This is a genomic window from Ideonella sp. WA131b, assembly GCA_023657425.1.
Taxonomy (GTDB): Bacteria; Pseudomonadota; Gammaproteobacteria; order Burkholderiales; family Burkholderiaceae_C; genus Rubrivivax.
Map to the genome: position 1 here is coordinate 684665 of JAGTJW010000002.1, position 55974 is coordinate 740638.

Sequence of the window (55974 nt, forward strand, 5' to 3'; positions counted from 1 at the left end):
GACTGCACGGCGGCGGCGTAGGGACGCCCCGCCAACTGGGCGATCAGGAAGCCGAGCAGGATGTAGTTGGTGTTGGTGTAGATCCAGCCCTCGTCGGGTTCGAACGCCGTGGCCATGGCGCCGTAGGTGCGCATGAAGTCGTCGCGCCTTTCAGGGACGGTCTCGCACTCGGTATAGGCCAGGTACTCGGGCAGGCCGCTGGTGTGCCGCAGCAAGGACAGCACGGGCCGCTGCCGCCAGGCGGCCGGCAGGTCGGTCAGGTAGCGGCAGATGGGTGCTTCCAGGTCCAAAGCACCGGCCTGGGCCAGGTCCAGCACTGCGCACGCGGTGACATGCTTGCCCAGGGAAGCCACCGAGAACCAGGTGTTGGCGGTCACTGGCCGTTCGGAGCCCGGGGCTTCGACGCCCGTGGTGAAGACACTCTGGCGCCCTGGCGCCACCAGGCTGATCGCCAACCCCGGGATGCCGAATTCGGGCGCCTTGTCGGCCAGGGTGGCGGCCAGTGCAGCGGGCAGGGGTGTTGTTTCGTGCATGGGGGTCCGGGGCAGTGTTCAGTATCCTAGCCACTGACAGGAGCCAGGGCAAGGCCTGCAGGGTGGTCGCTAAACTTGCCATGCCACCTCGAAATGCCATTGCCCCCATGAAGACCAAGACGACGCCAGAAGCCAAGCCCCGCAAGAAGTCGGCCGCCACCAGGGCGATCTCTGCAGTCGAGGCCGGCGCTGCTACGAAGTCGGGCACCGAGCTGCCCGATGTTGAGCCTTCGGCCGGCGTCGGCGCGCGGCTGCGCTACGTTCGCGAGCTGCACGGCCTGTCTCAGCGTGAACTTGCGCGCCGCGCAGGCCTCAACCACGGCACCATTGGCTGCATCGAGAAGGAAACGATCTCGCCCTCGGTCGGCTCGTTGCGCAAGATCCTGGACAGCCTGCCGATGACGCTGTCGGAGTTCTTCTCAATCGATCCGGAGGTCGAGACGCAAATCTTCTTCAAGCGCGATGAGTTGCTTGAAGTTGGTGCCGGCGGCATCTCGCTGCTGCAGGTTGGGCACAACCTCAAGGGTCGCCCTCTGCAGGTGTTGCTGGAGCGTTATGCGCCCGGTGCAGAGACGGCCGCGCAGCCATACAGCCACCAGGGCGACGAGGGCGGCGTTGTGATTCAGGGGCAGGTCGAAGTCACGGTCGGCGGCGTTGCCAAAGTGTTGGGGCCGGGCGACGGCTACCTCTTCTCCAGCCGCCTGCCGCATCGCTTCCGCAACGTGAGCGATGCCGAGGCGGTCGTGGTCAGCGCCAACACACCACCGTTGTAAGGCGCTGCAACCTCACTATGCCCTGAGGGCGAATCTCGGCTTTACGTCAGTCGGTGGATGAAATAATATCCACCTCATGCTCAGTCTGCGAAAGCCCTATCTCCTGTTTCTTGGCGGCGTCACGCTGAAGTCGGATGCCAAGACCGGCTTCGGCCTGCGCGACTGGTGCCCCGCCGACGTGATCGGCCAATGGGCTTTGCCCCAGGCCACCGTGAGCCTGGGCCTGCCGGTGATCGCACCTGCAGACGCAGCGGCGCGGGGCGCAGGCTCCTTGCTGATCGGCGTGGCGCCAGTGGGCGGCCAGTTGCCGGAGTCCTGGGTGCCGACCCTGGTGCAGGCCTTGGACGCGGGGCTGGACATCGTCAGCGGCATGCACACGCGGCTGGAGAGCCATCCCGCCTTGGCCGCTGCAGCGACCCGCTGCGGTGCTCGGCTGGTGAACGTTCGTCACAGCGACAGGCTTTTGCCCACCGGCACGGGCCGCAAGCGCAGCGGCCTGCGCGTGTTGACGGTGGGAACCGACTGCGCGCTGGGCAAGAAGTACACCGCGTTGGCCCTGACCCAGGCGCTGCAGGCCTGCGGCGCGAAGGCCAGCTTCCGTGCCACCGGCCAAACCGGCATCATGATTGCCGGCGAAGGCATCGCCATCGACGCCGTGGTGGCCGATTTCATCGCCGGCGCAGCCGAGCAGCTGTCGCCCGACAACGCGGCCGACCATTGGGACGTGATCGAGGGCCAAGGCGCCCTGTTCCACCCGGCCTATGCGGGTGTAACCCTGGGTCTGCTGCACGGCTCACAGCCTGACGCCCTGGTGCTCTGCCACGACCCTTCGCGCACCACGATCGAGGACTATCCGCACATCCCCTTGCCCAGCCTGCGGGAGTCCATCCGCCGCTACGTAGAGGCCGCGCAACTGACCAATCCTGCCGTGCGCTGCGTAGGCGTGGCCATCAACTCGTCCACGCTTGGCGACTTGGAATGGACGCACTATCGCCAGGCGGTGGCTGAAGAACTGGGCCTGCCCGTTTGTGATCCCATGCGTGGCGGCGTGGATGCCATTGCCCGGGCCCTGTTGGCATGAGCTTGCGTGTCGAGCTTGCCATCGAGCACTGGCCGCTGCGCGAGCCCTTCGAGATTGCCCGCGAGGTGATGCACGACCTGCCCCTGATCTCGCTCAAGCTGAGCGACAGCGCTGGCCGCACGGGCCGCGCCGAAGCGGCAGGCGTGGACTACGACGGCGAAACGCCGGCATCGATGGCAGCGCAGATTGATGCGGTGGCCGCGCAACTGCTCGACGACTTGATCTGGGGAGATCTGCTGCGGCTGATGCCCGCCGGTGGCGCACGCAACGCGCTCGACTGCGCGCTGTGGGACCTGCGCGCCAAGCAGACTGGCGTCCCGGCCTGGAAGTCGGCCGGCCTGCCGGCACTCCAACCCGTGATCACCGCCTTCACGCTGGGGCTGGGCAGCCCCGACGACGTTCGACGCAAAGCCCGCGCGGCGCGCGGTCTGCCGCTCATCAAGCTCAAGCTGGACGCGCACCGCCATCTCGAGTTCCTGCGCATCGTGCGCGACGAATTGCCCGACGCCCGCATCTTGGTCGACGCCAATCAATCGTGGACGGCAAGGCTGCTGTCGGAGCTGATGGACGGGCTGCTCGCCGCAGGCGTCGAGCTCATCGAGCAACCGCTGCCACGTGGTGAGGATGCTGCACTGGCTGGCCTGCACTCGCCGATCCCCATCTGCGCCGACGAATCCTGCACCGACCGATCGTCGTTGCCCGCCCTGCAAGGCCGCTATCAGGCCGTGAACATCAAGCTCGACAAGTGCGGTGGCTTAACCGAGGCGCTGGCCTTGACGCACGCGGCGCAGTCGCTGGGGTTCGAATTGATGGTGGGCAACATGTGCGGCACCTCCTTGGGCATGGCACCGGCCTTCCTGGTGGCCCAGCTCGCCCGATGGGCCGATCTGGACGGACCCTTGCTGCAGGTGGGCGACCGCGCTGCGGCGATGGCCTTCCACCGCGGCATCCTGCAGCCGCCTGAGCGCGCTCTGTGGGGCTGACCGCGCCACTGCCACACGACCCATCCCCCACCCCTACCGGGAAACACCCCATGGAAGCTGCGAAGAGCACCACGCCCACTGCCGAGATGGCCCTGAATGCCCGCGTCATCGACTTCACCTCGAAAGTCAACGGCCGTGCCTATCGGCTGTTTGTGTCCATCCCCACGCGGCGGCCAACACCGCCCGAGGGGCATGCGGTGGTCTACCTGATCGACGGCAACCTTCACTTCGGCATTGCGGTCGAGACCGCCCGCATCCAGGCTTGCTGGCCCGATGTGATCGACCCTGTTGTCGTGGGCATCGGTTACCCCACCGACAGCGTCAACACTGCGCTGGACCTGCGCATGATCGACCTGACGACGCCGATCTCCGAAGAGCGGTTGAAGAAGGGCTTCATCGCGAAGATGCCCCGGTCGTCCGAAGGTTTTGGCGGCATGGACAACTACTTCCGCGTCATTGAGGAAGAGGTCAAGCCGCGAGTCGAGGCGATGGTGGCCATCAACCGGCAGGAGCAGGTGCTGATGGGCCATTCGCTGGGTGGGCTGACGACGCTGCACGCGCTGTTCCGCCACACGGCGTCGTTCCAACAATTCGTGGCCATCAGCCCGTCGATCTGGTGGAACGACTGCGCCGTGCTGAAGCACGAAGCCGCCTTCAGCGAGCGGGTGCTAGCTGGGCAAGCCAGGACCCGGGCACTCATCACGGTCGGCGCGCTGGAATCGACCACGCGCTTCGTCCCCGGCCTGCCCGCCAGCGAGCAAGACTTCCGCGACATGACCGAAGAGTGCCGCATGGTGCCCAACACGGTGGAGCTTGGGGCCAGGCTCACGGCGCTCGCATCCCCCGGCTGGCATGTTGAAACCGTGGTGCACGAAGGCGACGACCACAACATGGTGCCGCCCGCAGGCATCGCGCGTGGCGTGCGCTTCGCCTTTCGGCGCTAGACACGGTGCTGCCGCCATCCGACTGCCGAGAGGTCTGAATGAGCCCGTCGCCTGCCTATGACGCCCTGGTGGCGCACCACCGACGCGTGCATGACCTGGAGCATGTGCAGGCCATCGCCACCTGGGATCGCATGACCCACATGCCGCCCGCCGGCGGGCCTGCTCGCGCGGCGGCGCAGGCGGCGTTGGCGGTGTTGATCAAGCAGTTGCAGGCCGATCCCACGCTCGCCCGGCAGTTCGAGGCCGCCGCTCAAGAGTCCTTGCAGGGCGATGCGGCGCTGAACTTCGCGCGCATGCGCCAGGCGCGCCGCATAGAAGCCGCGATTCCCGCTGCCCTGGCCGAGCGCCGTGAACTTGCTACCGGTGCGGCCATGCAGGCCTGGGGGCGGGCTCGGCAGGACAACAACTGGGACACCTTTTCCGACGCCTGGGCGCCGGTGGTGGCCGTGACGCGAGAAGCCGCCGCGCGGCTGGGTGATGCCTTGGGACTGCAGCCCATGGACGCCTTGCTGGAGCGTTGGGAGCCGGGGCTGCGCATGACTCAGGTCAACGCCTTGTTTTCGCAGGTTCAGGCGTGGCTGCCGCCGCTGCTTGAAAAGGCCTTGGCTGCGCAGGCCAACTCGCCGCCTCCGTTGGAGCCCGTCGGCCCCTTCCCGGCTTCAGCACAGCAACGGTTGTGCGAACACGTGATGGCCTTGCTGCGCTTTGATTTTGATGCCGGCCGCCTGGACACCACGCAGCACCCCTTCACCGGCGGCGTGCCCGAAGACGTGCGCATGGCCACGCGCTTCGACGAGGCCAACTTCCTGCCGGCCCTGATGGGCACCATCCACGAGACGGGGCATGCGCGTTACCAGCAGAACCTGCCACGGGACTGGCTGGGCCAGCCGCTGGCAGGGCCCCACTCGGCCGCCCTGCACGAAGGCCAGGCCTTGATCTTTGAGCGCCAACTGGCACCCGAGCCCGCCTTCTGCCAACTGCTGTCGCCACTGCTGCACCAGGCCTTCGGTTCACAACCGGCGTTCGAACCGGGCAACCTGGCGCGGCTGATGCAGCGCATCCGGCCCGGCCCCATCCGCGTGGCGGCCGACGAGTTGACCTACCCGCTGCACGTCATCGTTCGCGTTGAAATCGAGCAGGCGCTTGTGGCGGGCGAGATTGGCGTGGATGACGTGCCCGCCTGGTGGCACGAGCGCATGCAGGCTTCGTTGGGTGTGGGACCACAGGCCACCTTCAGCCAAGGCCCCTTGCAAGACCCGCACTGGGTGCATGGCATGTTCGGCTACTTCCCGGCCTACCTGCTGGGGGCGATGGTGGCGGCGCAATGCTTCGCTGCCCTGCGGCGTGAAGTGCCAGACCTGCAAGCCCAGGTGGCGGGTGGCAACTGCAGGCCCATCGGTGAATGGCTCGCCCCGCGCATCTGGCAACAGGGTGCGCGCCACGATCTGGATGCCATGCTGAAACAAGCCACCGGCGAACCCTTGTCCACCAACGCACTGCGTGCACAACTGGAGCAACGCCATGGCCGCATCCACTGAGGCAGCCGTTCCACTGCCAGAGGGCGCCGCCGCCACGCGAGCACCGGTGTCGGCATGGGCCAGCCTGCTGGTGCTGGTGGCCCTGGGTCTGTACACCTACATGGACCGGCAGATCTTCGGCTTGCAGGCCGAGCCCTTGCGCAAGGCGCTGGGGCTGACTGACCTGCAGTTTGGCTTGTTGCAGGGGGTCAGTGTGGCCTTGTTTGCGGCCGTGGTGGGCTACCCCATCGCCTGGCTGTCAGACCGCTTTGACCGCCGCAAGGTCTTGGCCGGCTGCATCGCCGTCTGGAGCCTGGCTGTAGGCACTTGTGGCCTGGCGGATGACTTCAACCAGCTCTTCCTTGCCAGCTCCCTGGTGGGTGCGGCCGAGGCCGGCTTGCTGCCCATCGCCTATGCCTTGATCCCAGAGCTGTTCCGCGGCGGCCAGCGGCAGTTGGCCAATTCTTTGTTCATCGTCACCGGGCGGCTGGTTGTGGGCCTGATCATCGCCATGTGCGGGTGGATGATCCACGCCATCGACCTCTGGCGGCACCTGTTGCCCGATGTGCTGCAAGCCTTGCCGACCTGGCGTCTGGCATTCTTTGCCACAGCGCTGCCGGGCATCGTGTTCGTGCCGATGATCTTGTTGTTGCCCATCGGCAAGCGCACGTTGGCCGTGCTGGCGGATGGAAAACCGGCCGTGGCTCCCGCAGACAAGCCGACCGTTTGGCCATTCCTGCGCAGCCAGCGCTTCACGTTGATCACCTTCATGTTGTCGGTGGGGTTGCTGGTGTTCGGCTTTGGCGCCACAGGCGCATTCATCCCGGCGGTGGCCATGCGCCAGATGGGCATGAGTTCACTGGAGCTGGGCAATGCGATGGGCATCGCCACGTTCGTGTCAGCGGGAGTCGGGCTGTTGATCGCCAATGTGGGCATGAAATGGTTGGCGCCGAAGCTGGGCCCGCTGTTGCCCGTGCGCGTGCTGGCCTTCGCCGCGGCAGCCAGCGGCGTTTTTGCCGCAACGCTCTACCTGGCGAGAACGCCGGTGGAGCTGTTCACACTGATGGCCCTTCACCACACCTTCCTGATGGCCGGCACGATGGTCTTCCCAACGGCACTGCAAGAGATGACGCCGCAGCCCTTGCGTGCGCGGCTGATTTCGCTGGTCATCATGCTCAACATGGTGCTCGGCTCGCTCAGCCCTGCCGTGGTGGGCGCCATCTCCGATGCGCTGAAGCCGCGTCCCGATGGCCTGTTGCTGGCGATGACCGCCACCTCCACGACCGCATTGATGATCGCCGCTGGACTGATGCTGCTTTGCGGGCGTGGCTATGTGCGGACCACGCGCGCCGCGCGCGCCATGGAGGCTGAGCTATCCGACTGAACGCTTGAAGCGCCACCAGGGCCCGCCTGCAGTACGTTGCGGGGCGTCTGGCCGCCATCGATCACGCTGCAGTGGCGAAAGACGAGATCAAGCATCGCGCGTGAATCGCCGCGAGTACGGGCCGACCACCCAGTCGACCGTGGTGCTGGACCCGTCGACGGCGTCGAAGACCAGCAGGGGTTTGTCGACGGCCGTGAGCGAGCGCCACTCCGGGCTCTCGTAGTGGATGACGAAGCGCCGATCCCCAACCGGTGCGGCGGTGAAGGCCATGCGATAGCCACGCAGGAAGTTGCCCTTCAGGCTGTTGCCGTCGCGTTCGATCAGCAACTCGCCGTCGGCTGGATGCGAATAGCGGCCCGCATGGATGCCGGGTTCCGTGGTCGTGCCGGATGCAGCAACCGCCGCTGCCGGCGCGCCGGCGGGCATGGCGGCTTCGAAGTAGGCTTTCCAGTCGCGCGGCTTCAGGCCCAGCAGGCAGGCTGCCAGCGCATAAGGCAGCGGCACCGTCCCGCGGCCCGACGAGTTGCAGTAGCAGGCGATGCCGATGCCGTCGCGCGGGAACAGCAGCGTCATCGCGGCGATGCCGAAGTCGCCGCCGGAGTGGGTGACCAGAGGGTGCCCTTCCAGCTCGGTCACCGCCCAGCCCAGCCCATAGGCGGCCATGTGCGCGCCCGGGTGGAACAGGCTGATGATGTCCTTGCCTGGCCAGGCCACGATCTGCGGCGTGTGGGTTTCCAGCAGGGCCTCGCGCGGCACGATCTGCCGGCCGTCGACGAGGCCGCCGTTCAGATGGAATCGCAGCCATTGCAAGGCGTCGGCGCCACTGACCGACATGCCGCCACCGCCCAGGTACCAGTCGCTGCAGACCGTGTCGATGGCCTGGGTGCTGCCGTCCACCAGGCAGTGCCAGCCGGACTGGTCGGGCAGCGCGTCGCGCGCCGCCAGGCCACCGCTGGTGGCGTGCATGCCCAGTGGGGCCAGGATGCGCTCGCGCAGGGTGGGCAGGAAACCCTGGCCGGTGATGCGGCCCACCGCCAGTGCCACGGCCGTGTGGCCGCCGTTGACGTAGGTGTGCCGCTCGCGCAGCCCGCACACCGGCGCCGTGTGGCGCAACCCTTCCAGGGCCGCGGCGGCCGACTGCGAAGGATCGAAGCCGAACTCGACGAGCCCCGCCCGCGGGATGCCCAGCCGGTTGCCGCTGAGGTCGCGCAGCGTGACCTGCCGGGTCAGTGCGGCGTCGTGCAACTGGAACTCGGGCACCCACTTGGACACCGGATCGTCCCAGGAGGCCAGCTTGTCGGCCACCAGCGAGGCCATGGCTGCAGAGACGAAGGCCTTGGAGCAGGAGCCGACGTTGATGGCGGTGGCGGCCGTCATCGGCTCACCCGTGCGCAGCGACTTCACGCCGTAGGCCAAGTGGTAGGCGCGGTCTCCTGCGACGATGGCGACCGAGGCGCCGGGTGTCTGGGCTTCCTGCAGGTAGGTGGCGCACAGGGCCTTCAGCCGAGGGTCCAGGAAGTCCAGCGAGCGCGCTGCGAGGGGCTCAGCCATGGTCCGCTCCGATCCAGTGCACGATGGCGCCGAGCGGCTTCTTGATGCCGCCGTGCACCGGCACCTGGCAGCCGGCCTTGGGGTAGCCCACGACGAGCAGGATGACGGGCTTTTCCGAGCTGGGCCGGCCGCAGAGCTTGTTGAGAAAGCTCATCGGGTTGGGCGTGTGTGTCAGCGTCGCCAGCCCGGCGTGGTGCAGCGCCGCGATCAGGAAGCCCGAGGCGATGCCCACCGACTCGGGCACGTAGTAGTGGCTGAACTTCTCGCCGTCGGCATCGACACCGTACTTCTGCGCAAAGATGGCGATCAGCACCGGCGCCTCTTCCAGGAAGGGCTTGTTCCAGTCGGTGCCCAGCGGTGCCAGCGCGTCCAGCCACTCCTGCGGCGCGCGTTCGTTGTAGAAGCTGCGCTCCTCGGCCTCGGCCGCCTCACGCACGCGCTGCTTGTGTGCAGGGTCGGTGATGACGCTGAAGAACCAGGGCTGCTGGTTGGCGCCCGACGGGGCCGTGCCGGCAGCCAGCAGGCAGCTTTCAATGACCTCGCGCGGCACCGGCCGGGTGTCGAAGTCGCGCACCGTGCGGCGGCGCTGCAAGTCGGCATGGAAGGCGCGGGCGCGTTCGATCATCTCGGGCTGCGGGTACTCGCGGTAGGCGGGCAGCGGTTCCTGAGCGAAGGGAGCGTGGGGTCGAGTCACGGTGAATCAGGTCGGCGTCTCGGATCGAAGTGCGGCGGCGTAGAGCTGCCGATAGTGGCTCAGTGCCGCGTCCATGTGCAACGGCAGCATCCGACGGTCTGGCGCACGCTGCAGGTTGCGCCATTGCGCGGCAATCATCGCGTGGTCTTCCTCGAAGGCTGTCAAGAGGCCTTGGTACAGCGCCTTTGTGACGTTTGCATCGCCGCGGTCGGCGCGGTGTGCTTCCATGAAGAAGTAGTGGGTGCTCGTGGCCGTCTCGGGGGTGAGGGCCTGGCAGCTGTGGAAGCGAACGCCGGTGCCTTGGCTTTCGGCGTCTTCCGCGGCCATGCCGGCGGGCTGCGCGCCAGAATGCATCAGCAGCGTGCCGGGCAGCAGGAATTCGTAGTGCAGCCAGCGGTCGACCGGGCCGTCATGATCCCAAAGCGGGCGGTAGTACGCGGGCGGCGGCACCCGGGAGATGTCTCGCCGCACACGAACGCCGCGCGACAGACGTTCCACCCTTGGCTGCACGCGCGCCAGTGTGTCGTCTCCGCCGCCGCCGAACGTGGCCGCATGCACATAGCTCAGATGCGAGAAATCGAGCAGGTTGTCGGCGATGAGTTCGACCGGAGTGTCGTAGTGCAAGTAGCCCGGGGCATAGGCCCACTCGGACGATTCGCAGGAGAAGTTGTCGGGCAGCAAACCGGTGTCGGCGCTCGCCACGTCATCGCCCATCCACACCATCACCCAGCTTCTGTGCTCGACCACGGCAAAGCGCCGCACGCAGGCCGCCGGCGGCGGCGAGTCCATGCCGGGCACCTCGAAACAGCGGCCGTCGGGCGCGAACTTCAAGCCGTGATACCCGCAGCGTAGGGCATCGCCTTCGAGTCGGCCGCGCGACAGTGGTGCGTGGCGGTGCACGCAGCGGTCCTCGAGTGCGGCAATCGCGCCGCCAGCCGTGCGCCACAGCACCAGTGGTATGCCGATGATCGTGCGGGCAAGCAACTGGCCCGCCTGCAGTTCGTGCGACCAGGCGGCAACGTACCAGGCGTTGCGCAAGAAGGCGCTCACGGCACGGGCTCTCAGGCCAACCCGAAACGCCGGTGCAGCGGCGTCGGATCCGGATCGTGTCCGGCGAAGTCGCGGAACGCGTCGTCGGCGGCCACGCGATGGCCGACGCTCAGCACCTTCTCGATCCAGCGCCTGGCCGTGTCGGCGTCGTACAGGCCGCCAGGCGAACGCTCGAAGGCTTCCACGGCGTCTGCCGCCATCACGTCGGCCCACAGGTACGAATACAGCCCTGCCGCATAGGCGCCGATGAAGACATGGAAGTTGTGCGTCACGCGCATGATCAGGTCCCAGGCCTCGGGCATGCCCAGCTCGGCCAGCGCGTCGTTCTCCACCTGCACCGGGTCCATCGGACGGCCACCGCCGTCCGCCAGCAGATGCAGCCGCAGGTCGACGAGGGCCGGCAGCAGGAAGTCGGGGTTCAGGCTGAAGATGCGGTCGTATCGCAGGCCCTGCTCGATGCGGTCGACCAGGGCCGGCGCGATCGGCTCGCCGGTGACGTGGTGGCGCGCAAAGCGGGCCAGCAGCTCGCGGTCGCGCAGCCAGCGTTCGTTGATGAGCGCAGGCAGTTCGACGAAATCCCAGGCCACGTGCTGGCTGCCCAGCGAACGGTAGGCAGACGTGCAATGCAGCATGTGCAGCGCGTGGCCAAATTCGTGGAAGAAGACGTTCGCGTACTCCCAGGGCAGCAGCACGGGCTGGCCCTGATCCATGCCCGGCGGCGGGGGGAACGTGGAGTACACACCCGAGATGGGCAGCACCCCGCCGCGGAAGCTCTCGGCCTCGCGGTACTGCGTCTGGTACGAACCGTGCGCCTTGCCGGGGCGGTTGAACAGGTCGAAGTAGATGACGCCGATGGGCTCGCCCCCGCGGCTCACTTCGTAGACCCGCACCGTGGGGTGGATGAGCGGCGCGCCCTCGATGGCCTTGAAGGCCAGGCCGTGCACGCGGCCGGCGGCCCAGAACAGGGCCTGCAGCACGGCGTCCAGCGGGAAGTGCGCCTTGACAGCGTCGCCATCCAGGCCGAAGCGTTCGCGGCGCAGCTTCTCGGCGTAGAACTGCCGGTCCCACGGAGCCAGGCGGATGCCTGCGCCTTCGCGGTCGGCCAGGGCCTGGTAGTCGGCCAGCTGCGCCAACGCACGCGGCTTCACGCTGGCCCAGGTGCGCTGCAGCAGAGCCACCGCGGCTTCGGGTGTGCCCACCATGCGGTCGGCCAGCGCCAGGTGGGCGTAGCTCGGGTAACCCATCAGGCGCGCCAGCTCGCCGCGCAGCTGCAGCATCTCGGCGGCCACGGGCTTGTTGTCGTGGGGGCCGGCGTTGTCGCCGCGGTTCGTCCACATGCGCCAGACCTGCTCGCGCAGGTCTCGCCGCGTGGCCAGCGTCAGGAAGGGCCACACCGCGCCGCGGGCATTGGGAATGGCCCAATGGCCCGGCCGGCCCCGCTCGGCCGCGGCGGCGGCGGCGGCTGCGCGCAGCGCGTCGGGCAGGCCGTCCAGGCCTGGCGCGTCGTCGATGAAGACAGCCTGTTCGCTGGCCTCAGCGATCAGGTTCTGGTTGTAGCGCGACGACAAGGCGGCCAGGCGGCGGTTGATGGCCGCCAGCCGCTCCTTTGCCGGACGCGGCAAGCCGGCGCCGCGGCGCTGCATGCGCGTGCGCAAGACGTCCACCAGACGCTGCTGCTCCGGTGACAGCCCGGCCTGCACGCGCTCGTCCCAGACCGCAGTCAGGCGTGCGAACAGCCGCTCATCGTGCGCGATCTCGTCGTCCAGGCCCGCCACCATGGGTGCCATGCGCTGCGCCACGGCCGGCATGTCGCCCAGGCTCATGCTGGCCGCATAGACCCCGTGCACACAGGACACCCGGCGCAACTCGGCACCGCAGGCTTCCAGCGCTGCGGCGGTGTTCTCGAAGCTGGGTGGTGCGGGGTTCGATGCGATGGCCTGCACCTCGCCGCGCTTGAGGTCCAGTGCGCAGCGCATGGCTTCTTCCAGCGCCTCAGGGTCGACACAGGCCAGGGGCGGCAAGCCGCCATAGGGGCCTGCCCAGGGGTCCAGCAACGCCTGTGCGGCAGGGGATGGGCGGGTGTTCATGCGAGTACGCGGTCGAGGAAGGCGCGCACGGGTGGCACGACGAGCCCCGGCGCCATGCACACGCCATGGCCCTGGCCCATGATCTCGTGCACCGTCCAGCCCTGTTGCAGCAGTTCGTCGCGGTGCTCGCCGACGATGGAGGCGATGCGGATCGGGATGCCGGCTTCGACCAGATCACCGTCACTACCAAAGAAGACCATCTTCGGGCAGGCGATGCGCTGCACCGAGTCGGCTTCGGGCCAGCCCTGCATGCTGCTGTACCAGGTCTCCCACTGCCGGTACTGTTCCTTCGAGCGCAGCACCTTCATCGACGAAGGCTCCGGGTCGGCCTGCTTCAGCCGCGTGGCCCGCAGGATGCCGGCATACGGGGCGCCCAGCGGCGGCCATCCGCCCAGCACCAGCGCGCTCAGGCGGTCGGTGCGCGCGGCCAGTTGCAGGCCCACGGCGGCGCCCCAGGAGTAGCCCCAGTACGCGAACCGGTCGAAGCCGGCCGCGCTGGCCACGGCCAGCAGGTCGGCGCAGACACGGTCGGCGGTGAGCGCCTGCGGCGGGATGTCGCGGCTGCCGCCGATGCTGGGGTAGTCCACGCGCAGCACACGGTAGCGATCGGTCAACCGGTTCAGATAGCCGTCAAGCACCGGCTGCATCTCGCTGCCGAACAGCTCGGTGAACGAGGCCATCAGCGGCAAGCCAATGAGCAAGGGCTGGCCCTGTCCCTGAACCTCATAGAAGACGCCGCTGGCCGGGTCAAGCGGCACGTGTGGCCTCGCCGGCCTGGCGCTGCAGCCAGTCGTTCACCAGGTCATCCAGCACCGGCAGCGTCACGGCGCCGGCGCTCATCACCGCTGCGTGGAAGTCGCGGTGCCGGAAACGCTGGCCGAGCTGCGCCTCGGCGCGGCGGCGCAGTTCGCGCAGCTGGAGGTTGCCGATCTGGTAGCCCAGCGCCTGCGCGGGCAGCGCGGCGTAACGGTCGACCTCGCCCTCGATGGTCTCGCTCGACAGGCTCAGGCGCCCGGCCATGTAGGCCACCGCCTGCTCGCGGCTCCAGCCTTGCGCGTGGATGCCGGTGTCGACCACCAGGCGCACGGCGCGCCACATCTCCATCTCCAGCCGGCCGTAGTGTTCGTGCGGCGTGGTGTACAGGCCCATCTCGATGCCCAGCGTTTCGCAGTACAGCGCCCAGCCTTCGACGCAGGCGGTGTACTTGACGGCGCCGTAGCGGCGGAAGGCCGGCAGTTCGGCCTGCTCGTTCATCAGCGCCATGTGCATCAGGTGGCCAGGCCAGGCTTCGTGCACGACGAGGGCCGGGTGCAGGTAGCTCGGCGCCTTGGACGGCAGCCCGCTGATCCAGAAGATGCCGGCCGACGAGCCATCGGCGGGGCTGGGCTGCGCGTAGGCCGGCGGCATGCGCGCCGAGACGGCGTCGGGAATGCTCTGCACGCCGTAGGTGATGCGCGGGATGAGGCCGAAAAACTCCGGGATGCGCCGGTCCACGCGCTTGCACAGGGCCTCGATGCTTTCGCGCAGGGCGTCGCGCGAGGGGGCGATGAACTGCGGGTCCGATGCCAGGAAGGCGCGGTACCCCGCCACGTTGCCGCCGTAGCCGGCGTCGCGGGCCACGGCTTCGATCTCGTGCTCCAGCCGTGCCACTTCGGCCAGGCCCAGCGTGTGCACCTCGTCGGGGTCGTCGGTGGTGCTGGTGAAGTGCCCCACCCAGGCGCGGTAGTACGCGGCGCCGGCCGGGCCGTCCACGCAGCTGAGCGAGTCGCGAGCGCCGCGCGCCACCAGGCCTTCCAGGAAGTCGGCCCACGCCTGCAAGGCCGGCATCAGGGCCGCGCTCACCACACCCAGAGCGCGCTCGGCCTGGGCCCGCACGGCCGGTTGCGCCGCGGCCGGCGAGCGCTTGAAGGGCGACAGCCAGGCCGAGGCATCAGGCGCTGCGCCCAGGATGCCCCGCGTGTTGGCCGCCGCGCTCTGCAGCACCACCCGCGGATAGCGGTAGCCGCGCGCGTGGCCGGCCTCGATGTTGGACTGCACGTCGCGCAGGTAGCCGGGCAAGCCGGCCAGGCGGTCGACGTACAGCGCCGCTGCGGCGGCGTCACCGACGCTGGTGGAGTTGGCCCAGAACATCGCGGTGAAGTCAGGCCCGGCGGGGAACAGCCAGGGCCTCTGCCACGAGTCGGCAGCGTGCTGTGCGCGCAGCCCGGTCAGTTCGCGCCGGATCAGCGCCAGCGTGGCACGCTCCTGGGCTTGAAGGGGGCCGGCATCGATCTGTTCAGCCCGCTTCAGCAACAGCGCGGCATCCTGATCACGGCGCTGGTGGTCGGCCGCTGACTCGCGGAACAGAACGGCATCGGCCAGCGGTTGCCCGGCGAGCGCGGCCGACAAGGGCAGTGCGTGGCACTCGAAGGCCCAGTACTGCTCGGCCAGCATCGCCAAGGCTCGAGCGGTGGTCTGCGGGTTCTGATGGGTCATGGTTTGGGCTCCGCCGGTGCGCCACGGATGGCCTCGCGCATCACGCCGATCGTCCAGTCCGGGAGCTCGTAGACGAAGTTGTGGCCGGCGCCCTTGGGCGCCACGACACGCCGCGAGCGCGTGGACGTGGCCAGGTAGCGTTCGCGCGTGGCCGCGAAGAAACGGAACATGCGGCGCGCGTTGGCGTCGCCGCCGGTCCGGGCTTCGGGCAGCAGCGCGATGTCACCGTCCTCGTCGTCCTTCGGGCCGACCAGCCACACCGGCAGGTCGCCCAGGTCGCGGTCATAGACCACCGTGTCCCAGGCCACGGCCGCCACGCCTTCGGGGCTGAGTTCGCTGTAGATGGACGCCTGCGCAAAGAAGTGGCCGGCGTTCGCCTGCACCGCGCTGGCGGCGGCCACCTCGGGCCCCAGCACGGCCCGCGTGGCCTCCATGGCCTGCTTGTAGGCTGGCACCTGGGCCATGCGGGCGTTGTGCCGTTCTTGCAGGTTCAGGCCGAAGAGCTGTGCAAGCCCGCCCAGCCAGGCGCCGCGGCGCATGTCCTTCAGCGCCGACAGGCGCGGGCCGAAGACGATGGTCTCCAGCGGCGTGGGGTCGAGCAGCACCAGCAGGTGCACCAGGTCCGGCCGGCGGCGCGCGATGTTGGCCGCGAGCAGCCCGCCGAAGGAGTGCCCGGCCCAGATGAACGGGCCCTTCTCGCCGGCGCGTTCCAGCGCCAGCACCACTTCGTCGGCCTCGCGCGCGGTGGTGCGCGGGAAGGGGCCGGTGTCGCTCCAGCCGGTGCCTGGGCGGTCAATCAGGATCGAGCGCGTCTCGCCGCGGAAGGCGCGGTGCAGGTGGTGCATGCCGTAGCCGCTGGCATGGCCGCCGGCGAACCAGACCACGGGCACGTGTCCGGGCCGCACGATGCCCTCGGCCAGCACGTGAACGCGATAGCCCCCCAGGTCGACCAGCCGGCCCGGCGGCGGCGTGGTCCGGCGTGCACGCGACAAGGTCCACAGCTGGCGCAGCGCAGCCCCGCCGAGCAGCAGGCCCAGGGCCACGCCCAAGGCGAAGAGCGGCGCGCGCAGCGCGTCGGGCGCCGCCAGCGCCAGGCCACCGAGGGCCAGACCCGCCAGCGCGGCCACGAGCAGCCCGGCCGCGTCATGGCTGAGCACGGCCAGCAGGGCGTTGCGCCAGCGATGCACGGCTCAGGCCACCGTGCTTGACTTGGACTCGCCAGCGGTGTTGGCCACGCGGCTTTCAGGCAGCCACCAGGCCGCCAGCGCCGCGGCGCCCATGCAGGCCGCAGCCATGATCAGGGCCAGGTCGTAGCTGCCCGTGCGGTCGTGCACGACGCCCGCCAACCAGGGCGAGATGCCGCCGCCTGCTGCCGTGGCCACCATCTGCGTGGCGCTGGCGCGACCGAAGGTGTCTGCGCTGAAGTAGCGGCGCGCCAGCAGCAGGCTGACGCTGTTGTCCCCACCCGAGCACAGCCCCAGCAAGGCGCCGGCTGCGATGCTCACCCACAGCCCGCCGCCGGCGTAGATGACGAGCGTGGCCATCATGGGCACAGCCATCACGATGACCGCCAGACGCGAGGCCGGCATGCGGTCGGCCAGCCAGCCCGCAAGCAGGTTGCCGGCAAGGCCGCCCACGCCCACCAGGCTCATGGCGAGAGCAGCCTGTCCAAGGGTGGCGCCCCGGTCCTGCAGCAGCGCCGCGAAGTGCATGAAGATGGCCCCAACGCCCAGGGCGAACAGCATGTTGAACAGGGCCAGCTTCCACCAGATGGCGTCGCGCAGGAAGGCGGCCATCGTCCCGGGGCCGTTGGTCTCGGGCGCCGCCGCCGCTGCGGCGGGTGGTCGAGCACCCGCCGTGGCGGATGCATCCCGGCGCGCCGCCGGGTCGCGTTCGCGCAGGAACAGGAGCGCCGCCACGCCGCACATCAGCAGGCTCAGCCCCGCCATGACCATGAAGGCCTGGCGCCAGCCGAACTGGGTGATGACGGCCTGCGTCCACAGCGGATGCAGGATGCCGCCGACGCCGCCACACGCGAAGAGCAGGCCCAGTGCCCGGCCCAGCGAGCGGTCGAACCAGCCTTGCACCAGCTTGGCCAAGGTCAGCAACGATGCGCCGGCGGCCGTGACCATCAGCGCCAGGCACAGCCCGTAGTACACCCACACGCTGCCTTCCATCATCGAGAAGGCGGCGAAGTTCAGCGATTGCAGCACCACGCCCACCAGGATCAGCGGGCGCAACGGCACCTTGTCCACCACCCAGCCGGTCAGCGGCGCGACCAGCGGTGTGAACAGGGTGGCCAGGGTCAGCGCGAAGGCGATCTCGCCGCGGCTCCAGCCCAGGCTCTGCTGCAAGGGCAGCAGGAACAGACCGAAGGTGCTGCCATACAGCGCCGACACGCCGAACATGGCCAGCACGCCGCTGCCGGCCAGCGCACGCCAGCTGGCGGCGGAGTCAGGGGGCGCGACCGGGGGTGACGGCCGTGAGGCGGTCGCGTCCATCCGGCCTCAGAAGTCGTAGCGCACCGAGACGTCCAGTGTGCGCGGGCGCTGCAGGTAGTACTGCTGGAAGACCTGGCTGCCGGTGGGCGTGCCCTGAATGTTCATGATGCCGCGCTCGTCGGTCGCGTTGCTCACGCCGGCCGCCAGCGTCCAGTTGGCCCTGTTGAAGCTCACGCCCAGGTCCACGGTGTCGTAGGCCGGTGCCTTGTAGAAGGCGGTCAGGTCGATCACCCGTTCACCGACATGCGTGTGGGTGATGTTGAACCGTCCGGCCGAGCCCAGCGGCCCCGAGAAGCGGTAGTTGCCTTGCAGCGCGGTCTGCAGCTTGGCGGTGCCGGGCAGACGTGCGCCGGAGAAGATGGTGACCTGCTGCTGGCCAGCCAGCGTCTTCACGTCCTTCGTGGTCTTGGCGTCGATGCTGGCGAGCGACGCCGCCACGTCGAAGGCCGTGTTGATGCGCCAGCGCAGCGCGGCCTCGAGGCCGGTGCTGCGGGCCTTGCCGACGTTGCCGATGCCCGAGAAGGGCAGCGAGCCGCGCTGCTCGAAGTAGGTGAACTGGGCGTCGGTCCAATCCAGCAGGAAGGCCGTGAGGTCCAGTTGCACACCCGCTGCCGGCGACAGGCGCACGCCGGTCTCGTAGTTCCACAGGCTGTCCGACTTGAAGGTCGTCTGCGGCGGCCCTTCGTTCACGCCGCCGTAGCGGTAGCCCTTGGAAGCCAGGGCATACCACATGTTGTCGCCGAAGCGGTACTTGACGCTGAGCTTGGGCGTGTTCCCGTCGTCACCGCCGGCCAGCACAGGACCGTTGCTGGGGGCACCGAATACCGTGCCGGTCTGCTGGAAGGCGGTGCTGGTCTTGTAGAAGCGGGCGCCGAGCCCTGCGCTCCAACCGCCGCCCAGGCTGTATTCGCCGTCGAAGAAGACCGCCTTCTCGGTGCCTTCCGAGGTCGTCTTCAGGTCCACCAGGTCCACGACCCCGAACGCGGCCGAGGGGTCGCTCTGCTTGGCTGCGCCGCTGCCCTTGTTGGACTGGTAGAACAGGCCGGCCACCCAGCTGAAGGCGCCGCCGGGCTTGCTGCTGATGCGCAGTTCCTGCGACTTGGCGTCGCTGCTGCTGGCAGCCACGCGCGACACGATCGGCAGCGTCAGCCCCAAGATGGCGAACAGACGCGTGTCGTCGCCGTTGGAGTTGGCCTTGGTCTTCCAGTAGCCGGTGACGGACGTCAGGATCGCACCGCCCAGGTCGTAGTCCACCGTCAGGCTGGAGAAGTCGAACTGCGAGGTGCCACGGCCGAGCGAGGGGTTGTCGTGCTCCAGTTTCTTCGGGTCGCCGAAGACGTAGCTGAAGTCGTCCTGCGTGGTCTTCTGCGTGCTGGCCACGAAGGTGGCGGTCAACTCGCGCACGGGCTTGACGGTGGCCAGTACCCGGCCGCCGGTCTGGCGCACTTCGTTGGCATCCTTGGTGTTGGTGCCCTTGTTGTCGATGTAGCCGGGCGCCGTGCGGTCGAAGGCCACCACGCGCAGCGCGGCCATCTCACCTATTGGCGCGTTGACCATGCCGTAGAGCGAGCCCGCGGTCTTGCCTTGAGACACGCTGCTGGCACCCACCCGCACAGCGCCGCCGAAGGCCTTCAGTTCGGGCTTGGCCAGCAGGAAGCGCACCGCGCCCCCCAGCGAGCCTGAACCGAACAGCGCGCCCTGCGGCCCGCGCAGCACCTCGATGCGGTCCAGGTCGAAGGGCAGGATGTCGGCCACAAGCCCCTTCCCAATGGGTGATGCCAACGGCACGTCTTCCAGGTAGGAGCCACTCGGGTTCTGCTGCGCGCCGCCGCTCTCGGGCGAGGCCTGGCTGCTCAGGCCGCGGATGGTGATGCCGCTGCCGTTGGGGTCACCTCGGTTGAGCTGGACGCCGGGTGTGAGTTTCAGAAAATCTTCCTGGTCACGGGCGCCGCGACGCTCAAGGTCGCTGCCGTCCAGCACCGATACCGTGCCTGCAACCTCGCGCTGCTTCTCGACACGCTTGTTGGCGGTCACGACAACCCTTTGGGTGTTGTCTTCATCGGCCTTGGCTGGCGGCGCCTGCTGCGCAACCGCCGACAGCGAGACCAGCAGGCCAGCGCAAGCGAGTGCGGCGCACAGACCGGTTGGGCGGAACGTGAATCGTTGCAGGCTTGTCATGGTTCGGGTCCTTCTCTCAGCGACTGGGCTCAAGACTCCGAGCCACGATAGATGTGAGCACTGGTGTCGGCATTTGACGTTGCACCGAAGATTTAGGCGATCGGCACGGTCTGTCCCGGATAGCTCGGGCTCCGCGGGTGAACCCTAGGAGCGTGGGCGGCAGAAATCCAGCCCCGCGTTGGGCTGGATTTCTGCCGCCCACGCTCCTAGGGGCGATCCGCGCCGCCCATGTCCGCTGAGATCAGCGGCCGGTTGAATGGTGCGCGGTGCTGGCGATACTCGCGCGGCGACATGCCCACATGGGCCCCGAATGCCGAAGCGAAACTGCTTTGGTGTTCATAGCCAACGCGCTCAGCGACCTGGGCAATTGTGAGCGTAGCCTCCAACAGAAGCTGCTGGGCCTCGCGCATCCGGCGTGCCAGGCAGTAGTCAGCCATCGTCACGCCGAAGGCCTCCTTGAAGACCGCCTTGAGCTTGTTCTGGTTGGTGCCGATTTCGTGCGCAAGGTCGGCGAACAGCGGCGGCTTGCGGTAGCTGCGTTCCAGCTGCTGCAACGCCGCGTGGGCCAGTTCAACGTCGCGCAGCCGGTTCAGTGCGCTGCCGCGCAGCAGCGGCGTGTGCTGCATGGCGTCCAGGGTGTAGGCCACCAGTTCAGCCAGGCGCCCCGCGTACTGCACCACACGCATCTCGCCTTCCAGCCGTGTATCGATGGTGTCGGCCAGCAGTGCTGCCAAGCGGTGGTCGAGGGGAAACGACGCGATGCGGCCGACCTCGGCCGAGCCGGTGACGGCGTCTCGCACAAGGGGTGGCAGGTCCGTCAGCTGCAGACCGTAACGTTGCGGAAACGTCGCGGCGCGGAAGAGCGCGACCAAGCCCTGCTGGCGCACACCGCCTGCGATGTCCACGGTCTGTGGCCTGCCCTTGGGCAGGCAGACCAAGGTGACTTCGGGGCGGTTGAAGACGAGCTGTGCCGAACTGCCCACCTCAAACGCGACGTCGCAACACAGCGACGCACGCAACATGATCAGGGCTTCTTCGGTGTCGTAGCGCCAGCGCGCGGTGCGGGGCAGCACACAGTTGATCACCGTGAGCAACAGTCCTTCGTCCACGCGCACCGTGTCCGAAGTCCCACTGCCGCCTTCGTGTGCATGCAGCGTACGAACGCCCTGGCGCGCAAAGCGCTTGAAGCTCTTCTCGCTGGCACCGGCCCGGAAGGCTTCCTGGTCGAAGTCCAGCGGCGACCAAGCCTTCCCGGAAGTAGGAGCGACGTGATGGGGCATGTGTTCGATTCCCCTAAATCTCTGTGTTCGCAGCCTAACTGATCGGAGCCCGCCATGGCCTATGGTTCAGCTTCCATGAATCCACCCCACCTGCCAGGCCGTTTTGACGCGGCAACCCTGTTGCGCAGCAGCATCGTCTGGGACAACCACGGCTGTATGCCAGTGGCACGCCCGCATGACACGTCCTTCTTGCCGCAGTTGGAGCGGTATCGCGCAGCAGGCGTGAGCGCCGTGATGCTCAACGTTGGCTTCGGGGACATGGGCATCGAAGAGCACGTGCGCACATTGGCAAGCTTGCGTGGCTGGATCAAGGCGCGGCCAGGAGAGTACCTGCTGCTGCGCACCGCCGACGACGTCGAGCGAGCGAACGCCACCGGACGGCTGGCTGTCGGGTTCGACATTGAAGGCGCCAATGCCGTGGCCGACCAGCCAAGCCTGGTGTCGCTGTACTACGACCTGGGCGTGCGCTGGATGCTTTTGGCCTACAACACGAACAACCGTGTGGGCGGAGGCTGCCAGGACGAAGACAAGGGTCTGACGCCCTTTGGCCGCGAAGTCATCGCGGAGATGGAACGTGTCGGCATGCAGGTCTGCTGCAGCCACACCGGCCATCGCACCGTGCGCGATGTCTTCGAGGTGGCTACTCGGCCAGTCATCTTCTCGCACAGCAACCCCAGCGCCGTGTATCCACACCCCCGCAACATCCCGGACGACCTGATCCGCGCCTGCGCGGCGACGGGCGGCGTGGTGGGCATCAACGGCATCGGCAGTTTCCTGGGCAAGAACGACAACAGCAGCGAGACCTTTGCCCGCCATGTGGACCATGTCGCGCAACTCGTCGGTCCGCAGCATGTGGCTTTGGGCCTGGACTACGTCTTCGACTCCCAGGAGTTGGATGACTACTTGTCCAAGATGGCGCACACCTTCCCAGCCGCGTTGGGGTATGAAAAGGGCCTGCGCATGGTGGCACCCGAACAGTTGGAGGCGATCGTTCTGGCGCTCCAGAGGCTTGGCTACGGCGACGCGGACTTGCGCGCAGTGTTGGGAGGCAATCTGATGCGGCTGGCCCGGACGGTCTGGAAGTCTGGCGACCCGACCTGAAGCGCCGTCGTGCGACGCTCGCACGCAACGAGCTAGGAGCGTGGGCGGCAGGTAAGCTCGGTCGCGGTTCGACGGGTCAGCGTGATCTGCAGGAGTGATCTCGAACCGGACCGGGCGCCGGGTCTTGTGCTGCAGCACGATGGCGCGCGGCGCCACCTGATCCCCATGACCGACATCTCGGGCCTTCAGGGCGACGAGATCGCATCCACGCAGCTTGCTGTCGATGCACATCAAGCCGCACGGCGATGCGCGTGTGGACATGGTGCTGCTACCCATCCGTGACGGCCTGACGCTGGCGCGAAGGCGGTGAGCCCTTCCGCCCTGCCGGCGGACGTACCCATTCGCCGGACCTTGGACAAGCGCAAGTCGCAATCCAGCGATGCGCCGGGAGAGGCTGCTTTTCGGCAGCTGAGCCGGGCGGACGAAGGTCAGGTACGGGTCGCTATGCCAAGCTATCCATAGCGACCCTGTGCCGACATTCGAAGAGCTGCACATCCCGATGCTGTGGCTGGTGGCCGGCAAGGACATCGAAGCGCCGCCTGAGCCAACACTGGAAATCCTGGCTCGGCTGCGTCGGCAAGACAAGCCCGTGCCCGTGGTGATCTTCCCGAATGCCGATCACGGCATGCAGGACTTCGAAGTGCAATCCGGCAAACGGGTCAGGACGAAGTTTGCCGATCGATGCTTCTCGCCGCTGCTGAAGCGGATTCAGGATCCGAAGTGAAGGTCGAAAGGTCGGCCTGAGACCCTGGGGAGAGACACGCCAACCGCCCTGACGGCCAGCCGGCATCGGCGGCGCGGTCAGCCCGCACGCCGCCAGTGCATGACCCAGTCATGCTCCCAGGTCTTGCCGGCGTCGGCGGAGTAGACCTGGCGCCAGCGGCACTGGCCCGACCCGATTCGGTCCCAGATGCCCATCGAGTGCATGGTCTTGCCCTTGTCCTCGTAGGTGGACGCGAAGAGGCCTTCCCCGTTCTCGAAGCTCCCGGTCTGGCCTGGCGTGGTGATGACGCCGCTCTTGGCGTTGACCCAGTGGTCGGACCACCGGCGTCGGGAGACATCGAGCATGCGCAGGCCCAGGCCGTTGAAGTCGCGCGCCGGGATCAACAGCTCCTCGACATGGCCGATGCCGCCAAGGATGCTCCAACAACGCGCCTCTCCCTCGAACCGGTCCCAGGTCTCGCCGCGGCGCTTCAGATGGCGGATGCGCCATTGGCCGTCGAGAAAGCCGAAGTCGCCCGGCCGGCCGGAAGTGAGGGTGCCAGGCAGCGTGGGCACGGGATCGAATCGCGGGGTGTCGGCATCGATCATCGAATCGTCGAGCATGGGGCGGGACTCCGGGCTGTGGGTGGATTGGCCGAACACGTGATGGGTCGCCCAGGTGGCCGCGCCAGCGAGCAGCCAGTGGCGGCGTTGTTGATGCATGGGGGTGGCTCCTTGCAGGGCGTCAGCGCTGCAGCGAACAGGCCGTCGGCATGAGCCGCCAGTGGCGCGCACCTCGCGGCCAAGTCTGTCTTTGCAGCGCAGCATGACACGCCAGGATGGTGGCTCCGGCCGCCTCGTAGGCGGGGCGAAAGTGCGCTTCGAACATGGCGATCAACTCGTCGCGCCGGCCCGGGCGCGTGCGGTAGAAGCGCGGTTCAAACAAGATCAGCGGTGTGCTCAGGTCCGAATCAGGCATGCGTTCATGGTGCCCGCTTGAACTTGACATCGATTGTCAGCTAATCTGCGCAATGTGCGTTCCAGTCGCCTGCTGTCGATCCTGCTGCGCCTGCAGCTGCGAGGCCGCATCACGGCGGCTGAGCTGGCGCGGGAGTTCGAGGTTGCCGTGCGCACCGTCTACCGCGACCTGGACGCGCTCAGCGCCGCCGGCGTGCCGGTGCACGCAGAGCGCGGGCGCGGCGGCGGCATCGTGCTGGCGCCGGGCTGGCGCACCCAGCTCACGGGCCTGACGGGGCCCGAAGCACGCAGCGTGCCGCTGGCCGGTCTGCACAGCGCGGCACGCGACCTGGGCCTAGGAGCGTGGGCGGCAGAAATCCAGCCCCGCGCCGGGGCGGCCAAAGCCACTGGCGTAGGCGCGTCGCGCAGCGCGGGCTTCACGCCCGCGCCAGCGGCGCAACACCCGCCAGCGGCTTTGGCCGCCCCGGCCCTTCGGGTTGGGCCGATTTCGGGGCCCTTGCGGCGTTGCCACGCTGGCCCGGGCGTATAGCCCGGGCTGCGCGCGGCGCCTGGCCTGGGCCCCGAAGTCGGCCCAACGCGGGGCTGGATTTCTGCCGCCCACGCTCCTAGCCGGCGAGGCCGCCGATGCACAGCTCAAGCTGCTGGCCAGCCTGCCGCCCGAGGCCGCAGCCGACGCGGGCCGCATCGCCGAGAGATTCCACATTGACCCCTTGCCCTGGTACCACCGCCAAGAAGCGCTGCCTCTGCTGCCAGCCTTGGCTGCGTCTGTGTGGGAGAGCCGCCAAGTGCGCCTGCAATACGCCGGTTGGGCGGGAGAGTCCACACGCACGCTGTCGCCGCTGGGCCTGGTGCTCAAGGGCGGTCTTTGGTACCTCGTGGCCCGCCCCGCCGGCCGGGGCGCTGCAGCCGCACTCCGCACCTACCGGGTCAGCGCGATCCTGAGTCTGAGCGTGCTGGCCACGCCAGCACGCAGACCACCGGGCTTCGTGCTGGCCGCTCACTGGCCAGCCGCCGTGGAGGAGTTCGAATCGCGCCTGATGGCAGGCCGCGCGACTGTGCGGATCACGCCCGAAGGTCTGCGCATCCTGCGCGCGGCGCAGCCGGCGGCAGCCGAGTGGGCCGAACGCACGGCGCGTCCGCTGGCAGGCGCCCGGTGCGGCCAGGACCTTGCCAACTGGGTGCAAGCCGAGTTGCCCACCGAGTCCGAGGCCTATGCCGCGCGGCAACTGTTGCGGCTGGGTACCGAGGTGGAGGTGCTGGCGCCGGCTTCGCTGCGCGCGGCGGTGGCCAAGGAGGCTGCCGCAGTGGCACGGCGCCACCGCGGTTGACGGATGCTCCGGGCTGGCACGGCCCCGCCGCTTGCGGTGACGCCGATCGGCCCGCCGGTCGGGCTGTCCCTTGCAAAACGCGCTTCGTCGGGTGCCGCAGGCAACGCAGCGGCTCGGCTTCTAGTGTAGTGTTGCGTTCTGTTTGGAACTTAAGCGCGCATTGGCCCGAATTACCTTCTGCAGGATGTCGGCGGCGCTCTTGGTCCAGATGAACGGCTTTGGTTTGGTGTTGTGATGGGCGACGTACTTTTCAATGGCAGTGATCAACTCGGGCACGCTCGTGAACACGCCACGGCGCAGCCGATTGACTGTGATGTCCCGGAAGAATCGCTCCACCATGTTCAGCCACGACGCTGAGGTCGGCGTGAAATGCATGTTGAAGCGTGGGCGCTTGGCCAGCCATTCCTGCACCGCAGGGTGCTTGTGCGTGGCGTAGTTGTCGGCGATCAAGTGCAGCGTTTTGTCCTTGGGCGTTTCACGATCGATCTTGCGCAGGAACTTCAGCCACTCTGCGTGCGTGTGACGCTGTTGGCATTGGCCAATGACGGTGCCGTCCAGCACGTTGAGCGCCGCGAACAACGTGGTTGTGCCATTGCGCTTGTAGTCGTGCGTCATCGTCTGCGCGCGCCCCTTCTTCATCGGCAGGCCCGGCTGCGTGCGGTCCAGCGCCTGTACTTGGCTCTTCTCGTCGCAGCAAAGCACCAACGCGTGCTCGGGCGGGGACATGTACAGGCCCACGATGTCTTCGAGCTTCTCGACGAACTTCGGGTCGCGGGACACCTTGAAGCCGCGCACCAAGTGCGGCTTCAGGCCGTTGGCCTGCCAGTGGCGCATCACCGTGCTCGGGCTGACCTTCAGCACTGCAGCCATCTTGCGAGTGCTCCAGTGCGTGGCAGCCACGGGCGTGCTCTGCGTGGTCAGCTCCACCAACTTGGCAACGTCCATCTTCACGGGCGGGGCGCCGCGCGGCAGGTCCTGTTCAATCCCCGGAAGGCCGGACTGCAGATAGCGCTCGCGCCAGCGAGCAACCTGCACGCGCCCTACGCCCAGTTGCTCGGCGATGTCCTTGTTCTGAAGGCCCTGTGCGGCCAGCAGGACGATCTGTGCACGCTGGGCCAGCCTGACGCTGGTGCGCTTGGAGCGCGCAAGCCTCGTCAGTTCGACCTCTTGCTCATCCGTCAACTCTATCCCTGGGGCAACTCGCAATTTTTCGCTCCATTGCAAACCGAAGTAGAGCATTGGAGGTGGAAAACTCAATTACGTTCCTTCAAGAGTCGAACACTACACTAGAGTGGCTGCTGACATTTGCTGCCCTGGAGTTGCGTCATGCCGACCCCGCGCTTGTTCGTGATCGCCGTCGCTGGTGCTGCTGCCTTCGGCATTGCGCATGGCCAGAGCCCGGAGCGGCTGGCAGCGATCGCCCAGTCTTTCGCCGACCGGGGACTGTTCACCGGCACGGTGCTCGTCGCGCGCGGCGACCAAGTGCTGCTGGACCGCGGCTGGGGCCTCGCCAGCCAGGAGTGGCAGGTGCCGAACGCACCGGGCGTGAAGTACCTGCTGGCCTCGGTGAGCAAGCAGTTCACCGCCGCTGCGCTGTTGAGGCTGGTGGACCAGGGCCGGCTGGGCCTGAACGATGCGCTGTCCCGACACCTGAGCGGCCTTCCGGCAGCCTGGTCTGCCGTGACGGCGCGGCAACTGTTGGCGCACACCTCGGGGCTGCCCAACCACACGCAGGGCGGCGGCCTGGAGAAGATTCGCCACCAGCAGATGACGCCGAGCGAGCTGTACGCCAGTTTCCGCGACGCACCGCTGGACTTTTCACCCGGCAACGGCTGGAACTACAGCAACTCGGGCTATGTGATGGCAGGGATGTTGATCGAACAGCTTTCTGGCAAGAGCTACGCCGAGTTCGTGCGAACCGAGCTGCTTCAGCCGATGGGCATGACCAGCAGCGGCGTGGCGCACAGCGCTGCGATCGTGCCGCAGCTGGCCAGCGGTTACGTCAAGGAGGGCAAGGTGCTGCGGCCGGCGAACTTTCTGAACATGAGCATTCCTTACTCGGCCGGGGCGCTGTACGGCACCACGGGCGACTTGTTGAAGTGGCAGCAGGGTCTCTACGGCGGTGCACTGCTGAGCCCGGCCTCGCTGAAGGAAATGACGACGCCGGTGCGCAACAACTATGCGCTGGGCCTGAACGTGTCGTCGGCAGGCCAGCCGCTGTCGTATGGGCACTCCGGAGGCATCGACGGGTTCTCGACCTATCTGCACTACGAGCCAGCGCAGAAGCTGACGATTGCCGTGCTCAGCAACCAGGAGTCCTCGGCCGCGCCCGCGTTGGCCCTCAAGCTGGCGGCGGCGGCCAACGGCCTGGCGGTGGTGCTGCCAGAAGAGCGCAAGGCCGTCGAGCTGCCGGGCGCAGCGCAAGACCGTGTGCAAGGCAGCTACAGCCTGCCGAACGGGCGAACGCTGTGGGTGATCCGGCGCGGCGGCGCGCTGTGGGCTCGACTGGGCAACGAGCAGTGGACGCCTCTCGTGGCTGAATCGGCCAGCAACTTCTACGCGCCTCAAGTCGACGGCGAACTGCGCTTCGAGCTACCGGCCAGCGGCTCGGCGCGCAGCGTCACCTTGCCCGATCTGCCGGGCCAGCCTTCAGGACCGCGGGCCGCACTGCCGCTGCCGTCACTGACCGCGCAGCCGGTTTATCTGCGCGGCAGCATGAACAGCTGGTCGACCGACCACAGGCTGACCCTGGGCGTTGACGGGCTGCACCGCACGGTTGTCGATCTGGGCGCAGGCACACACGAGTTCAAGGTCGCGTCGGAAGACTGGGCTGCCATCGACCTGGGCGCGGCCACGCCGGGCACGGCCTTGCCCGGCTCCGGCAGCATGGTGTTGACGGGCGCGGGCCGCAACATCGCCTTGCTCCTGGAAAAGGCTTCGCGCTGCGAATTCAGCGTCGACGGCCGCGACATCGTCGAACCGCGGCTGGAGTTCAACTGCAAGGCGAGGTGATCTGCACGGGTCGGCGTGGCTCGCGCCGCATGTCCAAGCGTCTCGGCGCCACAGCCCGCTGGCAGAGCAGCTTGCACGGCGAGCTGCGATGCCGCGCTGAACCTGCGGCAACCCCGGCGCCGCCGACGCAGACGTTGACGCCCTGAGTTCACTGCCGGAAGGTGTCTGGACACGCCGCGCCGCCACGCTGCTGCTGGGCAGCGCCTTGCGGGGCTGTTCCCACGCGCCGTCATCAGCGCCGCAGCGCGCCGTGGACACGCGACAGACAGACGACACGGTGCAACTCGCCATGGCCGCCACCGGTGCCCGTGGTTTGGCGGTGTCGGTGGTTGACGACGGCCAGGCGGTGTTCACCAAGGCCTACGGCGTTCGCAACGCCAGCGGTGATCCGCTGCAAGTGGACACCGTGATGTACGGCGCCTCGCTGACCAAGGCCGCCTTCGGCTACCTGGTCATGCAGTTGGTCGAGGAAGGCAAGCTCGGCCTGGACGTCCCGATTGCCAGCTGCTGGAAGCAGCCACTGCCGAGCTGTGCGTCACCGGACATGGTGCGGCGCTACTCCGCATTTGCGGGTCTGGCCAATGACGAGCGCTGGCGTTGGCGCACCGCCCGCAGACGGATACACTCAAGATGGACGGCCGGAGCGCTCACGACGCGCGCAGCCGGATGCGCGCATCGGGCTCCATGGACACCAGCATCGCCGACATGGGCCGGCTCGCCGCGAGCTGTGTGCGTGGAGACGGAATGAGCGCTGCCGCACGGGCCGAGCTGATCCAGTGGCAACTCACGATCGCCACGGGCAGTCAGTTCCCTTCGCGGCAACCGCCCCCCGCGTCTCCGCCCTTTCAAGCACTGGGCGCGGGCCTGGGCGTGATCGCCTTCAAGGGTCCGCAAGGGGCAGGCTTCGTCAAGGGCGGACACAAGGACTCCACGGCCAACATGGGGGTCTGCATGGGGGCCGGCAAGCGCTGCGTGGTGATCCTCTCCAGCGACGTTCGGGCCGAGCCGGCGTTTCCGGCCCTGGTGCGGTCAGTTCTTGGCCAGATCGGGCTGCCCCGGGCCTGGGAGCACGGTGGCATGCCATTCGGGTACCCGGCGTGCTCATTCGCTCTCGGATGACCGGTTCCGGGCGGTCAGGTCGCTCAGCCTACCGTCTGGTTTGGGCCGCTATGGATAGCTTTGCACAGCGCTATGGATGGCTTTGCATAGCGACCCTTCAGCAACACTCACCGCCGCCAATTGACCGCCGCGAAGCAGCCGCTTGTGCGGGCCTCTCGCGACCGGTCAAGGTGGCCTGCGCTGGCGTGGTACGCCCACCGCCACCCCTTGCTCGAACTTCAGCGGCGACATCACCAGGTACCGGGTGCCGTCGGGCCAGGAGGTCTGGCACCGGTTGCGCGGCCGCTCCGCCGGGCGCGGTCGGCCAGGCATGCCCACCGGTGGCGATGGCGAGCCGGGCCTGACAATCCCTCGTCACCTTCCAGCGTCGCGCTCAAGGTACGCATCGGTCAGGCCGATACCCGTCCTGTGCACTTGCCTTCTTGGACCACCGTTGACAACTCCCACCTCTCCACCAACTGCCGACGCGGCTTCGGCCACGCCGGAGCTCCCGCAGCGGGATCTCGCGCGCATCGCCGGATGGAAGCGACAGGTCGCATCGTCGTTCTCGTGGATCCTGCTCGGCATCCCGTTGATGGCCGCCGGCGTCACGATGGGCCACGCCGACTGGCGACTGGTGGCGCTGTGGGCGCCGATGTCGGCTCTGGTCACGGCATTCACGTGGCTTGGTCTGCAGCGCGGCTGGACCCTCCGGATGAAGGACCCGGCGCTCACGCTGCCGCAGATCGCATACTCGATCGCCTCCACTGCGGCCTGCTACGCGATCCTCGGGCCGATGCGTGCGCTGGCCTTGCCGATGACCTGCCTGGCCCTCCTCTTCAGCATCTTCGCCTTGTCGCCGCGGCAGGTGCGGGGGCTGGCGGTCTACACGCTGCTGCTGTTCGCCGTCACCATGGCGGGCATGGCGTGGCAGCAGCCGCAGCGGTATCCCTGGGCGGTGGAACTTGCCACATTCTGGGTGTTGTTGCTGGTCGTGCCCGGCTTCGACGTGCTCGCCGGACGCATGAGTGCGCTGCGCAACACCCTGGGCCAGCAGAAGACCGAACTGGCGCGGGCCCTGGCGCGCATCGCCGAGATTGCCGATCGAGACGAGCTGACCGGTCTGGCCAACCGCCGCAGGGCCCAGGAAAGGCTGCAGCTCATGCAGGCCGAGGCCGCCCGGGGCAAACACGCCTTCGTGGCGATGATCGACCTCGACCACTTCAAGATGGTGAACGACTTGCACGGCCATGCCATGGGTGACATCGTGCTGCGCCGATTCGCGCACGAGACCACCGGGCTGCTGCGGCCGGGCGACCTGCTGGCGCGCTGGGGCGGCGAGGAGTTCCTGCTCATCATCCAGACCGCCGACCCCGAAGTCGCTCTCGCCGTGTGCGAGCGCGTGCGCGAGCACACGGCGGCGTTTTCCGTGCCCACCGCGGGCAGTGCGGAGCTGCGTGTCACTGTGTCCATGGGCGTGAGCCGGCATGCAGCCGATTGCGCGGTGGCACAGACCCTCGCCGCCGCCGATGCCGCGCTCTATCGCGCCAAGGCATCGGGGCGCAATCGGGTAGAACTGCAGCAAGATGCCGGCATGCCGGGGGCAGCCTGACGACGTGGCGATCAACGGCCCATCCCAAGCGACGCCACATGCGGCTTGAGTCCCCGCGACGGCCGCGGCGCTCGCACGCGAGCCCGGGGAGCGCTGGCTGCTGGAGCAATGGCGTCAAGTCGTGACACTGCTCGTCAACCCGCGACCGTCAGTTCGAAGCCAGCCCTATCCCGGATGCTTCATCAATAGCAGGTCGGTGGCCTCGTGCCGAGGTGCGTTTTCATGGGAATCTGAAGCCAATGAAGACCGAGGACCGCCGATGCCAGAGTGCACCGATGAGACCCTGCCAGCGTGGTCAGTGCGCTGATCAAGCGGCTGCTGGTAGCGCTGCGCCGCGCATGGCCAAGGACGAAGATCATCGTGCGTGCGGACTCGGGGTTTTGCCGCCCGCGCGTGCTGCAACGCCTGGAGCGTTGGGGCGTGAGCCACATCATCGGGCTGCAGAAGAGCCCGCGCCTGAACGAGCAGGTGGCCCTCGCAGAGATGGCCCTGGCCGAGCAGACCGCAGCCATGAAGAACAAGCAACGCATGTTCGGCGAGTTTCAGTACGCCGCCGGCACCTGGAGCAAGGAGCCAACCCGCGCTTCATCGTCACCGATCTTCCGGGTTCGCCCAAGACCTTGTACGAGCGCAGATGCTGCGCGCGCGGCGAGGCCCAGAACCCCATCAAGGAAGCGCAACCGGACCTGTTCGGGCGGTGCGCCAGCTGCCACCGCTACCAGGTCAACCAGCTTCGCCTGCTGCTGGCCGCACTGGCCTACACGCTGATGATCAACCTGCACCGTCTGGCTCTGAAGGGCACCAAGCTTGCGCAGGCCTGCACCATGCGGCGCATCAATTGCCACACTCACGGGCCCGCGACCCACAAAAGTTGGCCGAAGGGCGCCTCAGAGTCATCCAGTGCTGCGCTCGCGAAACATCCGGGGCTGGATTTCTGCCGCCCATGCTCCTAGATTTCTGATCCTGGCCCGCTCGCCGTGATCGGGCCGCAACCTGGCAGGAGACTTCGCATGGACTTGAAGCAGCGTGCAGACCGGATCTTGAGCAACGCAGTTGCAGGAGGCGCCGTTCCTGGGGTCGTGGCGATGGCTACCGACCGGGAAGGGACGATCTACGAAGGCGCCTTCGGCGAGCGAACCCTGGGTGGCGGCCAGCCGATGACGCTCGACACCGTGGGCTGGATCGCTTCGATGACCAAGGCCATCACCTCGGTGGCGGCAGTGCAATGCGTCGAGCGTGGCCAGCTCGATCTGGACGCCCCGGCGCACAAGGTTTGCCCGCAGATCGGCGACGCCCAGGTGCTGACCGGGTTCGACGCCAATGGCAAGCCCACCTACCGTGCGCCGCGCCGCGCCGTCACGCTGCGCCACCTGCTGACCCACAGCTCGGGCTTCAGCTACGAGATCTGGAACACCGACATCGCCAAGGTGCAGGAGGCGCTCAGTATTCCGAGCGTCACGAGCTGCGAGAACAAGGCGCTCACGCTGCCGCTGCTGTTCGACCCCGGCGAGCGCTGGGAATACGGCATCGGTATCGACTGGGCCGGCAAGATGGTGGAAGCCATCAGTGGCAAGAAGCTCGGCGCTTACCTGAAGGAGAACCTCTTCGACCCACTCGGAATGACGAGCACGGCCTTCAGGATCTCGCCCGACATGCGCAGCCGCCTCGCGGGTGTTCACTTGCGCGGGGCGGATGGCAAGCTCGCACCGATGCCCTTTGAGTTAACCCAGGAGCCCGAGTTCGAGATGGGCGGGGGCGGCTTGTACGCGACCATGGGCGACTACCTGAAGTTCGTGCGCATGGTGCTCAACGGCGGCCAGCTTGCCGGAGAGCGCGTGCTCAAGCCCGAAACGGTAGCCAGCGGTCTGATGGTCAACCAGATGGGCGATGCGCGGGTCTCCAACCTCAAGACCAACCACCCGCTCACCAACGACGCCGAGTTCTTTCCGGGGGTGAAGAAGAGCTGGAGCCTCGCGTTCCAGATCAACCACGAGCGCACTCTGACCGGCCGCCCGGCAGGTGGGCTGATGTGGGCGGGCCTTGCGAATTCGTTCTACTGGATCGACCCGACGACCGGCATCGGCGGCGTGTTCCTGAGCCAGATCTTCCCGTTCGCGGACACCGGCTCCGTGCCGACGTTCTACGACTTCGAGACAGCGGTATACGACAGCTTGCGCTGAAACCAAGAGGCCTGCAGCGACGTGTCGGAGGCTCTGCCGCCTCGAGGGGGGGCGGCGGCGCCTGATCGCGGAGCTTGACCGAGGTTCAGGCGACCTGAAGCGCCTGGCCCCGTGCGGGCGCCCGCGGCGGTGCCCGCGCTTTCAGACCAAGATGCGTGACGATCTTTTCACGGACCGGCTGCTCCAGAATCACCGAAGTGATCTTCGGCCTGCCGCCGCAGTCTGGGCTGTACTTGCGCTCTATCTCAATCACACCCTCGAGCGCTGCCAGGCCCGGATCATCAACTGCCCTGCTCCAAGGCAGCCGAACCGCGGTACCCGCTTGCTGCACAGCCGACACCCGCAGCCGCGCGCTCCTGGGCAGCGCGAAGCCTGACCGGTCATGCCTGTCCGAGCACGGGCAGCATCAAGCATCGTCAACCGGCCTTGATGCGCTCAGCCATCCCCTGCATCAGCCCAGCCCTCAGCACGCGCGCCGCCATCGCACACCGGCCCGCATCCCCCTGTTGCCTCATCGGGCATATAGATCGCGTGCAATCATCTTGTGTTCGTCTCAATAAACGATCGTCTGTGCCCCGCCGTGACGCAGCACCCACCCCCGAAGGCCACTGGCTCGCCCTCGACCGCCAGCTGTGCTTTGCGCTCTACGCCTCGTCGCTGGCGATGACCAAGCTCTACAAGCCGCTGCTCGACCCGCTGGGCCTGACCTACCCGCAGTACCTGGTGATGCTGGTGCTGTGGGAGCACGAAGGCCTGGCGGTGGGCGAGATCGGCGAGCGCCTGGCACTCGACTCGGGCACATTGACGCCGCTGCTCAAGCGGCTCGAGCAGGCCGGTCTGGTGCTGCGGCTGCGCGACACGGCCGACGAGCGCCGCGTGCGCGTGGCGCTGTCGGCCGCGGGCCGTGCGCTGCGCCGCCGCGCCCAGGCCATGCCGCAGGCTGTGGCTCGCGCCAGCGGCTGCACGCTGGGTGAGTTGAGCGAACTCACGGCCCAGTTGCAGGGCCTGCGTCGGCGCCTGGCCGACAACCTGGCGGCCCTGCCCGCTTCCTCCTCGGCGACCTGAACCCGGTCGCCTTAACCCCCACGAAAGCGAGACCACCCATGGCCATCGACAAAGCCCTCTACACCGGCCGCGCCACCAGCACCGGCGGCCGCACCGGCAGCACCAAGTCCGACGACGGCGCGCTCAGCGCGGTCCTCGTCACGCCCAAGGAACTCGGCGGTGCCGGCGGTGCCGGCACCAACCCAGAGCAGTTGTTCGCCGCCGGCTACAGCGCCTGCTTCATCGGCGCGATGAAGGCTGTGGCCGCGCGCGCGAAGACCGCGCTGCCAGCCGAGCCCACCATCGACGCCGCGGTGTCGATCGGCCCCATGACGGGCAAGCCCGGGGCCTTCGCCGTCGACGTGGCGATGACGATCTCGGTGCACGGCATGGAGCGTGCCGAGCTCGAGCATCTGGTGGCCGCCGCGCACGAGGTTTGCCCGTACAGCAACGCCACGCGCGGCAACATCAGCGTCGCTCTGACGGTGGTCTGAGGCGGCGTTCCCCCCGGGGGCGGGCCGGGCCGGGCGATCAGGGCTTGAGGGCCATGATCAGCTGGGCCATCGCTCGAGCGTCCCTGTCGCTGACCAGGGGCTGCGGCGGCATCGGGTCCTCGCCCCACACGCCGCTGCCGCCGGCCTTGATCTTGGCGGCCAGTGTCGCCACCGCATTGGCGTCGCCGCCATAACGCTCCGCCACCTCCTTGAAGTGGGGGCCGTACTTGCGCCTGTCGACCAGGTGGCAGGCTGTGCAATTGTTGCGCTGCATCAACTGCTGCAGCGTGGGCGTCTCGGCACGGGCTTGCGGGGTCCAGGCTGCGGCGAGCGCCAGCAACCACAAGGCCAGCGACAGCGTCGCTGCAGATGGGCGGGCCGAAACGGCTTGGGCAGGCTTCATGATGAATCGAGCACTCGAGGTTGACGCCACCCAACACAGGCGCTGTCAGGCGCAGCAGGTCAGGTGCTGATGAGCAAAGGGCGCCGCCTCGCAGCGGCGCCCTTCATGGACCGCTGGTTCAGTTAGGCGTGACGCGGTAGATCATCCCGCTGCCTTCGTCGGCCACATACAGGGCGTTGTCAGGGCCCAGCGAGAGATGCCGGAACCGGCCGGCGAAGGTGGGCCACAGCAGTTCCTCGCGCTTGGCGGACAGTCCGTCACGGCTGAGGTCGAGGATGTCGATGCGATTGCCCGTGGGCGTGCCGTGGATGCCGATGCCTGCGTACCCGACTGCCAGGCGGCCTTCCCACTGCTTCCACTGCTTGCCCACCAGGAACACGCTGCCGCACATGCCTTGCGACAGGCCGTTGTTCGTCCAGGCGGGCTTGAGCGCGTCCGGGAAGGCCTTCAGGTCGGTCATCGGCATGAAGGCGCTGCGCTCGGCAGGGGGCATGGCACCCATCTGGTTGGGCGAGTAGCCGCAGTAGGCATCGGGGCAGGGGCCACGGCCGTTGCGGTTGTCACGCGGGTCCCAGCCGCCGTTGCCGCCATTGACCAGCTTGGTCACCTCGTCGGTGTGCCAGGGGCCGTTCTCGGAGAGGAACGGCTCGTTGGTACCGGGCCGGAATGCGATGCCCTGCGGATTGCGGAAACCGTAGGCGAAGATGCGCTTGTCGAAGCCGGCGGGCGGGTTGTTGCCAGGCGCAGCCTTGCCGTCGCGGTCCACGCGCAGCACCTTGCCGATGATCTGCGTGGGGTGCTGAGGGCCTGCGCCGCTGTGGTTGTCGCCCGTCAGCACGTACAGGAAGCCATCGCCCGGGTTGAAGCGGATGCGGCCGCCGTTGTGCGCACCCGGCCCACCAAAGGGGTGGGCCGATTTCGCCGGCTTGTAGCCGATGTCGTTGATGATCTCGGAGATGTCGGACACGGCGGCCAGCGGCGCGTCCACCCTCATCCGCATCACGATGTTGTTGAAACCGCCATAGGTCCGGTTGGGGCCTTTGGAGCTGGCGTAGACGTAGACGAAGCGGTTGCTCGCGAAGTTCGGGTCCACCGCCACCCCCTGCACGCCGGCCTGGCCGTCGCAGAACAGGTCGTTGCGCACCGTCGCGTAGCCCTTGCTGTCGCCCACGCCCAGCAAGGCGTTTACCTTGCCCGAAGGCAGGCGCACCGACAGGCCCTTGCACTTCTCGGTGAAGAACATCGTGCCATCGGGCAGGAAGGCCATGTCCCAGGGGGAATCGGCCTTCTGGAACTCTTCGGCCTTGACGGTGACCTGCGCGGCTGCTGCGGTGGCACCCACCAGCGCCGCCACGGCGATGAGGCTTGCCGGCAGCCAGCGCGCTGGTCCTCTGCGGACCTTGAGACCCGGGTCAAGGGCGGCTGGACGGAAATCGGGGACGGCTGATCGCATGTTGTCTCCTGGTTTTCGTTGGTACTGTGGACACTGCCCGGCTGACGTCACCGCCAAAGACCGGACGTGTCGCGGACATTCTGCGGGCGAGACGGCGCTGGGGCGCCATGCCCTACCAAGACAAGGGTCATTGCGACGGATCGAGCCGTGCGCCTGAGCGCCCGAGCCGCGGTTCAGGTCGGTGCCCGACAAGAGGCTACGCGGCACCCGCGACACTCGCCCGGGTCAGGATGACCGGAGCAGTTCCAGCAGCAGGTGCACGCGCGTCTGGGCGGGTGTGGCGTCGCCGGCCACAGGCAGTGCGTCGGCCGCGCGGCCCTCGCCTTCGACCACGCCGCCGGCCACGCAGCGCGACGCTCGCCACACACGCACGCCCTGCGCCTGCGCCGCCTTCGCAGCCGCCAGCAGCGTGTGGTGCACGCTGCCGTTGCCAGTGCCCGCGATGACGATGCCAAGCGCACCGGCAGCCACCAGCGCCTCCATCGCTGCGCCCCGCGCGCCAGCGTGGCTGGTGACGATGTCCACCACGGGCCAGTCGGCCACGGGCACGGCCAGCACCTCGGCGGCGTCGCCGCCCACCGCCGGCCAGGCACGCAGCAAGCGCAGCCGGCCGTCCTGCCACAGCGCCAGAGGCCCGGCGTCGCCGCCGCTGAAGGCTTCGGCCCGGTAGCCGTGCACCTTGCGCGCCTCGGTGCCGCTGTACACCGCGCCGCCGAAGGCCAGCAGAACGCCCTGCGCGCCCGGCAAGCCCGCGAGCGTCACCGCATCCAGCAGGTTCTGCGGCCCGTCGGGCGACGGCGCGGTGGCCGGGCGCATCGCTGCGGTCAGCACCACGGGCTTGGTGGCGGCAACGGTGTGGTGCAGGAAGGTGGCGGTCTCCTCCAGGGTGTCGGTGCCGTGGGTGACGACGACCCCGGCCACCTCGGCCCGCGCCAGGTGTTCGCGCACGGCGCTCGCCAGCGCCACCCAGGTGACGTGGTCCATGTCGCAGCTGTCGAGCTGCGCCAGCGAATGCGCCTCCACGGCGAGACCGGCCAGCGCCGGCACGGCGTCGACAAGCGCCTGCGCGGCCAGCGCGCCCGCCTGGTAGCCCAGATGGGCGCCCGGGCGCGTGGCGGCGCCTGCGATCGTGCCGCCGGTGCCGATGACCACGACGAAGGAATCGGTGCTTGGCATCTTCTGCTTTCTGGATGAAACTACAGCCCTGGATGGATAGACAGCCTGCGCGCCGCCGCGGGCACCGCTATGCAAGACAACCCCAAGCTCACCGCCCGCCAGCAGCAGATCCTCGATGTCGTGCAAAGCGCCATCGAGCGCACCGGCGCCCCGCCTACCCGCGCCGAGATCGCCGCCGAACTCGGCTTCAAGTCGGCCAACGCCGCCGAAGAACACCTGCAGGCCCTGGCGCGCAAAGGGGTTATCGAGCTCCTGGGAGGCACATCGCGCGGCATTCGGCTGAAGTCTGACACGCTGCGCGCGCTCAACCAGGCGCGGCTCGACGGCATTGGCAGGCAGCACATGCTGCCGCTGCCGGCCATTGCGCAGCTCACGCTGCCGCTGGTGGGCCGCGTCGCCGCCGGCAGCCCCATCCTGGCGCAGGAGCACGTGGATACCAGCTTCCTGATGGAAGCCTCGATGTGGGCGCGCCGCCCCGACTACCTGCTCAAGGTGCGCGGCATGAGCATGCGAGACGCCGGCATCCTCGACGGCGACCTGCTCGCGGTTCAGAAGGCCAAGGACGCCAAGAACGGCCAGATCGTTGTCGCCCGCCTGGGCGACGATGTCACCGTCAAGCGCCTGCGCCGTACCAGCAAGGGCATCGAGCTGATCCCCGAGAACCCCGATTTCGAGACCATCCACGTGCCACCCGAGGCCGATTTCGAGCTCGAAGGCATCGCGGTGGGGCTCATCCGCAACACCATGCTGATGTGAGGCACGCGATGCTGGCGCCGCTGAAGCTGTCGAACCTGCCGCCCTTGCCCGTGGGTGCTGCCCGGGCCCCGCGCCCCCCGAAGGCGCCGCCGCCGCGCAAGGCTGCCACGGCGGCCGAGTGCGAGCGGCTTGAGCAGCTGCCCAACATCGGTCCGTCCATCGCGGCCGACCTGCGCCTCATCGGCATCCAGCACCCGGCGCAGCTTGCCGAGGCTGACGCGTTCGCGCTGTACCAGGCGCTGCAGCAGGCCACCGGCAAGCGGCAGGATCCCTGCGTGCTCGACACTTTCATGGCCTCCTGCGCCTTCATGCGCGGCGGCCCGGCCCAGCCCTGGTGGGCCTACACGGCCGAGCGCAAGCAGCGCTTCGGCGTGGTGTAGCGCTCGTCGGCTGCGCTCAGCGCGCCGGCTGAACCAGCAGCACCGTTGCCGGATCGCCCTGCGGCCACAGCGGCAGCAGCTCGCCACGCGTCCATGGGCCGACCTGGTCGCGGTAGCGCGGCGAGAACACGATGCCACTCTGCCCGGTGGAGTGCACCACGCCAGAGCGGGTACGGTCGGCCACGTCGTACACCGCGCGCAGACTGGCCGAGTGGTCCACGTGGTACAGGTCGCCCGTGAGCTTGTCCTCGCGCAGGCTCACGCGCATGGCCATCACGGTGTGCGTGTCGCCGCCAACCGGCGTGCGCAACTCGAACAGCCGGCGCAGCACCGGCACGCGGCTGAACGGCCGGTGCTCGGAGCGCGCCACGTGCACAGCGCCCCAGCGCCAGGACGCCACATCGTTGCCGTGGCGCACGGCCAGTTCGTCAAGTGCGCGCGCCAGCGCCAGCCCCGCCTGCTGCGCGCAGGTCTCGGCGGCGGGCGTGCCGCGGTCGTCGCACCAGCTGGCGTCGTCGCGCGCCAGCACGCCTTCGAGGGCGTCCTGGAAGGTACGGCCGGCCAGGCTCTTCTCCCACAGCGCCTCGCCGGCATCGTCGGCGAACACGGCCTTGGCCAGCTGGCGCTGCCAGGCCCAAGCGATCAGCGGCGCGGGCTTGTCAACGGCCATGTCGGCCGCGAAGCCCTCGAGCTGCTCCTTGGCTGCCGCCGCCAGAGGGTGGCCCCCCTGCAGCGAGTCCGCGGCCCGCTTCAGCCACGGCAGCAGCGTCGCCATCGCCAGGGAACGGCCGTCCATCTGCAGCGCCGCCAGGTCCTGCAGCGAGTGCTTCGGACGCGACTCCAGGACCTGCTCGATGCGTTGCTGGCGGTAGGGCAGCGCCCATTCGTGTGTGAGGTGATACCGGTAGCCGGGCTCGGTGATGCGCTGGTTGGCGGTGGCAATCCAACCGATGGCGGGGTCGCGCCGGCGCGGCGTCTGGTGGGGCGGAATGAAGCCGGTCCAGTCGTAACGCGCATCCCAGCCGGGCGCCGGCACGCGGCCGCCGAGGTCGTTCTCGGGGGCGCGCACGGGGACGCGGCCGGGCGTGATCACGCCGATGCGGCCGGCGCGGTCGGCCGCCACCAAGTTCTGCATCGGCGCTACCAGACCCTGCGCTGCAGTGAAGGTCTCGTCCACCGTGCGAGCGCGCTGCACAGCCAGACCCACGGCGACAGGGTCGTTGTCGGGGTCGAGCGCCGTCCAACGCATCGCCAGCAGGAATCCTGGCTTGGCGCCCAGCGCGTCGGCCATGCCGCCGGCGTCGCTGATCACCGGGCCGTGGCGCGAGCGTCGCAAGGTCACCGGCACATCCGGCGCGCCCTTGACTCGAATGGTGTCGGTCTGCACCTGCAGCGGCGCAAAGCCCTCGGGCGTGCGCACGCGATTCGGGTCGGCCGGGTCGGTCTGCTCGAGGTACAGGTCCTGCACGTCGGGGCCTGTGTTGGTGAAGCCCCACGCGATGTCGGCGTTCTGCCCGAGCACCACGAAGGGCAGACCGGGCATCGTGGCGCCAGCCACGTCCAGCCCCGGCGCCCTGAGCCGGGCCAGGTACCACAGCGCCGGCGCACTGAGCTTGAGGTGCGGGTCGTTGGCCAGCAGCGGCGAGCCCGTGGTCGTGCGCGAGCCGGCCAGCACCCAGTTGTTGCTGCCCATGCCCTCCACGCCCGAGGGCGGCGCAGCGTCCAGGCCGCGCGTCAGCGCCGCCACCTTGGCGCTGCCCAGGCCCAGCGAGCGGTACAGCGCCGTGTAGTCGGCTGTGGCCGGCACGGGGTCGCCCGGGTAGGGCGGCAGCAGTTGCTCGATGCGCTCCACCGGCAGTTTCAGCGCCAGGCGCAGGCGCAGCAGCTCGGTGTTCCAGTTTCCGCCCAGATCCCAGGCCATCATGATCGCCCAGGCGAAGGTGTCGGCCGGCTCCCAGCGGGCGAGCTGCAGGCCGAGCACCACGAACTCCGGCGCGCGCGCCTGCCCGCCCTGGCTGACGACGGCATTGATGCCGGCGGTGTAGGCCTCCACCACCGCGCGCGAGGCCGCCGGGGCCCGGGCCCACTGCGCCTCGGCCGCGCGGCGCACGCCCAGGGCACGCAGGAAACGGTCGGCCTCGAGCGCCGCGGGGCCGAACGCTTCGGCCGTGCGGCCGGCGCCGATGCGGCGGTGCGTCTCCAGTTGCCAGAGCCGGTCCTGCGCATGCACCACGCCCAGCCCGTAGTAGGCGTCGAGCGGGTCAGCCGCCACGATGGTGGGGATGCCGTGGGCGTCACGCTCGATGCGGATCTCACCACGCGCGCCCGCGAGCACCAGCTTGCCCTCCTGCGGCGGCAGCGTGCGCCAGGCGTAAATGGCCAGCACCAGGGCAGCGAGCAAGGTCAGCAGCAGCAGCGCGGCAAGGCCGCGACGGATCCAGTGCATTCGGGCTCAGGCGGGGGCAGTCGACGAGACGGAAGTGTCGTCGCCGCCGTCGTCGCCGTTGCCCCGGGCTTGCCCGCACCCGACACGGCGGGGATGTAGCCGGCCAAGCCACCGCTGTTCGCGCCATCGGCGGAAGGCCCGCAAGGTCAAGATGAGCCTACAGGTTCTGCCCCAGGATCCGATACCCCCACCATGATGCCGATGCTTCCCTTCCGCCTCCCCACGGCAATCGCACCTCAGGCGCGCCGCGCGCCGCCGACAGCCCCACTGGCGCAGGGCGTGTGCATGCCACCGTCGCTGATGTACTTCGCACCGGTCGCCGGCGGTGCCCTGAAGGGCTGGTGGCAGCGCTTGATGCTCTGGCTGCTCGGCCCGGGGCCCGTGGAACCGGCGCCGCCACCCAACCGACTTGGCCTGGTCAAGCGAGAGATCGGCACATTGTTGGCCGACGTGGACGGCGAGCACGCCGATCAGCTGCGTTGGCGGGCGCAGCACGCACAATCGCTGCGAGAGCTCTGGCACCTGCGAAGCGACCTCTACAGCACCATCTCAGTCGCTCACAGCCAGAGCGAGGCTGATGCGCGACTGAAGCTGATCAACCAGCACTTCCCCACCCGCGCCCCGCGCCCGCTGTTCGCGCCGCTCTAGATCGGGCCGCCATGCAAGCCGTCGCACCCCACACGCCCGGCCACACCCTCGCTGGTCTGGCATCCCCCGACCTCTCGGGGCTGCCGCAGGATCGCCAGGCCCATGCAGCGGCCCGCCGCGCCTTCGTGGACCTCAAGCGCACCTTCATTCACGCCTTGGACGGCCTGCCCGCCGTTGAGTGGCTGCAGGAGCAGGTGAGGGCCGCCGAGGAGCCGGAGGACCTGTGGTTGCTGCGGGCCCCGGCCTTCGCGGCGCTGAGGGGCGCCGACCCGCAAGTGCGGCAGCGCCGCCAGCAGTTGCGACGCAGCCTGGACTCGGTGTTCCCCGATCTCGACGAGCCCAGCAGCTTCTCGCTGATCTAATCCGACCGCAACCGCGAAGCGAAGCGACGTCGGAACTTCTCGACCTTGGGCGCCACGACAAAGGCGCAATACCCCTGGCCGGGGTGGTTGGCAAAGTAGTGCTGGTGGTAGTCCTCGGCGCGCGAGTAGTTTGCCAGCGGCACGATCTCGGTCACGACACGACCGCCCCCGCTCGCCGACAGAGCTGCCTGCAACTCGGCCACGACCTCGAGCGCAACCGCCTTCTGCTCGGAGCTGGTCACATAGATGCCACTGCGGTACTGGGTCCCGACGTCATTGCCCTGCCGGTTGGGCGTGGTCGGGTCGTGGATGACGAAGAAGATCTCCAGCAACTCGCGCAAGGTGATCAGCGCGGGGTCGTAGCTGACCTGCACGACTTCGGCATGCCCCGTGTCGCCGCTGCAGACCTGCTCGTAACTGGGGTGGTGCACATGGCCATTGCAGTAGCCGCTCTCGACCGCGATGACGGCGTCGACCCGTTCGTAGACCGCCTCCAGGCACCAGAAGCAGCCGCCGCCGAGCGTGATTCGCGCCGGCGCGCTGAGCGTGTGAGCGTCCATGGTTGGTGTCTTGGCGGCGCAGAAAAGGTCAGCCGGTCATGTCCTTGCACTTCGCGCACTGTAGCTGGTGCCGGCTGGCGACCACCCCATGCTGCGTCGCCGCATGCTGTCGTCGCTGCCCACCCTGCCTCAGAACGCGCGGGCCAGCGTGGCCATGCGCCAGGCCGCGGGCGATCACGCGAGCAGCGCCACGACGAAGATGCCGATCATCACGAACGACAGCACCACCTTCGCAACCATGCCGGCCATCATGCCCAGCCAGGTGGCCACGCCCACTTTGATGGCCTGTCGGCCGGCGCCAGCCCGGTCGGCCTCCTGGCGGCGCGCGACGGCCTCGCCGACCGCCGCCCCCACCAGCGGCATGAACAGCACGCCCACCAGGCCCATGAACAGACCCACCACGGTGCCCACGGCAGCGCCCACCAGCGCCAGGCGGCTGGCACCGGCCTTGCGTGCACCCAGTAATCCGGCGACGTAGTCCAGCGCCCAAGACAACAGCGCCAGCATTGCCACCACCACCACGACCCACACGCCCACGCGCTGGAAGTCGTCGATCCAGGCGCCCAGCAGGATGCCGCCAAACACCAGGGCCGTGCCAGGCAGAGCCGGCAACACGGTGCCAGCCAGGCCCACTGCGATCAGCAGCAGCACCAGCACCCACAGCAACACACTTGTTTCCATTGGTTCCGGGTTCCCGTCATGCTCGGAAACCCGATCATGGGGCCGATCCTGGCCAAGCCAAGGCCAGCGCGGAGCACCCACCCGGCGCATGGGCTACGGCCAATGCCTTGGACGCGCGCGCGCCATGCCTCACACTCGCGCACGCGCTGGTGATCCCGCCGCGCGCTCATGTTTTTTCGAGGAATCTCACGCAATGAAGAACTGGCTCATCGGTGCCGTGGTCGTGGCCCTGGTCGCGACGGCCGTGCCCTCCATTTCCGAGGCCAAGCGGCTGGGCGGCTCCAAGTCCAGCGGCATGCAGCGCGACATGCCCGCGCGCACCGCCCCCGACGCGCCACCCGCCAAGCCCGCCACGCCCGGGCAGGGCAACACGCCCGCCCAGCCGGGTGCCGCCGCACCGGCCGCAGCCGGGGCCACGGCCGCCGCCGCGGGTGCCAAGCGCTCGTGGATGGGCCCGATCGCCGGCCTGGCCGCCGGCCTGGGCCTGGTGGCGCTGGCCAGCGCGCTGGGCTTCGGTGAAGAGCTCGCGAACTTCCTCATGATCGCGCTGCTGGCCGTGGCCGCCATCGCGTTGATCGCCTTCCTGATGCGCCGTTTCGGCCGTCAGCAGCAGCCGGCCATGGCCAGCAGCGGCAACGGCATGGCCCGCAGCGGCGCCCAGGTCAGCTGGCCCGCCCAGTCGAACGCGCCCGTGCAGCCGGCCCCGGCCAGCGCGCCCGCGCAGTTCAGCGGAAGCGCCCCGGCCGCCGGTGTGACCGACCCCGTGCCCGGCATCGGCGGTGGGCCGGTGGCCGAGCCCGAGCCCGTGGTGGCCGAGCGCAGCACGCCCAAGGCCTTCGTGCCGGCTGACTTCGACAGCGAGACCTTCGCCCGCACGGCCAAGATGATCTTCATCCGCCTGCAGGCCGCCAACGACACGGCCGATCTCGAAGACCTGCGCCGCTTCACCACGCCCGAGCTGTTCGCCAGCCTGCGCATGGACATCCTCGATCGTGGCGCCAGCGACAACCACACCGACGTGCAGCGTGTCGAGGCCGAGGTGATGGACGTGACCAACGAAGCAGACCGCCAGATCGTCAGCGTGCGCTTCCACGGCGACATCGTCGAGGAGCGCGGCGGCCGGCCGCAGGCCTTCAACGAGGTCTGGCACCTGGTCAAGCCGCACGGCGACGGTGGCCAGTGGGCCATCGCCGGCATCGAACAACTGGGCTGATCCGGCGACGCACGGACGGCACCTTCACCGCCCCGAGCCCGCCCTCACCCGGCGGGCTTTTTCTCGCCCTCGGCAAACAGCTCCACCCACAGACCGCGCACCCAGCGGTGCGCCGGGTCGTCGTGGGCGCGGTGGTGCCACACCAGGCTCACCTCGAAGGCCGGCAGCGCCACCGGCAGTTCGCGCACCGCCAGGCCCAGCGGCTCGGCCACCTGCACGGCCAGCTTGTACGGCACGATGGCCACCCCGTCGCCGGCACGCAGCACCCAGGGCAGCGCCGCGAAGTGCGGCAGCGCCAACGGCATGCGGCGCTCGATGCCGTGCTGGCGCAGCAGCGTGTCCACGCGCTCGTGGCCGGTGCCTTCGGCCAGCACCTGCACCTGCGGCACGGCGGCCAGCCGCGCGACCGTGAGCCGACCCTTGGCCAGCGCGTGTGTGCCGGCCATCAGCAGCACGTAGCGCTGCTCGAAGAGGCGGCGGCGGTGGAAGCCGGCGCGAAGATCGGGCAGCCAGCCCACGGCGAGGTCGATGTCGCCCCGGGTGAGGGTGTCGCGCAGTTCGTGGCGACCACTGCGCAGGACCTGCAGCTGCGCCTGCGGCGAGCGCTCGCGCAGGGCCGCAGCCAGGCGTGGCAGGAAGACGATCTCGCCGATGTCCGACATCGCCAGCCGCCAGTGCCGCGCGCTGAGCCCCGGCTCGAAGTTGCGCGGCCGCGCCAGACTGCCGTGGATGGCCGCCAGCGCCGCCACGATGGCCGGCGCCATGGCCTCGGCCTGGGGCGTTGGCAACATGCCCTGCGGCGTGCGCGTGAACAGCTCGTCGCCGGTGGCGCGGCGCAGGCGCGCCAGCGCGTTGCTCACGGCCGGCGGCGAAAGCTTCAGCCGCTCGGCCGCCGCCACCACCTTGCGCTCGTGCCAGAGCGCGTCGAACACGCGCAGCAGGTTCAGGTCCATGCCCGCATCATGCTTCATGGTGTGAACGATGGGTTTCAGGCTGGCTGCATGGCGCGAACCGGGCCCGCTCGCCAGAATCCCGTGCAGGTCCGCCACCACGACGCGGGCCATGGAGACATGCCGCATGCAAGCCACCGACTGGGGCACGGCGCCGACCAGCCGCGTGCCGGGCTGGGCCTACACCGACGAGGCCGTGTACCGGCGCGAGCTCGAGCGCTTCTTCTACCGCGGCCACTGGTGCTACGTGGGCCTGGCCTGCGAGGTGCCGAACCCCGGCGACTTCAAGCGCACGGTGGTGGGCGAGCGCAGCGTGATCCTGGTGCGCGATGCCGACGGCGCGCTGCACGTGGTGGAAAACCGCTGCGCCCACCGCGGCGTGGCCTTCTGCCGCGAACGCACGGGCTCGGTGAAGGCCTTCGTCTGCCCCTACCACCAGTGGAACTACAAGCTGAACGGCGAGCTGATCGGCCTGCCCTTCCGCCGCGGCGTCAAGCAGGACGGACAGGTGCAGGGCGGCATGCCGCCGGACTTCAAGCTCTCGGACCACGGCCTCACGACGCTGAAGGTGGCCGCGCGCGGCGGCGCGGTGTTCGCGAGTTTCGACCACGAGGTCGAGCCCTTCGAGGACTTCCTCGGCCCCGAGGTGCTGCCCTGGTACGACCGCGTCTTCAACCCCGACCGGCCCCTCAAGCTGCTGGGCATCAACCGCCAGCGCATCCCGGCCAACTGGAAGCTGATGCAGGAGAACATCAAGGACCCCTACCACCCGGGCCTGCTGCACACCTGGTTCGTGACCTTCGGCCTGTGGCGCGCTGATCAACGCAGCCAGATGGTGATCGACCGCCATGCGCGCCACGCCTGCATGGTGAGTCGGCGCAACGAGGGCGCAGTGGCGGCATCTGCCGCGGTGACGCAGGGTGTCAGCAGCTTCAAGGCCGGCATGGCACTGCACGACCCGCGGCTGCTCGACGTGGTGCCCGAGCCTTGGTGGGGCGGGCCCAGCGTGGTGATGATGACCCTCTTCCCCAGCCTCATCGTGCAGCAGCAGGTGAACTCGCTGAGCACGCGCCACATCCAGCCGGTGGGTGCGGGTGAGTTCGACTTCGTCTGGACGCACTTCGGTTTCGAGGGCGACGACGAGGCCATGACGGCGCGGCGGCTGCGCCAGGCCAACCTGTTCGGGCCCGCGGGCTTTGTGAGCGCCGACGACGGCGAGGTGATCGAGTTCGCGCAGCAGGCCTTCGCGGCGCACCCGCAGGCGCGCACCGTCAGCGAACTCGACGGCCTGGGCGTGCAAGCCACCCCGCACATGGTGACCGAGACGCTGATCCGCGGCATGTACCGCTACTGGCGCGAGGTGATGGAGGCGGCGCCATGAGCGCGCCGGGTCGCTGCCAAGCGCTCACCCCGGCGTGTGAAACACGGAGGGGCGTGCCGTGAGGTTCACCGCCGACGAATGGCTGGCGATGCACGAGCTGCACGCCGATTACGCCGCGGCGCTGGATGCGCGCGATCTCGACCGCTGGCCGGCGTTTTTCACCGAGGCTTGCTCGTACAAGCTGCAGTCGCGCGAGAACTTCGACCGCGGTCTGCCCCTGTGCATCCTGCACCTGGACAGCCGCGCGATGCTGGCCGACCGGGTGTACGGCGCGCGCGAGACGATCTACCACGACCCTTACGTGCAGTGTCACCTGGGCGGCGTGCCGCGGCTCCTGGCGCGGGACCCCGCCGAGCAGGGCCATGCGCTCGTCACCGAGACCCCCGTGCTCGTGGTGCGCACCAAGCGCGACGCGATGCCCGAGATCCTGGTGGCCGGCCGCTACCTCGACCGCGTGGTGTCCACGGCCGACGGCCTGCGCTTCGCGCAGCGCTGGCTGATCTTCGACAACGACCTGATCGCCAACTCCATCGTGGACCCGGCATGAACGAACCCGACTGGCACGACGTGGCCGAGGCCGCCAACATCCCCGACGGCGACATCGTCGCGGCGGTCGTCAACGGACGCGAGATCGGCCTCGTGCGCCTGGGTGAGGCGCTGCACGCCATCGACGCCACCTGCACGCATGGAAACGCCAGCCTGTGCGGCGGCTTCGTGGAGCCCGACGGCAGTGTCGAGTGCCCGCTGCACCAGGGCCGCTTCGATGTCGCCACCGGCCGCGCGCTGTGCGAGCCACTGACGCAGGACCTCGTGGTGCACGAGGTGCGGGTGCAGAGCGGGCGACTCTTCGTCAGGCTGCGGGGCTGAAGGCCGCCGAAGCGCCGCCGGCCAGCAGAGCTTCGGCATCGCGCCACAGCGCCGGCAGCCACTCTGCCGCCGGCACGGGCTTCGCCAGCGCCACGCCTTGGCCGGCCCAGGCCTGCAGGTGCTGCAGGTCGTCGGCGGCCTCGGCGGCCTTGCGCATCGCGGCGGTCAGGCCGCGCTGCACGGGGTAAGGCGCGGGCTCGGGGGCCTCGGGCGCGGCCGCAGCGGCCACGTAGCCGGTGGCCAGCGCACGACCCCAGCGGCCACTGAAGGCGCGGGTGAGGCGCGTGCCCTCAGGCGTGGCCTGGGCCAGCGCTGCCTGCCAGGCGGGCGCGATGCCGGCCTCCGGGGCGCAGAGCAGTGCGCTGCCCAATTGCACCGCGCTGGCGCCCAGCAGCAGCGCCGCGGCCGCGGTGCGCGCGTCGGCGATGCCGCCGGCAGCGACGACAGGCGTGCCCGAGGCCCGCGCCACATCGGCCACCGCCGGCAGCAGCGCAAACAGGCCGACGGCCTCGTCACACGCCCGTGCGGCGTCGAAGGCGCCGCGATGGCCGCCGGCCTCCGCGCCCTGCGCCACCAGGGCGTCGGCCCCGGCGGCCAAGGCCGCGCGCGCATCGGCCAGGGTGGTGACGGTGGCCCACCACGCGATGCCGGCGGCGCGCAGCCGCGCGGCCTGCACCGGCGCGAGCAGACCCATGATGGTGGACATCACGGCCGGCCTCGCGGCCACGATGGCGTCGAACTGGGCATCGAACTCGGGCGGCGCTGCATCGCCCGCGCCGGCAGGCACCGGCGGGCCATGCTGCGCCAGGAAGGCGGCCAGGCGCGCCTCGTGCACGGCGTCACGCCGCGGGGGCGGGTCGGGCACCCACAGATTCAGCTGCAGCGGCGCGGCCGCGCCCGCCGCAGCCCGGAAACGCGCCACCCAGTCGGCGATGCCCTCGGGCCCCAGCAGCAGCGCGCCCATCGCGGCCATGCCGCCGCCGCGCACCACGGCCGCGGCCAGCGGCAGCGACGGCACACCAGCCATCGGCGCCTGCAGCAGCGGCAGCGCCAGCCCGTGGGCCGCGGCAAAGGCTCGGGCGCGGGCCAGCGCCGTCATGCCGTGCCGACCGGTGCGGCCAGCAGCGCGTGCCCGGCCAGCCAGCGCTGCGCGCGCGCGCCTTCGGCCTGCGCGGGTTGGACCTCATGGCGGACGCTGCCGGTGCCCCAGGGCGCGGCACCGCGAAGCGCGGGATACAGATCGCAGGCGGTGATGCCGGGCTCGATCTCCCCGGAGCTGCGCCAAATCCAACGCTGCAGCAGTTGCGCGCGGCGGCTCGGGATGCGCTGCTTCAAGGCCTTGCGCAGCCCTTGCGCGGCGAGGTGGGCGTTGCAGGGTACATGCAGGAGTCGATGTCTGGCCCAGTTGCCGACGAAGCCACGGACCTCGGGCGCGAGGCGCACGGGCTGGTCGGGCGGCAGCGGAGTGTCCAGCTCGACATGCACGCGGCGCACGGTCAGCTCGGTGCTCATGGGGACAGTATCGCGCGGCTGGTGCACCATCGCGGGATGATCCATCTGTCCATCCTCGACCTCGCCCCCATCGCCGAGGGCGCCACCGTGCCCCAGGCGCTGGCCACCACCACCGAGCTGGCGCGCCATGCCGAGGCGCTGGGCTACCGCCGGTTCTGGCTGGCCGAGCACCACAACATGGAGGGGCTGGCCTGCAGCGCCACTGCGGTGCTGCTGGCACACGTGGCGGCGCACACCTCGCGCATCACGCTGGGCAGCGGTGGCGTGATGCTGCCCAACCACGCGCCGCTGGTGGTGGCCGAGCAGTTCGGCACGCTGGCCGCGCTGCACCCCGGCCGCATCGAGCTGGGCCTGGGCCGCGCGCCCGGCACCGACGGTCCGACGATGCGCGCGCTGCGCCGCAGCCTCGACGGCGCGCACGAAGACCGCTTCCCGCAGGATGTGCGGGAGCTGATGGCCTACCTGGGCCCGCCGCAACCCGGCGCGGCGGTGCGCGCCATCCCCGGCATCGGCACGCAGCTGCCGGTGTGGCTGCTGGGCAGCAGCCTGTACAGCGCGCAGCTGGCAGCGCACCTGGGGCTGCCGTTTGCGTTTGCCAGCCACTTCGCGCCCGAGATGCTGCTCGACGCGCTGCAGGTCTACCGCAGTACCTACCGGCCCAGCCCCCGACACCCCGAGCCAAACGCCATGGTGGCCGTCAACGTGGTGTGCGCCGACACCGATGACGAGGCCGCATTCCACTTCACCAGCCTGCAACAGCGCTTCCTGGGCATGCGGCGCGGCGCGCGCGGCCCGCTGCCGCGGCCGGTGGCGAGCATGGACGACCTGTGGACGCCGGCCGAGCGAGAGCAGGTGATGCGCATGCTGTGGGCCAGCGCCGTGGGCAGCCCCGACACGGTGGCGCGCCAGCTCAACCGGCTGCTGGCGCTGACGCAGGCCGACGAGTTGATCATCGCCGGCGCGACGCATGACCCGGCGGTGCGACTTCGCGGCTTGTCGCTGCTGGCGGGTGTGGTCGACCAGCTGGGTGTGGCGATGCCAGCCTGAGGGTGGTGTGAGTCGCGGCTGCGATGTTGGCTCTCGGCCCGTAGCGGTCCTTGGCCGCTGCGGGCCGAGAGCCGTCAGTGCGCCTGATCCCAGTTTGCCCCCGCGCCCACCTCGGCGACCAGCGGCACCCTCAACTGCGCCACGCCGGCCATCAGGCGCGGCAACGCGTCCCGCGCCCAGGGCAGTTCCACCTCGGGCACTTCGAGCACGAGTTCGTCGTGCACCTGCATCACCATGCGCGTGGCGCGCTGCTCGTCGTCGAGCGCCTGTTGCACCGCGATCATGGCCAGCTTGATGAGATCGGCCGCCGTGCCCTGCATGGGCGCGTTGATGGCCTGGCGCTCGGCGCCGCTGCGCCGCGGGCCATTGGGCGAGTTGATCTCGGGCAGCCACAGGCGGCGGCCGAAGACGGTCTCCACATATCCCAGGTCCTTGGCCTTCAGCCGCGTTTCGTCCATGTAGCGCTTCACCCCCGCGAAGCGGGCGAAGTAACGGTCGATGAAGTCCTTCGCCGCCCTCTGCTCGATGCCGAGCTGGCTGGCCAGCCCGAAGGCACCCATGCCGTAGATGAGGCCGAAGTTGATGGTCTTGGCATAACGCCGCTGCTCCGACGACACCTCGTCCAGCGGCGTGCCGAAGACCTCGCTGGCGGTGGCTTTGTGGATGTCGAGGCCGCGCTCGAAGGCGCGCAGCAGCGCCGGGTCTTCGCTGATGTGCGCCATGATGCGCAGCTCGATCTGCGAGTAGTCGGCGCTCAGCAGCACATGGCCCGGCGGCGCGATGAAGGCCTCGCGCACGCGCCGGCCCTCGGGCGTGCGGATGGGGATGTTCTGCAGGTTGGGGTCGTTGCTCGCCAGCCGCCCCGTCACCGCCACGGCCTGCGCGTAAGTGGTGTGCACGCGGCCCGTGGCCGGGTTCACCATCAGCGGCAGCTTGTCGGTGTAGGTGCCCTTGAGCTTGGCCAGGCTGCGCGCCTCCAGGATTTTCGCCGGCAGCGGGTAGTCGGCGGCCAGCTCCTGCAGCACGTCTTCATCCGTGCTCGGCGCGCCAGTGGCCGTCTTCTTCTTCACCGGCAGGCCGAGCTTGCCGAACAGGATCTCGCCGATCTGCTTGGGACTGCCCATGTTGAAGGGCTGGCCCGCGAGCGAGTGTGCCTCGGCTTCGAGAGCCACCAGGCGCTGGCCCAGCTCGGCGCTCTGGCGCGCCAGCACGGTGGCATCGATCAGCACGCCATGGCGCTCGATGCGGCCGAGCACGGCGCTGGTGGGCATCTCGATGCGCTCGTAGACGTAGGCCAGGCCCGCGTCGGCCATCACGCGCGGCAGCAGCAGGCCGCTCAACTGCAGCGCCATCTCGCTGTCTTCGCCCGAATAGGTGGTGGCGCGCTCCACATCCACCTGCGCGAACGGGATCTGGTTTGCGCCCTTGCCGCACAGCGCCTCATAGCTCAGGCCGCGGCGGCCGAGGTGGCGCTCGGCCAGGGCCTCCAGGCCGTGTTTCATGTGGGCCTCGAGCACGTAGCTCTGCAGCAACGTGTCGTGGCGGTAGCCGCGCACGTCGATGCCGGCGTTGGCCAGCACGTGCCAGTCGTACTTGACGTTCTGGCCCACCTTGGGGTGCGCCGCGCTCTCCAGCCAGGGCCTCAGGCGGGCCAGCACCTCGGCCGCCGGCAGCTGCGCCGGGGCGTCGGGGTAGTCATGCGCCAGCGGCACATAGGCCGCGCGGCCGGGCTCGACCGCGAAGCTGATGCCGACGATGCGCGCCACCATCGCATCGAGGCTGTCGGTCTCGGTGTCGAGCGCGGCCAGTTCGGCGGCCATCAGCCGCCCGATCCAGGCCTCAAGGCGGTCCCAGGTGGTGACGGTCTCGTACTCGCGTGCCAGCGGCACGGCGGGCGGCGCGGGGGGCGCATCGGGGGATGCCCCCCGCGCCGGGGCCGCCACCGCCACACCCGGCGCACGGCCCAGCGAGGCCTCAAGCTCGCGCTTCCAGGTGCGAAAGCCGTAGCGCGTGTAGAAGGCCAGCAGTGCCTCACGGTCCACCTCGAGCAGGGCGAGCGCGTCCAGGCTGGGCCAACCCGCCAGCTGCCCCGAGAGGTCGCAGTCGGTCACCACCGTCACCAGCCTGCGGCCCGTGGGCAGCCAGCTCAGCGCCTTGCGCAGGTTCTCGCCGGCCACACCCTTGATGCCGTCGGCGGCAGCCATCACGGCGTCCAGGCTGCCGTGCTCGGCAATCCACTTCGCCGCCGTCTTCGGGCCCACCTTCTCGACGCCGGGCACGTTGTCCACCGTGTCGCCCATCAGCGTGAGGTAGTCGACGATGCGCGTCGGCGGGACGCCGAACTTGGCCAGCACGCCGGCTTCGTCCAGCACCTCGGGCGGCTTGCTCATGGTGTTGATGAGGCTCACCTGCGGCGTCACCAGCTGGGCCAGGTCCTTGTCGCCGGTGGAGATCAGCACGTGGTGGCCCTCACCGGCTGCGCGGTGCGCCAACGTGCCGATGGCGTCGTCGGCCTCGATGCCCGGGGGCACCAGCACTGGCCAGCCCAGCAGGCGCACGGCCTCGTGGATGGGCTCGATCTGGGCACGCAGGTCGTCGGGCATGGGCGCGCGCTGGGCCTTGTACTCGGGGTACCAGTCGTCGCGGAAGGTCTTGCCGGGGGCGTCGAACACGCAGGCCGCGTGCGCCGCGGGGTAGCGCTCGCGCATCCAGGTCATCATGGCCACCATGCCGTGGATGGCGCCGGTGGGAAAGCCCTCCGGCGAGCGCAGATCGGGCATGGCGTGGAAGGCGCGGTACAGGTAGCTGGAGCCGTCCACCAGCAGCATCAGGCCCGGCTCGGGATTGCGGGATGCGGTCATGCGCGGGATCGTAGCCCGAGCCGCTCGATAGAATCGCGAGACCATGCTCCCCAACCTCTCGACGCGGCGCACGCTGCTCGCCCTGGCGCTGCTTGGCACGTCCGCCGGGGCGTCGGCGCAGGCGGCCGGGGCGCCGGCCGGTGCCGCCTCCGCACCGGCCAAGTCACAGGCCGAGCGCCCGCACATCACTGTGCTGGAAGACGACAACACCCGCATCGAGGAGCACCGGGTGCGGGGCGCGGTCACCCGGATCACGGTGCAGAGCAAGGTTGGCGCGCTGCCAGCCTACGAGATCCAGGTCATCCCGCCGGGCCGCGAGTCGATGAACGACCGCGGCAGCCAGGGCAAGCGCACCTGGTCGTTGTTGCGCTTTTAGCCGCCCCCGCATGGCGGTCTACACCGAAGTCTCGTTCGCCGAGGCCGACGCGCTGGTGCAGCGCCTGGGTCTGGGTGCACTCACCGATCTGCAGGGCATCGGCAGCGGCATCGAGAACACCAACTACTACGCCACCACGGTGCGCGGCCAGTGGGTGTTGACGCTGTTCGAGCGGCTCTCGCCCACCGAACTGCCCTACTACCTGGCGCTGATGCAGCACCTGGCCGCGCGCGGCATACCCGTGCCGGCGCCGCAGCCGGCAACCGACGGCAGCCTGGTGCACAGCGTGGCCGGCAAGCCGGCCTCGGTGGTGACACGCCTGCCCGGCGGCCACCGCCTGGCGCCCGGCGTGAACCACTGCGTGCAGGTGGGCCGCATGCTGGCGCGCATGCACACGGCCGGACAGTCATTGCCGGTATCGCAGCCGCACCTGCGCGGCCTGTCGTGGTGGGCCGAGACGGTGCCGGTGGTGCTGCCGTTCCTGCAGCCGGCGCAGGCCTCGCTGCTGGTGGACGAGCTCGCCTTCCAACAGGAGCTGGCGGCGTCACCGCTCGGGCAGACTCTGCACAGGGGACCGATCCACGCCGACCTGTTCCGCGACAACGTGATGTTCGACGACACCGCCGGGCCCGACACGCTCTGCGGCTTTTTCGACTTCTACTTCGCCGGCACCGACTGGCTGCTGTTCGACGTGGCCGTGTGCCTGAACGACTGGTGCTGCGACCTCAGCACCGGGGCCCTGGCCGAAGACCGCGCCAGTGCCTTCGTTGCCGCCTACCGCACCGAGCGCGGGCTCACGCCCGGCGAGATCCGCGCCCTGCCCGCGCTTTTGCGCGCCGCGGCGCTGCGCTTCTGGATCAGCCGGCTGTGGGACTTGCACCTGCCGCGCCCTGCCGCCATGCTGGCGCCCAAGGATCCCGCTCATTTCGAGCGCGTGCTGCGGCAGCGCATCGCCTGCCCCTGGCACCCGCAGCCCTGAAGGTGCGCACCGCATGCCGCTCATCCTGAAGTCTGTCGAGGCCGTGCGCGGCACGCGGTGGATCACCGACGCATGGCGCCTTTTCCGCAAGCGCCCGCTGGGTTTCCTGGCGCTGTTCGCCATGTTCCTGTTCACGGCGCTGCTGGTCAGCATGGTGCCACTGCTCGGGCCGGTGTTGCAGATGATGGCGCTGCCGCTGCTGGGACTGGGGTTCATGATCGCTGCGCAGTCGGCGTTGCTCAACGGGCCGGTGCACCCGCGCTGCTTCATCGAGCCGCTGCGCACCGATGCCTCGCGGCGGCGCACCCTGCTGACGCTGTGCGCGATCTACGGATGCTTCGCGCTGGTGATCCTGGCGGTGGGCGATTGGCTGTCGGGCGGCGCCTGGGGCCGGCTGCAGCAGGCCATGGCCCAGGGCTCGACGGCCCAGCCCGAGATCGACGCCATCCTGTCCGAGCCCGGCGTGGGCAGCGGTGCACTTTTTGTGGGGCTGACCGGCACGATGCTGACGGTGCCGTTCTGGCACGCGCCGGCCCTGGTGCATTGGGGCGGGCAGGCGGTCGGCCAGTCGCTTTTCTCCAGCACGCTGGCGGTCTGGCGCGCCAAGGGTGCCTTCGTCGTCTACCTGCTCGGCTGGGTCGTCAGCGTGCTGCTGTTCGCCTTGGGCAGCGCCCTGCTGTTGGGCCTGCTGGGCGCGCCGCAGTGGGCCGGCCTCGTGGGCATCCCGGCAGGGCTGGTGTTCTCGGCCGTCTTCTACATCTCGCTGCTGTTCACGTTCAATGACAGCTTCGGCGGCTCGCCGGTGCAGGCCGAGACACCCGAGGCTGATCAGCCCGGCGGCCCCGGCTGACGCCGGCGCCAGGCCAGCAGCGCGGCCGCCGCCAACAGCAGCCCCGGCAGCAGAGGGTCGGCCCGGCCTCCGTCCCAGGCCACGCGGCTGCAGCCGCCGCCACCGCCGGCATCGGACACGGGCGCCGGGGTCGGCGCCGGTGCGGGGCTGGCCAGCGGCGGTGAGACCGGTGGCGGCTGCGGCGCCACCGGCGGCGCCGTACCCACGGCCTGCACCTGCAGCCGACGCATCGGCGGATGAACCCCGTCGTTGCGCCACTGCAGCGATGCCTCCTGCAGCCCGCCTGCCGCCGCCGTGGCCGCCACGCGCACGGTGCAGCGGCCGTCAGGCGGCAGCACGGTGTTCGCGGCGCAGCTGTCGGCACCCCCGTTCGCGAGCAGACGGAAGGCCGCCCGGCCAGGCCCGGTGATCGCGGGCGTGCCCAGCACCAGCGGCGCCGGGCCGGCGTTGTGCAGGGTCATCAACGCCAGGGCCACGGAGTTCAGGGCCGCCT

Annotated in this window: 55 protein-coding genes (2 of these 55 only partly in view); 30 read left to right on the forward strand and 25 right to left on the reverse strand. The window is 69.3% G+C overall.

The annotated features are described in order from the left end of the window. Window positions 1–533, reverse strand: partial view of a beta-lactamase family protein gene (locus KA711_13150; GenBank protein MCM0609915.1) — the 5' end (the start) only. Its footprint begins 790 nt before the window's first position; only the first 533 of its 1323 coding nucleotides appear in the window; its start codon is at window positions 531–533; its stop codon lies beyond the left edge, outside the window. Between the two features lie 107 nt (window positions 534–640). On the opposite strand from KA711_13150, the gene KA711_13155 reads away from it, so the two are divergent. From KA711_13155 to KA711_13180, 6 genes are all read left to right on the forward strand, one after another. Further along, window positions 641–1306 carry a cupin domain-containing protein gene (locus KA711_13155; protein MCM0609916.1) on the forward strand — a complete coding sequence of 222 codons (666 nt, stop codon included), beginning with the start codon at window positions 641–643 and terminating at the stop codon, window positions 1304–1306. Window positions 1307–1382: 76 nt separating this feature from the next. After that, on the forward strand, window positions 1383–2387 hold the full coding sequence (locus tag KA711_13160; protein ID MCM0609917.1) for a DUF1611 domain-containing protein: 1005 nt from the start codon (window positions 1383–1385) through the stop codon (window positions 2385–2387). Beyond that, entirely contained in the window at window positions 2384–3370 is a 987-nt protein-coding gene (locus KA711_13165) for a dipeptide epimerase (GenBank protein MCM0609918.1), read from the forward strand. The genes KA711_13160 and KA711_13165 overlap by 4 nt, the downstream gene beginning before the upstream one ends. Continuing rightward, window positions 3361–4314 carry an alpha/beta hydrolase gene (locus tag KA711_13170; protein ID MCM0609919.1) on the forward strand — a complete coding sequence of 318 codons (954 nt, stop codon included), beginning with the start codon at window positions 3361–3363 and terminating at the stop codon, window positions 4312–4314. The genes KA711_13165 and KA711_13170 overlap by 10 nt, the downstream gene beginning before the upstream one ends. A gap of 38 nt (window positions 4315–4352) precedes the next feature. Continuing rightward, window positions 4353–5852, forward strand: a complete 1500-nt coding sequence (locus KA711_13175; GenBank protein ID MCM0609920.1) for a carboxypeptidase M32 — start codon at window positions 4353–4355, stop codon at window positions 5850–5852. Next, window positions 5836–7215 (forward strand): MFS transporter, encoded by a 1380-nt coding sequence (locus KA711_13180; GenBank protein MCM0609921.1) that lies wholly within the window; start codon window positions 5836–5838, stop codon window positions 7213–7215. The genes KA711_13175 and KA711_13180 overlap by 17 nt, the downstream gene beginning before the upstream one ends. A gap of 87 nt (window positions 7216–7302) precedes the next feature. Here KA711_13180 and KA711_13185 read toward each other — a convergent pair whose 3' ends face one another. The 10 genes from KA711_13185 to KA711_13230 all read right to left on the reverse strand — a co-directional run bounded on the left by KA711_13185 (window position 7303) and on the right by KA711_13230 (window position 20860). Continuing rightward, window positions 7303–8766 (reverse strand): beta-lactamase family protein, encoded by a 1464-nt coding sequence (locus tag KA711_13185; GenBank protein MCM0609922.1) that lies wholly within the window; start codon window positions 8764–8766, stop codon window positions 7303–7305. After that, the gene (locus tag KA711_13190; protein MCM0609923.1) at window positions 8759–9391 is read right to left on the reverse strand and encodes a nitroreductase family protein; all 633 of its coding nucleotides are present in this window, start codon (window positions 9389–9391) and stop codon (window positions 8759–8761) included. Before KA711_13190 ends, KA711_13185 begins: the two co-directional genes overlap by 8 nt. Before the next feature lie 75 nt (window positions 9392–9466). Continuing rightward, window positions 9467–10510 carry an aromatic ring-hydroxylating dioxygenase subunit alpha gene (locus tag KA711_13195; GenBank protein MCM0609924.1) on the reverse strand — a complete coding sequence of 348 codons (1044 nt, stop codon included), beginning with the start codon at window positions 10508–10510 and terminating at the stop codon, window positions 9467–9469. Between the two features lie 11 nt (window positions 10511–10521). Further along, a complete protein-coding gene (locus tag KA711_13200) occupies window positions 10522–12597 on the reverse strand; it encodes a M3 family metallopeptidase (protein MCM0609925.1) in 2076 nt (691 codons plus the stop codon). Beyond that, window positions 12594–13355: an alpha/beta hydrolase gene (locus KA711_13205; protein ID MCM0609926.1), complete on the reverse strand. Its 762-nt coding sequence runs from the start codon at window positions 13353–13355 to the stop codon at window positions 12594–12596. The genes KA711_13200 and KA711_13205 overlap by 4 nt, the downstream gene beginning before the upstream one ends. Then, a complete protein-coding gene (locus KA711_13210; GenBank protein ID MCM0609927.1) occupies window positions 13345–15072 on the reverse strand; it encodes a DUF885 domain-containing protein in 1728 nt (575 codons plus the stop codon). The genes KA711_13205 and KA711_13210 overlap by 11 nt, the downstream gene beginning before the upstream one ends. Then, window positions 15069–16259, reverse strand: a complete 1191-nt coding sequence (locus tag KA711_13215; GenBank protein ID MCM0609928.1) for an alpha/beta fold hydrolase — start codon at window positions 16257–16259, stop codon at window positions 15069–15071. Before KA711_13215 ends, KA711_13210 begins: the two co-directional genes overlap by 4 nt. A 3-nt stretch (window positions 16260–16262) precedes the next feature. After that, entirely contained in the window at window positions 16263–17573 is a 1311-nt protein-coding gene (locus KA711_13220; GenBank protein MCM0609929.1) for an MFS transporter, read from the reverse strand. Window positions 17574–17579: 6 nt separating this feature from the next. Then, on the reverse strand, window positions 17580–19751 hold the full coding sequence (locus tag KA711_13225; GenBank protein ID MCM0609930.1) for a TonB-dependent receptor: 2172 nt from the start codon (window positions 19749–19751) through the stop codon (window positions 17580–17582). 206 nt (window positions 19752–19957) lie between these two features. Further along, entirely contained in the window at window positions 19958–20860 is a 903-nt protein-coding gene (locus tag KA711_13230) for a helix-turn-helix transcriptional regulator (GenBank protein MCM0609931.1), read from the reverse strand. A gap of 246 nt (window positions 20861–21106) precedes the next feature. Between KA711_13230 and KA711_13235 the strand changes: the two genes are divergently transcribed. Next, window positions 21107–22132, forward strand: a complete 1026-nt coding sequence (locus KA711_13235) for a membrane dipeptidase (GenBank protein ID MCM0609932.1) — start codon at window positions 21107–21109, stop codon at window positions 22130–22132. A gap of 499 nt (window positions 22133–22631) precedes the next feature. Continuing rightward, window positions 22632–22856: a prolyl oligopeptidase family serine peptidase gene (locus KA711_13240; GenBank protein MCM0609933.1), complete on the forward strand. Its 225-nt coding sequence runs from the start codon at window positions 22632–22634 to the stop codon at window positions 22854–22856. A gap of 77 nt (window positions 22857–22933) precedes the next feature. On the opposite strand, the gene KA711_13245 is transcribed toward KA711_13240, so the two are convergent. Together KA711_13245 and KA711_13250 are read right to left on the reverse strand one after the other, a co-directional pair. Then, window positions 22934–23557: a hypothetical protein gene (locus KA711_13245; GenBank protein MCM0609934.1), complete on the reverse strand. Its 624-nt coding sequence runs from the start codon at window positions 23555–23557 to the stop codon at window positions 22934–22936. 22 nt (window positions 23558–23579) lie between these two features. Then, window positions 23580–23813, reverse strand: a complete 234-nt coding sequence (locus KA711_13250; GenBank protein MCM0609935.1) for a hypothetical protein — start codon at window positions 23811–23813, stop codon at window positions 23580–23582. Window positions 23814–23867: 54 nt separating this feature from the next. On the opposite strand from KA711_13250, the gene KA711_13255 reads away from it, so the two are divergent. Together KA711_13255 and KA711_13260 are read left to right on the forward strand one after the other, a co-directional pair. Beyond that, window positions 23868–24341, forward strand: coding sequence for an HTH domain-containing protein (locus KA711_13255; GenBank protein MCM0609936.1), 474 nt, complete (start codon window positions 23868–23870; stop codon window positions 24339–24341). Window positions 24342–24567: 226 nt separating this feature from the next. Beyond that, window positions 24568–25140, forward strand: a complete 573-nt coding sequence (locus tag KA711_13260) for a WYL domain-containing protein (GenBank protein ID MCM0609937.1) — start codon at window positions 24568–24570, stop codon at window positions 25138–25140. Window positions 25141–25260: 120 nt separating this feature from the next. Here KA711_13260 and KA711_13265 read toward each other — a convergent pair whose 3' ends face one another. Continuing rightward, window positions 25261–26379: an IS630 family transposase gene (locus tag KA711_13265; protein ID MCM0609938.1), complete on the reverse strand. Its 1119-nt coding sequence runs from the start codon at window positions 26377–26379 to the stop codon at window positions 25261–25263. Window positions 26380–26466: 87 nt separating this feature from the next. On the opposite strand from KA711_13265, the gene KA711_13270 reads away from it, so the two are divergent. From KA711_13270 to KA711_13305, 8 genes are all read left to right on the forward strand, one after another. Continuing rightward, entirely contained in the window at window positions 26467–28152 is a 1686-nt protein-coding gene (locus tag KA711_13270) for a serine hydrolase (GenBank protein MCM0609939.1), read from the forward strand. 250 nt (window positions 28153–28402) lie between these two features. Continuing rightward, window positions 28403–28900, forward strand: a complete 498-nt coding sequence (locus KA711_13275) for a serine hydrolase (protein MCM0609940.1) — start codon at window positions 28403–28405, stop codon at window positions 28898–28900. After that, window positions 28897–29271: a hypothetical protein gene (locus KA711_13280; GenBank protein MCM0609941.1), complete on the forward strand. Its 375-nt coding sequence runs from the start codon at window positions 28897–28899 to the stop codon at window positions 29269–29271. Before KA711_13275 ends, KA711_13280 begins: the two co-directional genes overlap by 4 nt. A 433-nt stretch (window positions 29272–29704) precedes the next feature. Then, window positions 29705–30862 (forward strand): diguanylate cyclase, encoded by a 1158-nt coding sequence (locus KA711_13285; GenBank protein MCM0609942.1) that lies wholly within the window; start codon window positions 29705–29707, stop codon window positions 30860–30862. A 291-nt stretch (window positions 30863–31153) separates the two neighbouring features. After that, window positions 31154–31630, forward strand: coding sequence for a transposase (locus KA711_13290; protein MCM0609943.1), 477 nt, complete (start codon window positions 31154–31156; stop codon window positions 31628–31630). 242 nt (window positions 31631–31872) lie between these two features. Beyond that, a complete protein-coding gene (locus tag KA711_13295) occupies window positions 31873–33042 on the forward strand; it encodes a beta-lactamase family protein (protein ID MCM0609944.1) in 1170 nt (389 codons plus the stop codon). A gap of 663 nt (window positions 33043–33705) precedes the next feature. Next, window positions 33706–34107: a MarR family transcriptional regulator gene (locus KA711_13300; protein ID MCM0609945.1), complete on the forward strand. Its 402-nt coding sequence runs from the start codon at window positions 33706–33708 to the stop codon at window positions 34105–34107. A gap of 38 nt (window positions 34108–34145) precedes the next feature. Beyond that, complete coding sequence (locus KA711_13305; protein MCM0609946.1) at window positions 34146–34580, forward strand: organic hydroperoxide resistance protein; 435 nt, start codon at window positions 34146–34148, stop codon at window positions 34578–34580. Window positions 34581–34617: 37 nt separating this feature from the next. Here KA711_13305 and KA711_13310 read toward each other — a convergent pair whose 3' ends face one another. The 3 genes from KA711_13310 to KA711_13320 all read right to left on the reverse strand — a co-directional run bounded on the left by KA711_13310 (window position 34618) and on the right by KA711_13320 (window position 37612). Then, window positions 34618–34983, reverse strand: coding sequence for a c-type cytochrome (locus KA711_13310; protein MCM0609947.1), 366 nt, complete (start codon window positions 34981–34983; stop codon window positions 34618–34620). Between the two features lie 118 nt (window positions 34984–35101). Next, a complete protein-coding gene (locus KA711_13315) occupies window positions 35102–36250 on the reverse strand; it encodes a PQQ-dependent sugar dehydrogenase (protein MCM0609948.1) in 1149 nt (382 codons plus the stop codon). Between the two features lie 411 nt (window positions 36251–36661). Next, window positions 36662–37612: an asparaginase gene (locus KA711_13320; protein ID MCM0609949.1), complete on the reverse strand. Its 951-nt coding sequence runs from the start codon at window positions 37610–37612 to the stop codon at window positions 36662–36664. 69 nt (window positions 37613–37681) lie between these two features. Here KA711_13320 and lexA point away from each other — a divergent pair, with 69 nt between their 5' ends. Further along, entirely contained in the window at window positions 37682–38368 is a 687-nt protein-coding gene (gene lexA / locus KA711_13325; GenBank protein MCM0609950.1) for a transcriptional repressor LexA, read from the forward strand. An 8-nt stretch (window positions 38369–38376) separates the two neighbouring features. Next, window positions 38377–38748, forward strand: coding sequence for a helix-hairpin-helix domain-containing protein (locus KA711_13330; protein MCM0609951.1), 372 nt, complete (start codon window positions 38377–38379; stop codon window positions 38746–38748). A 16-nt stretch (window positions 38749–38764) separates the two neighbouring features. Here KA711_13330 and KA711_13335 read toward each other — a convergent pair whose 3' ends face one another. Continuing rightward, window positions 38765–41194: a penicillin acylase family protein gene (locus tag KA711_13335; GenBank protein ID MCM0609952.1), complete on the reverse strand. Its 2430-nt coding sequence runs from the start codon at window positions 41192–41194 to the stop codon at window positions 38765–38767. 201 nt (window positions 41195–41395) lie between these two features. Between KA711_13335 and KA711_13340 the strand changes: the two genes are divergently transcribed. Further along, on the forward strand, window positions 41396–41842 hold the full coding sequence (locus KA711_13340) for a hypothetical protein (GenBank protein MCM0609953.1): 447 nt from the start codon (window positions 41396–41398) through the stop codon (window positions 41840–41842). Between the two features lie 11 nt (window positions 41843–41853). After that, window positions 41854–42204: a hypothetical protein gene (locus tag KA711_13345; GenBank protein MCM0609954.1), complete on the forward strand. Its 351-nt coding sequence runs from the start codon at window positions 41854–41856 to the stop codon at window positions 42202–42204. On the opposite strand, the gene msrA is transcribed toward KA711_13345, so the two are convergent. Next, complete coding sequence (gene msrA, locus KA711_13350; protein MCM0609955.1) at window positions 42201–42764, reverse strand: peptide-methionine (S)-S-oxide reductase MsrA; 564 nt, start codon at window positions 42762–42764, stop codon at window positions 42201–42203. The two genes, KA711_13345 and msrA, sit on opposite strands and share 4 nt — an antisense overlap. A 174-nt stretch (window positions 42765–42938) precedes the next feature. Beyond that, on the reverse strand, window positions 42939–43445 hold the full coding sequence (locus tag KA711_13355) for a DUF456 domain-containing protein (GenBank protein MCM0609956.1): 507 nt from the start codon (window positions 43443–43445) through the stop codon (window positions 42939–42941). Window positions 43446–43638: 193 nt separating this feature from the next. Here KA711_13355 and KA711_13360 point away from each other — a divergent pair, with 193 nt between their 5' ends. Further along, window positions 43639–44658: a Tim44 domain-containing protein gene (locus tag KA711_13360; GenBank protein MCM0609957.1), complete on the forward strand. Its 1020-nt coding sequence runs from the start codon at window positions 43639–43641 to the stop codon at window positions 44656–44658. A gap of 44 nt (window positions 44659–44702) precedes the next feature. Here KA711_13360 and KA711_13365 read toward each other — a convergent pair whose 3' ends face one another. Then, the gene (locus KA711_13365; protein ID MCM0609958.1) at window positions 44703–45629 is read right to left on the reverse strand and encodes a LysR family transcriptional regulator; all 927 of its coding nucleotides are present in this window, start codon (window positions 45627–45629) and stop codon (window positions 44703–44705) included. 91 nt (window positions 45630–45720) lie between these two features. On the opposite strand from KA711_13365, the gene KA711_13370 reads away from it, so the two are divergent. The 3 genes from KA711_13370 (at window position 45721) to KA711_13380 (ending at window position 47856) form a co-directional block, all read left to right on the forward strand. After that, window positions 45721–46989 (forward strand): aromatic ring-hydroxylating dioxygenase subunit alpha, encoded by a 1269-nt coding sequence (locus tag KA711_13370; GenBank protein ID MCM0609959.1) that lies wholly within the window; start codon window positions 45721–45723, stop codon window positions 46987–46989. An 88-nt stretch (window positions 46990–47077) separates the two neighbouring features. After that, window positions 47078–47536, forward strand: coding sequence for a nuclear transport factor 2 family protein (locus tag KA711_13375; GenBank protein ID MCM0609960.1), 459 nt, complete (start codon window positions 47078–47080; stop codon window positions 47534–47536). Further along, window positions 47533–47856 carry a non-heme iron oxygenase ferredoxin subunit gene (locus KA711_13380; protein MCM0609961.1) on the forward strand — a complete coding sequence of 108 codons (324 nt, stop codon included), beginning with the start codon at window positions 47533–47535 and terminating at the stop codon, window positions 47854–47856. The genes KA711_13375 and KA711_13380 overlap by 4 nt, the downstream gene beginning before the upstream one ends. Here the strand turns inward: KA711_13380 and KA711_13385 are convergent. Further along, a complete protein-coding gene (locus KA711_13385) occupies window positions 47840–48955 on the reverse strand; it encodes a nitronate monooxygenase (protein MCM0609962.1) in 1116 nt (371 codons plus the stop codon). The two genes, KA711_13380 and KA711_13385, sit on opposite strands and share 17 nt — an antisense overlap. Beyond that, on the reverse strand, window positions 48952–49368 hold the full coding sequence (locus KA711_13390; GenBank protein ID MCM0609963.1) for a hypothetical protein: 417 nt from the start codon (window positions 49366–49368) through the stop codon (window positions 48952–48954). Before KA711_13390 ends, KA711_13385 begins: the two co-directional genes overlap by 4 nt. A gap of 36 nt (window positions 49369–49404) precedes the next feature. On the opposite strand from KA711_13390, the gene KA711_13395 reads away from it, so the two are divergent. Continuing rightward, window positions 49405–50415, forward strand: coding sequence for an LLM class flavin-dependent oxidoreductase (locus KA711_13395; GenBank protein ID MCM0609964.1), 1011 nt, complete (start codon window positions 49405–49407; stop codon window positions 50413–50415). 74 nt (window positions 50416–50489) lie between these two features. On the opposite strand, the gene polA is transcribed toward KA711_13395, so the two are convergent. Further along, the gene (polA, locus tag KA711_13400) at window positions 50490–53243 is read right to left on the reverse strand and encodes a DNA polymerase I (GenBank protein MCM0609965.1); all 2754 of its coding nucleotides are present in this window, start codon (window positions 53241–53243) and stop codon (window positions 50490–50492) included. A gap of 76 nt (window positions 53244–53319) precedes the next feature. On the opposite strand from polA, the gene KA711_13405 reads away from it, so the two are divergent. The 3 genes from KA711_13405 to KA711_13415 are packed head-to-tail and all read left to right on the forward strand — an operon-like array spanning window position 53320 to window position 55481. After that, window positions 53320–53652: a DUF2782 domain-containing protein gene (locus KA711_13405; GenBank protein ID MCM0609966.1), complete on the forward strand. Its 333-nt coding sequence runs from the start codon at window positions 53320–53322 to the stop codon at window positions 53650–53652. 10 nt (window positions 53653–53662) lie between these two features. Next, a complete protein-coding gene (locus tag KA711_13410) occupies window positions 53663–54631 on the forward strand; it encodes a homoserine kinase (GenBank protein ID MCM0609967.1) in 969 nt (322 codons plus the stop codon). 13 nt (window positions 54632–54644) lie between these two features. After that, entirely contained in the window at window positions 54645–55481 is an 837-nt protein-coding gene (locus KA711_13415; GenBank protein MCM0609968.1) for a hypothetical protein, read from the forward strand. Here KA711_13415 and KA711_13420 read toward each other — a convergent pair. After that, window positions 55460–55974 carry the final stretch of a JDVT-CTERM domain-containing protein gene (locus tag KA711_13420; protein MCM0609969.1) on the reverse strand. Its footprint extends 709 nt past the window's final position, so 515 of the gene's 1224 nt are visible here — the last part of the coding sequence; its start codon lies off the right edge, out of view; its stop codon occupies window positions 55460–55462. The two genes, KA711_13415 and KA711_13420, sit on opposite strands and share 22 nt — an antisense overlap.

Coding starts and splice junctions, on each gene's coding strand:
- KA711_13155 (MCM0609916.1), top strand. CDS start 641: ATGAAGACCAAGACGACGCCAGAAGCCAAGCCCCGCAAGAAGTCGGCC.
- KA711_13160 (MCM0609917.1), top strand. CDS start 1,383: ATGCTCAGTCTGCGAAAGCCCTATCTCCTGTTTCTTGGCGGCGTCACG.
- KA711_13165 (MCM0609918.1), top strand. CDS start 2,384: ATGAGCTTGCGTGTCGAGCTTGCCATCGAGCACTGGCCGCTGCGCGAG.
- KA711_13175 (MCM0609920.1), top strand. CDS start 4,353: ATGAGCCCGTCGCCTGCCTATGACGCCCTGGTGGCGCACCACCGACGC.
- KA711_13180 (MCM0609921.1), top strand. CDS start 5,836: ATGGCCGCATCCACTGAGGCAGCCGTTCCACTGCCAGAGGGCGCCGCC.
- KA711_13185 (MCM0609922.1), bottom strand. CDS start 8,766: ATGGCTGAGCCCCTCGCAGCGCGCTCGCTGGACTTCCTGGACCCTCGG.
- KA711_13190 (MCM0609923.1), bottom strand. CDS start 9,391: ATGATCGAACGCGCCCGCGCCTTCCATGCCGACTTGCAGCGCCGCCGC.
- KA711_13200 (MCM0609925.1), bottom strand. CDS start 12,597: ATGAACACCCGCCCATCCCCTGCCGCACAGGCGTTGCTGGACCCCTGG.
- KA711_13210 (MCM0609927.1), bottom strand. CDS start 15,072: ATGACCCATCAGAACCCGCAGACCACCGCTCGAGCCTTGGCGATGCTG.
- KA711_13220 (MCM0609929.1), bottom strand. CDS start 17,573: ATGGACGCGACCGCCTCACGGCCGTCACCCCCGGTCGCGCCCCCTGAC.
- KA711_13225 (MCM0609930.1), bottom strand. CDS start 19,751: ATGACAAGCCTGCAACGATTCACGTTCCGCCCAACCGGTCTGTGCGCC.
- KA711_13235 (MCM0609932.1), top strand. CDS start 21,107: ATGAATCCACCCCACCTGCCAGGCCGTTTTGACGCGGCAACCCTGTTG.
- KA711_13240 (MCM0609933.1), top strand. CDS start 22,632: ATGCTGTGGCTGGTGGCCGGCAAGGACATCGAAGCGCCGCCTGAGCCA.
- KA711_13245 (MCM0609934.1), bottom strand. CDS start 23,557: ATGCATCAACAACGCCGCCACTGGCTGCTCGCTGGCGCGGCCACCTGG.
- KA711_13250 (MCM0609935.1), bottom strand. CDS start 23,813: ATGCCTGATTCGGACCTGAGCACACCGCTGATCTTGTTTGAACCGCGC.
- KA711_13265 (MCM0609938.1), bottom strand. CDS start 26,379: ATGCTCTACTTCGGTTTGCAATGGAGCGAAAAATTGCGAGTTGCCCCA.
- KA711_13270 (MCM0609939.1), top strand. CDS start 26,467: ATGCCGACCCCGCGCTTGTTCGTGATCGCCGTCGCTGGTGCTGCTGCC.
- KA711_13280 (MCM0609941.1), top strand. CDS start 28,897: ATGAGCGCTGCCGCACGGGCCGAGCTGATCCAGTGGCAACTCACGATC.
- KA711_13295 (MCM0609944.1), top strand. CDS start 31,873: ATGGACTTGAAGCAGCGTGCAGACCGGATCTTGAGCAACGCAGTTGCA.
- KA711_13300 (MCM0609945.1), top strand. CDS start 33,706: ATGACCAAGCTCTACAAGCCGCTGCTCGACCCGCTGGGCCTGACCTAC.
- KA711_13305 (MCM0609946.1), top strand. CDS start 34,146: ATGGCCATCGACAAAGCCCTCTACACCGGCCGCGCCACCAGCACCGGC.
- KA711_13310 (MCM0609947.1), bottom strand. CDS start 34,983: ATGAAGCCTGCCCAAGCCGTTTCGGCCCGCCCATCTGCAGCGACGCTG.
- KA711_13315 (MCM0609948.1), bottom strand. CDS start 36,250: ATGGCCTTCCTGCCCGATGGCACGATGTTCTTCACCGAGAAGTGCAAG.
- KA711_13320 (MCM0609949.1), bottom strand. CDS start 37,612: ATGCCAAGCACCGATTCCTTCGTCGTGGTCATCGGCACCGGCGGCACG.
- lexA (MCM0609950.1), top strand. CDS start 37,682: ATGCAAGACAACCCCAAGCTCACCGCCCGCCAGCAGCAGATCCTCGAT.
- KA711_13330 (MCM0609951.1), top strand. CDS start 38,377: ATGCTGGCGCCGCTGAAGCTGTCGAACCTGCCGCCCTTGCCCGTGGGT.
- KA711_13335 (MCM0609952.1), bottom strand. CDS start 41,194: ATGCACTGGATCCGTCGCGGCCTTGCCGCGCTGCTGCTGCTGACCTTG.
- KA711_13340 (MCM0609953.1), top strand. CDS start 41,396: ATGCTTCCCTTCCGCCTCCCCACGGCAATCGCACCTCAGGCGCGCCGC.
- KA711_13345 (MCM0609954.1), top strand. CDS start 41,854: ATGCAAGCCGTCGCACCCCACACGCCCGGCCACACCCTCGCTGGTCTG.
- msrA (MCM0609955.1), bottom strand. CDS start 42,764: ATGGACGCTCACACGCTCAGCGCGCCGGCGCGAATCACGCTCGGCGGC.
- KA711_13355 (MCM0609956.1), bottom strand. CDS start 43,445: ATGGAAACAAGTGTGTTGCTGTGGGTGCTGGTGCTGCTGCTGATCGCA.
- KA711_13360 (MCM0609957.1), top strand. CDS start 43,639: ATGAAGAACTGGCTCATCGGTGCCGTGGTCGTGGCCCTGGTCGCGACG.
- KA711_13365 (MCM0609958.1), bottom strand. CDS start 45,629: ATGAAGCATGATGCGGGCATGGACCTGAACCTGCTGCGCGTGTTCGAC.
- KA711_13370 (MCM0609959.1), top strand. CDS start 45,721: ATGGAGACATGCCGCATGCAAGCCACCGACTGGGGCACGGCGCCGACC.
- KA711_13375 (MCM0609960.1), top strand. CDS start 47,078: ATGCACGAGCTGCACGCCGATTACGCCGCGGCGCTGGATGCGCGCGAT.
- KA711_13380 (MCM0609961.1), top strand. CDS start 47,533: ATGAACGAACCCGACTGGCACGACGTGGCCGAGGCCGCCAACATCCCC.
- KA711_13385 (MCM0609962.1), bottom strand. CDS start 48,955: ATGACGGCGCTGGCCCGCGCCCGAGCCTTTGCCGCGGCCCACGGGCTG.
- KA711_13390 (MCM0609963.1), bottom strand. CDS start 49,368: ATGAGCACCGAGCTGACCGTGCGCCGCGTGCATGTCGAGCTGGACACT.
- KA711_13395 (MCM0609964.1), top strand. CDS start 49,405: ATGATCCATCTGTCCATCCTCGACCTCGCCCCCATCGCCGAGGGCGCC.
- polA (MCM0609965.1), bottom strand. CDS start 53,243: ATGCTGCTGGTGGACGGCTCCAGCTACCTGTACCGCGCCTTCCACGCC.
- KA711_13405 (MCM0609966.1), top strand. CDS start 53,320: ATGCTCCCCAACCTCTCGACGCGGCGCACGCTGCTCGCCCTGGCGCTG.
- KA711_13410 (MCM0609967.1), top strand. CDS start 53,663: ATGGCGGTCTACACCGAAGTCTCGTTCGCCGAGGCCGACGCGCTGGTG.
- KA711_13415 (MCM0609968.1), top strand. CDS start 54,645: ATGCCGCTCATCCTGAAGTCTGTCGAGGCCGTGCGCGGCACGCGGTGG.